Source organism: uncultured Friedmanniella sp., assembly GCF_964244005.1.
Classification (GTDB): Bacteria; Actinomycetota; Actinomycetes; order Propionibacteriales; family Propionibacteriaceae; genus Microlunatus.
On sequence record NZ_CAXTHG010000027.1, the window covers coordinates 1 to 57,671 of the forward strand.

Consider the following 57,671-nt stretch of genomic DNA (forward strand, 5'->3'; position numbering starts at 1 on the left):
TCGAAACCGGCGGGTTCCGACCCCAACTACACCCCAGATTATGAAGAGCCGGTATCTGCCCATATTGGTGGTGCTGTCCGTTCTGGTTCTGTCTTCGTGCCAGAGCGATACAAGCACACCCTCGACGGACCGCGACGCCTTGAAGACTTATATGAGGCGGGCCCCCGGTGTACCCTTGGTGTTACCCACGACTCTGCCGGCCGAGTATGTTTTCCTTGGTCCTGGCTATCAGCAAAGCGTGAACGGCGCGATGTTCGTCCGAACGCTGGACTTTCGCCTTGGAGATTCCGATACGTCGCAAGTCGTCGAGATCTGCGTCGCTTCGCCAGGAAGCAAGGCCAGCACATGCGTTCCGCCGGACGCTCCAGAAAGGGCCATCCACCGGGCGGTCGGGCAGTATCCGGTCTGGATCCGTCCGCTTGGAATCGACAAATTTGAGGACGGCGAACGGAAATTCTGGGTGGAAGTCCCTCTGAGTATCGACCTTGACTCGATATCATGGTTGACCTAGCGGTCCGATTCCCTGGCACGTCATGGGACCAGTCGACTATCCCAGCAGCGCGGATACTCGACACAAATCCGTAAGATTCAAGCAGTTTGGCCGGGCAGTTGCACATTCCGAGACTGAACTCGTCGTCCTCAGGGTCTGGAGCGGCGACACGTGCACAGCGACCATCCGCCTGCGGCCGGCCGATGTGGTGGACGTGGCGACAGGGGCTCACTCGAAGCTTGGTCGAGTTGCACCAAGCAGCCGAGCTCGCTCGCTAGCGGCGGGACTCGTCCACGAGATCGGACTGACGAGCTCGGACGAGCCGGCCACCTAGCCGCGCACGTCAGCCGGGCTGGGGCGCCTCCTGTGGTTCGAGCCCCGTGGCGTCTGCGTCTGGCGGGAATGCTGATGCTGTGTTTGGGTGGTTCGGTGCCCAGCCGTGTGGAAGCCGACTATCTCGTGGTGGGTGCGGGTGCCATGGGGATGGGCTTTGTCGACGCACTGATCGACCATGCCGACGTTCGCGTGGCCTTGGTCGACCGGCGTGACGGTGTCGGCGGGCACTGGCGCCAGGCGTACCCCTTCGTGCGGCTGCACCAGTCCTCGACCTTCTACGGCGTGGCCTCACGTGTGCTCGGCGGCGGTCGGATCCAGACCACCGGGCCTGAGGCCGGCCTGCAGGAGCGCGCGGACCAGCCGACCATCTGCGCCTATTACGAGCAGGTGCTGGCTGAGCGGATGGTTGGCGGAGGACGGGTCGAGTTCTTCCCTGGCTGCGACTACGTGGGTGGCCGCGCCTTCGTCTCGCGAGCCTCGGGCGAGCGCTTCGAGGTGCCCGACCGCTGCCGGGTCGTCGACGCGCGGTACCTCGAGCCCGAGATCCCGGCGGAGAGTACGCCGAGATTCGCGGTGACCGAGGGAGTGCGGGTCATCCCGGTGAACGACCTGCCGGCGCGCGAGAGCACGGCCAGCCAGTACGTCGTCGTGGGATCGGGCAAGACCGCGACGGACGCCTGTGTCTGGCTGTTGGGTCGAGGCGTCGACCCGGACGCGATCTGTTGGGTTCGATCGCGTGATCCGTGGATGTTGAACCGGTCCCTGGTCCAGCCGGAACCGGCCATCTATCTGGGCATGGTGGCCGAGATGATGCGCCGGGCAGCTGTGGCCCGGTCGTTGCCTGAGCTCTTCGGGCAGCTGGAGGACGCCGGGATCATGTTGCGGATCGACCGCTCGGTGACTCCTACGATGGCCAAGGCGCCCACTCTGGGCATGTGGGAGCTCGACGGGCTCCGCAGCATCGGACATGTCGTCCGGCGGGGCCACCTCCGAGTGGCCCGTCGGGGTCGACTGGAGCTGGAGGAGGGATCGGTGGCGGTGGCTGACGACGCGCTGGTGGTGAACTGTGCCGCTGACGGTCTGAAGAACCCGCCGCTGGTCCCGATCTGGGGTTCCGAGGTGATCACGCTGCAGCCGGTCCGGGCGGGCTTTCCCTGCTTCGGCGCCGCTCTGGCCGGGTACGTCGAGGCCACGCGCGTCGACGACGCGGAGAAGAACCGCCTCTGCCGGCCGTCCTCGTACGGGAACTCACTGACCGACTGGGCCCGCATGAACGTCCTGGGTGCGCGCAACACGGCCGCCTATTCCGCGGAGCCCGACATCAAGGACTGGACCGACAGCATCGCGGTGAACCCGGCCCGCATCCCGCCCGAGCGCGCCAGTTCCCCCGATCTCGACGAAGCGGTCGGTCGGCTGGACCGCTACCTCGGCCCGGGGGTAGCGCGGCTGGCCGCACTCGGAGGTCTCACGGGTTGAGGGCTGAAGGCCCGCCTCCGCTCGGAGCGCGGGTCTCAGTGCGAGGTTCGGTGGAGGAGCACCTCTCTTCGCGGTAGCGGTGCTCCGCCGGAACTGTAGTAAGGGCTAAGTCTGCGGCGGTGGCGGATGATGGCGATGCTTTGCTGGCTGCGCGTCACTTTGAGCTGGGTGACGTGATGGGCCGTGCTCGCCCGGTCGGTCGCGCTTGGTCGAACGAGGTGTGGCGGGTCGCTGCCACTACTGGTGTGTATGCCGTCAAGTTGTTCCCGACAGGTATGACGGCTCGGGGTCGCCGCCAGTTAGAGGCGGGCATGGCCTTCGAGTCGCTGGTGCTGGGCAGCGGAAAGGTGCTGGTCCCTCGGCCGGTCACCGCTTCGGCGCAGTGGCTGGTCGAGCTTGAGACACCTGCGGGTCAACGCCTCGCTCGGTGCCATAGCTGGGTGGCCGGAACACCGGCCAGCGCACCCTTGCCCCTCCCTTTGCTGCAGACGGCTGGTGCCTACCTGGGTTTCATGCACGCCATGGATCAGCCTGGTGGTGACACCGCCCAGTTGCCGGTCTTCGACGTCGACCGCTGGGAACGCGCGGTCCGAGCAGCTGCGAGAAGTCGGATCGAGTGGGCCGGGCTGCTGGCTGATCTGACGCCGCTGGTGGAGGACCTGAATGCTGACGTCGATCCGGTGCGGGCTCAGCGTCGTCCCATGCGAGTCAGCCACCGTGACTACGACCCCAGGAATGCGGTGGTCGACCAAGCCGACCGGCTGGTCATCACCGACTGGGACCATGCGGGGCCGGTCCTGCCTGGCGTCGAGCTGGTGACAGCGGCTACCTCCTTTGGCACCAACGACGCCGAGGTCGCTGCGTTCGTCCACAGCTACCGCGAGGCGGGCGGGAACGCCACCGCTGCCGATCCGCTGGCGATGGCTGTCGAAGCAGTTGACCTTGATTGGCTACTTCGAAACGTCGAAGCCTGTCTCGATAGCGACCCGGCCACCTGCAGCGTCGAGCACCACACTGCTAGAACGCTGATCGAGACGTTCCCGGGAGCCGTGGAGGCCCTGCGCTCCTGGCCGGCTCGGCTGAGCGCAGCGAGCTCTTGAACGTGCTGCAAGCCGACCCTCGTGCGGGACGCACGCAGTAGTCGTCCCCGTGCGGGAGTCGTCGACCGTCGTGCGTGACGCCGGAGCGGCACGCCAGAGAGCAGCCCGAACGCACCATGACGAAAGCGATTGAGGCGCTGTCCCCGCTACTCGTCGAAGCCTCTTCGCGGCAGTCCCAACATCTGGTGCAGAAGGGGCCATGCACGTTGAAGGTCCCGACGAGCCAGCCCCCGAGCGATGTGGACGCCACCGACAGTGACTTGAGCGGCGCGTCGGAGTGAGCCGCGGGCGATTTCCGAGGGTCAGGCCTCGATGCGCTCGGCGGTCGGCATGCGGGCTCGCAGCGCAAGGAGCCCGACGGCGCCGAGCGCGGCGAGGGCGGCCGGGACGAAGAAGACGTGCGGCAGGCCCAGCGTGGCGACGCCGACGCTGCCGACCACCCCGCCGAGGGCGGCGCCCATGGTCAGCGCGCTCATGAAGAGCCCCGAGGCGAGCCCGACCCCCTCGGGGTAGAGCTGCTGGGCCACCGTCACGCCCAGACCGGCGAGCGCGGCCCAGGCGCCGGCGGTCAGTGCCTGGCCGACGAACAAGGCGGTGACGCCGCTGCTGGTCGCGTAGCTGACGTGTGCGGCGGCGGCCAGCACCCCGGCGACCGCGAGCACGGTCACCGCGCCGATCCGGTCCGCTCACCAGGCGGCCAGTGGCATCAGCACGAACTCGAGCAGCGGCTGGACCGCGATCACCGAGCCCCGGAGGGTGTCGGAGATGTGCAGGTCGTCGGCCATGTAGAGCGGCAGGTACGCAAACTTCATGGTGTCCCCACTCATCACCAGCACCGACAGGCCGGTGAAGACCAGCAGGGGTGCCAGCCGCCGCCACGACCGCCGCGCCGGCCGCCCGTCGGCCTGCTCGGCGGCCAGAACGTGCCGGGCGACCCGTTGCCGGCCCAGTGGGATCAGCTGGCCCAGCGTGCAGAGCGCCGTCGCGACGAGCAGCGGCCGCAGCCCGAAGGCGCTGCCGAACCAGCTGCCGAAGACCGGCCCGACGATCCAGCCGGCGGTGAACGCCATCCGGACCGTGGCCACCACCCGGCTGTCCGCCGGGGTCGGCCGTCGGCTCAGCTCGTCGCGGACGGCGGCGAAGAGCAAAGCCATGGTGGCGCCGGACACGCTGAGCGCGACGACGCTGATCACGAACGGCATCCAGATCCGGGTGGCGCCGGCCATGGCCAGCCAGCCCAGTCCGCCGACCACGGCGCAGAACCGCACCAGGCGTAGCCGGTCGGGCTGGCGGTCCGACAGCACACCCACCGCGAACCCGGCCACCGGAGCACCCAGGTTGGTCAAGAAGTAGAGACCGGCCACCGGCACGGAGGCACCCAGGTCCCGGGTGAGGAAGAGCGTCAGCTGGGGGAGCGTCGCCGAGAACCCGACCCCCGCCACGAACAGGGCGAGGAAGGCCGAGCGGAAGAACGGGGTGCGGGCGACGATCCGTACGGCCGTGTCCGGTCGCTCGGCCGCGACGGTGGTCATAGGAGCTCCTGGAAGACGCGCGTTCAACTGATCCCTTCTTAATCGTTCAAGGTCATATTAGGACGAGTTTGCGGCGTCGGTGGGTGCCGGGGCGACCACTGAGGCTGACAAAGTCCGGTGCTGCCAGGATGAGGCGCATGACGGACTTTGACGGCCGTACGGTGCTGGTCACCGGTGCGAGCGGCGGTATCGGTGGGGCTACGGTCCGCGCGTTGGTGGCGGCGCACGCCGACGTGATCGCCGCCGGACGGTCGGCGACAGCCCTCGACCAGCTGGCGGCCGAGACGGGCTGCCGTACGTTGACCTTCGACCTCACCTCGGAGGAGAGCGTGCGCGGCGCGCTGGAGGGCGTGGACGTCTACGGCGTGGTGAACTGCGGCGGCTTCGGTGGCGAGATCGCGACGCCGATGGAGACCGACATCGAGGTCTTCGACCAGGTCATCGCCACCAACGCGCGGGGAGCGCTGCTGGTGATCAAGTACACCTCGGCCTCGATGATCCGGCTGGGCCGGGGCGGCGCCATCGTCAACGTGTCGAGCCAGGCCAGCCTGGTCGCGCTGCGCGGGCACATCTCCTACGGCTCGTCCAAGGCTGCGCTCGACAACATCACCCGGGTCTCGGCGCTCGAGCTCGGGCAGTACGGCATCCGCGTCAACGGGGTCAACCCGACCGTCGTGATGACGCCGATGTCGGCTTGGTACTGGGGTCGAGAAGACGTCCAAGGCCCGTTCCTGGCCGCGATGCCGCTCGGCCGGTGGGCGACCGAGGACGAGATCGCTGCGCCGATCGTCTTCCTGCTCAGCGACGGCGCATCCATGATCACCGGGGTGTCGCTGCCCGTGGACGGCGGCTTCACCTCGCAGTAGGGCGCCCCCGGCGCCCGCGCCAGCGTCTGGTGCCGGTAGACCCAGCGCAACCCTCCCCGGCCTCGGTCCCGACGTCTGCGCAACGGCGCTGCTTTGGTCGATCCGGGCGCCTGCGTCGCGGCGCGCTCGGTGGGCACGGACTTACCGTACGGCTTCGCCCGGCGGGACAAACCGGGATTGTGTGTGCAGTTTTATGGCGACTACGCCACAGAACTGCACACACCATCGTGCGCGGGTCGGTCAGCGGATCGTGAACCCGCCGTCTACGACCAGGTCCGCGCCGTTGATCATGTCCGCAGCGCCGCAGGTCGCCTCGAGGTAGCGGTCCACGATCATCATCCGAGTCCCGAACGAGGCGAACAGCTCCGCGATCGCCAGCCCGATACCCGAGGCGCCGCCGGTGACGACGGCCACCTGACCGTCCAGCCGGACGGTCAGGCTCGAGATGTCGGTTCGCGGGGCGTGAGCACCTCAGTTCTTCCTGGTCTGGCGCCGGCGTCGTCGCCGGGACGTTCCGCACCCTATGTCGGCGGCAGGGCGGACGCCCAGCGGCGGCGGCTGGCCAGGGCCAGCACCGCGGCGAGGGCTGCACAGAAGCCGGCCCCGGCAAAGGAGTAGTCGAGCCCGCGGAAGTCGATCAGCAGCCCCGCCAGCGCGGTGCCGGCCGCAGCTCCGGTGGTGTTCGAGGCCGTCAGCAACGACTGGGCCTCGTTCAGCCGGTCGGCCGGGGCGAGGTGGTCGAGCAGGCTCTGCTGCATGATCAGCGTCGGCGCGACCGTCGCTCCGGTGCAGAACAGCAACGGGACCACCAGGCCGAGCGGCACCGTGCTCCGCGACATCAGCACCGCCATCGCCCCGAGCAGCACGGCGAAGATGGTCATCAACACCGGGACGGCCCGCCGCTCGTCGAACGGCCAGCGGCGTGCGCCGTAGACCAGCCCGCCGACCGTGCTGCCGCCGGCGATGGCGGCGAAGAGCAGCCCGACCCGGTCGGTCCCGCCCAGCAGCACGCCGGCGGTCGCGGCCATCGACGTGTCCAGCTGGCCGAAGCCGACGCTCAGCGCGACCATCACGAGCAACAGCGACCCCACTCCGGCGGCGGTGGCCGCGCTGCGCGGGGCCCCCTCGCGTCGACCGGCCGGCCGGCGCGGCAGACCGTCGACACCCGTGGGCCGGGAGTGCCGGGCGGCCCCGGTCCGGCAGTAGGCGAGCGTGCCAGCCGCCATTGCTGCCGCCGTGACCAGCAGCGGCACGACCGGGGTGGTCAGGGCCAGCAGTATCGAGAGCAGCAGCGGCCCGCCGACGAAGATCAGCTCGACCGACGTCGCGTCGAGGGCGAACGCCACCCGGCGCGACTCCTCGCCGGTGAAGACGGTCCGCCACGAGGCCCGGATGGCCGGGCTCACCGGGGGATAGCTGAAGCCGGCCAGCCCGGCGAGCGCGATCAGCAGCGTCGGCGTCCCGGTGACCACGGTGGCCACCGCCAGTGCGGCGAGCAGGGACGCGCTGGCCAGCGCCGTGGGCAGCAGCACCCGGACCTGGCCGAACCGGTCCATCAACCGGCCCCAGCACGGCGTCCCGACGGCACTGCCGATCGCGTACGCGCCGGTCACCACCCCCGCCAGGCTGTAGGTGCCGCGCTCGCTCTGCACCAGCAGCAGGATGCCGATCGGCGCCATGGCGATCGGGAGCCGCGCCACCAGCGCAGCCAGGAACGGGTCGCGGGCCGGCTGGTGGGCGAGCAGCCGGACGTACGCGCCGATCCCGCTGCCGAGCTCGGTGTCTGCCGGCGACCGCGGCGGGGTCGGGACAGTCCTGGGCACCGCCCTACGATGCCACCCCGGCCCACTCAGTACCCCGCGCACTGTCCGGGCATCGCCCAGCGAGTGTCGGGATTCCGCATCTCAGGCGCGGATTCTCGTGCGGTTTGCCGACACTCGTGCAGGGCCTGGTCTGGGTTGCGCTAGGGGCGCCGGGACTCAGTCGAGCGCGCGGACCTTGTTGCCGCGAGGCTGGTGGGTGAGCTCGACCAAGCCGAGGGCCTCCAGCAGGGGCGGCAAGTACATGCCGAAGCGGCCGCGGTAGCCCTTGCGCAACCCGTACCAGCCGCCGACGGGATTGTCGGGGGAGCGGCCCCAGCCCTCCACGGTGCCGGCAGCGGCGTCCTTCTTCTCGTCCGCCGCGCCCAGATCGACCCAGTCGCCCTGCTCTCGCAGCCAGGCGTGCAGGTCCTCGATGGCGCGCAGGTCGTAGCGCAAGGTGGTCGAGCCGACCTGGCAGACCAGCACCGGCGGGTCGGCGTCGCGGTCGGCGTACATCGTGTACGCGGACGTCCCTGGGGCGGTGGTCAGCGCCCACGGGTCGTCTCTGGTGCCGGTCATGCCGCCTCCGATGAGTAGGTGCTCGCGCTCGGAGAGGCCTCCAGACCGCGACTGGTCACCGCTCGGGCCGAGAGCGGGACCAGCAGGCCTCCGACCAGGAAGGCTACGCCCAGCAACGCGGTGGTCGAGGCGAGCAGGTTCTGGCCGGCGGTCCAGGTCAGCTCCGCGTCGGCGCCGTTCGGCAGCCGCCGGAACGGGGAGGCGATGACCCAGCCCAGGAACACCCAGCCGAGCGCGGCGAACCAGCCCGGCAGCCGGGGCAGGGTGCCGCCGCCCCGACGCGCGAGGCTGAGCGCCAGCGGCACCACCCAGACGAAGTGGTGCAACCACGAGACGGGGGAGGCCAGCAAGCTCGCGACCCCGCACAGGTTGACCGCCATCGCGACGTCGCCGGTCCGGTGCCAGCGGACCGCGGCGGCCACGCCGAGCGCGGCGATCCCGGCCGAGAGCAGCAGTGCCGCGGCGGCCGCGCCGGAGCCGAGACCGAAGATGCGGACGACGTCGGCCATCGCTGACTGGTTCGTGTAGTAGATGATGCTGTGCCCGAGGCCGGTGTCGCCGTGGGCGAGTCGTGACCAGAAGCCGAGGGACGCGCGCGGCGCGATCACCGCGCTGGCCAGCGTGACGGCCAGCCCGGTCAGCACGGCGGTGACGAAGGCCCGGGTCCGGCGGACGGCCAGCAGGTAGACGACGAAGATCGCCGGGGTCAGCTTCACCGCCGCGGCTAGCGCCGTCAGGGTGCCCTGGGGCAGCAGCCGACCGCCGTCGCGGCCCCAGCGCAGCATGCGCGGCCCAGGGACGAGGTCGAGCACGACGAGCGCGACGAGGAAGATACCGAGCTGGCCGAAGGCCAGGGTCTCCACGACGGGCTCGACGAACCACACCGTCGCCGTCCCGACCAGGCTCAGCGACCAGCCGTGCAGCCCGAAGCGGTGCAGCACCGCCAACAAGGCGAGCACGCCGGCCGTCGCCCAGCCGATCTGGGCGACCGTGGCGGGCAGCAGCGCCAGCGGGACCGCGAGAACGGCGGCGAACGGCGGGTAGAGGAACGGCAGCGAGCCGGGCAGGACGTAGAAGTCACCGCCCTGCAGCAGCACGGTGCCGGCGCGCCGGTACACGTCGAGGTCCACCATGATCGGCCGCCACGGCAGGAACGTGCCGCCACCGAACGTGGTGGCGGCCACGTAGAGACCGACCAGGACGGGCGCGACGCAGATCAGCAGCCCGCGTAGGAACCTCGTCACGGCAGCTGCTGGTTCACGTGGTCAACGCGACGGTGGGGCGAGCTGGGCCGGCCGGGCTGCGTCCCGCTGCACCTCGGCCACCCAGCCGGCGATCGTCCGGCCCACCCCGGAGGCGTCGTTGCCGAGGACGACGCGGTACGGACCGTCCAGCAGCTGCGGGTGCGCGTTCGCGACGACGTGCGGCATCCCCGCCCAGGTGAGCATCTCCTCATCATTCGGCATGTCCCCGAAGGCGGCAACCAGCGCCTGGTCGACGCCGAGCCGCCGGCAGCAACGCTCCAGCATCGAGGCCTTGCTCACCCCCGGACCGCTGACCTCGACCAGGCCGGAGCCGCTGCTGACTGAGTGGGTGACGGTCAGCCGGTCGCCGACCACGGCGAGGACCGCCGCCCGAAGCTCGTCGGCGGTCCGGGTCTGGTCCTGGACCAGCATCTTGACGCAGTCGGCCCGGCCCGCGAGCTCTTCCACCGGTCCGGAGAAGACCGCCGGATCGCTGCCGTCGTCGACGCGCAACGTGCGGTAGCCCGGCGCGTAGCCGAAGCGGGTACCCGACTCGAACGCGAAGCGAGCCGCCGGTACGGCCGCGCGGATCGCCGCCACGGCCGCCACCGTCACCGTCGGGTCGAGGCAGAGCCGGTCGAGGATCTGGTCGGTGCCCAGGTCGTAGAGCACCGCCCCGTTGCTGGCGATGACCGTCGGGTGGCTGCCGGGCAGGTCGCGGATCACGTCCAGCCAGCGGACGGGCCGACCGGTCGCGAAGAGCACCGGCAGACCGACGCTCTGAGCGGCGAGCACGGCCGCCCGGTTCTCCGCGCTGACCGTCCCGTCGGGGGACAGGAAGGTGCCGTCGAGGTCGGTCACCACCAGCTGAGGAACGGGCGAGCGGGGACCGCGGGTCGGGGCGCTCACTCAGAGCCTCGACCGGGGTGACTCGCTGGCGTTCGGGGATCCGCTCTGACCGGGCGTGGGCTGCCCGCCACCGGACTCGCTGCCCGAAGGTGAGGGAGAGCCTGAGCCGGAGTCTGACGGTGAGGGTGACGGCGACCCCGAGCCGGACGGCGACGGTGACGCTGAACCCGAGGGTGAGGGTGAGCCGGACTGTGGCGACGGCGAGCCGGACTGCGGCGACGCGGAGCTGCTGGCCGGCGGCGGGCTGCCGGTGCCCTGGGTGGGCGGCGGCGGCTGCTGGGGCGGCTGGTTGCGGAAGATCAGGATGGCGATCAGTACGGCGAGGGCGGCAAGCAGCACCATCAGCAGCCACGAGACGAGGATGGTCCGCCAGCCGGCGCGGTCGTAGCGACCGGGCCAGGGCAGCGGCCACAGCCGGGCCAGCCCCGGCCTGACCCGGTCGATCCAGTAGTGCTGGTAGTCCGGTCCGGCCGCGGCCCCCTGCGGCGGCAGGCTCGCGATCTGCACCTCGTCCAGCACCCGGGACGCCTCCGCAGCGACGGTCGCCGAACCGTCCCAGGCCAGCGCCGTCCACGGTGCGACGATCCGGTCGTCCGGCGCCACCGGCAGCTCGGACTCCGGCTGGAACTTCCGGCCGAGCCGGCCACTGTCTTGGCCGTGGCCGCCGCGGGCCAGCACGGCGTCGATGTGCATGGCGTTGACGACGCCGGCGAACCGGTCACGGGCGGCCGCGTCGGCGGTCGCCCCCTCCGACAGCAGGATCAGCACGGCGGACCGGCCGTCGGCGTCGTGGCCGGTGAAGGCGACCCCCGCCGGCGTGGCTACCAGCCGCGCATCCAGCCAGAAGCCGCCGATCCGGGGCGGGTCTTCGGGCAGCAGCGGGCTGACCGGCACGTACTCGAGAGCTCCCGGCTCGACACCGGGTCCCTCAGGCGCGGCCGACCCGGGCCAGGAGTCACCCGATGGGGGCGGTGGCTCGGGCGTCGACATCGGTCCCTCTCGGATCGCTTCGGTGGTCGGCGGCCGACCGGCGTGCCGCAGCGCGGCATCGTCGCAGTCTATTCGCCGCCTCGAGGCGTACCGATCGGCGAAGCGACACCTCGCTGGCCAGCCCCTACATCCGTGCTCGCAGCACGTCGAACTCGGCCCCTGGCGAGTCCGGGTCGAACCCGTGCTCGATCAGCCAGCGGGCTGCCACCAGGCATCGCCAGGACCACCACCCGCGGATCACGTCCTCCTCGACCTCGGTGCCGTAGCCGTCGAGGAGCTCGGCCAGGTGCTCCTCGTGTCCGAGCGTCAAGGTCGCGAGGTCGTAGCAGGCGTCGCCCTGACTCGCCTCGGACCAGTCGATCACGCTGGTGATCTCGTCACCGTCGACGAACACGTGGGAGACGTGCAGGTCGCCGTGCACGAACACGGGTGTCCAGGGCCGAAGGGCCGCCTCGGCGATGCGACGGTTGCGCGTCACCAGGCCGGCAGGAAGGACGCCGTTGGTGACGAGCCACGCGCACTCGCCGGTGAGGCGGCCGAGTGCCGTCACCGACGCGCAGAGTCGCGCGCTCGCCGTGGGTCACGACGACCTCGACCTCAGCCAGGTCGGCCATTAGCGGGCCGACCGTCCCCGCGTGAAGCCCGGGCGGGTTGGGATCGTCTGCGAGAATGGCGCGGGTCTGCACCCGGCGGCCATCACGCGCCTCCCCGGAGCAACCGAGACGCATGAGGAGCAGTTGAGTGAGCAGTCCGTCGCACGGCCCGGCCGTCCCGTCGGGGCCCCCCTCCGTGCTGGAGCGCCAGAACGGTCGAGGCGCGTCGCCCCAGCTCACCACGGAGCAGGCCTCCGGGCTGCTCAAGGACGCGATCGCCGGCGTCCAGCAGGTGATCGTGGGCCAGGAGTCGATGGTCGAACAGCTGATGGTCGGCCTGCTGGCCAAGGGCCACTGCCTGCTCGAGGGGGTACCTGGCGTCGCGAAGACGCTGGCCGTCCGCAGCTTTGCCACGGTCGTCGGCGGGGAGTTCGCCCGGATCCAGTTCACCCCGGACCTGGTCCCCTCCGACATCGTCGGCACCCGGATCTACAAGGCCAGCCAGGAGACGTTCGACGTCGAGCTCGGCCCGATCTTCGTCAACTTCGTGCTGGCGGACGAGATCAACCGCGCCCCAGCCAAGGTGCAGGCGGCGATGCTGGAGCTGATGGCCGAGAAGCAGGTCTCGATCGGCGGCACGACCTATCCGGTGCCGCAGCCGTTCATCGTCATCGCCACCCAGAACCCCGTGGAGTCCGAGGGCGTCTACCCGTTGCCCGAAGCCCAGCGCGACCGGTTCCTGCTCAAGATCGACGTGCCCTACCCGCGCGGCAACGAGGAGTTCGAGATCCTCCGTCGGATGAGCGTCGACCCGCCCAGCGCCTCCGCCGTGCTCGATCCGGACATGGTGCTGCAGCTGCAGCGCCAGGCCGGTGACGTGTTCGTGCACAACCTCGTGGCTGAGTACATCGTCCGGCTCGTGCTCGCCACCCGGACCCCCGCCGAGTTCAACCTGACCGACCTCACCTCGGTGATCCAGATCGGCTGCAGCCCCCGCGCCACCCTCGGGCTGGTTGCCGCGTCCCGCGCGCTCGCCCTCATCCACGGCCGCGACTACGTGCTGCCCACCGACGTCCAGGCCGTGGCCAAGAACGTGATGGCGCACCGGATCGTGCTCGGCTTCGACGCCGTCGCCGACAACATCTCCGCCGCCCAGGTGATCGAGCGGATCGTCGCAATGGTCCCGCCGCCCACCCCGGTGTGGAACGGCGGTCAGCAGCGGTCCGCCCCGCAGCCCGCCCCAGCGCCGCACGAACAGCCCCAGAACGGCTATCCCCAGAACGGCTACCCCCAGAACGGCTACCCCCAGGACGGCTACCCACAGCCCGGTAACCCCCAGCACTACCCCGGTCAGGCGCCGCAGGCGCCGCAGGGTCAGTACGGTCAGCTGCCGCCGGGACAGTACCCGCCGCCCGACTACTCCTGAGGACCTTGGTGTCGTCTCAGTCCCCAGTGCCCCGCCCCCTGCCCGGACCGCCGTCGGCGAGCAGCTCCGAGGAGCGCTTCGGCGCGGTCGCGTCCGTGCTCAGCCAGCCGACGCGGGCCACCATCCCGCTCAACAAGCTCGCGCCCGAGGCGGCACTGCGTCGGCTCGAGCTGACCATCGTCCGTCGGCTCGAGGGCTATCTGCACGGTGACCACCTCGGACTGCTGCCCGGTCCCGGCTCGGACGCCAACGACGCCCGGCTCTACATCGCCGGCGAGGACGACGTCCGCAAGATCGACTGGTCGGTGACCGCCCGGACCACGGTGCCCTACGTCCGCGACACCATGTCTGACCGTGAGCTTGAGGTCTGGGCGTTGCTCGACGTCACCCCGTCGATGAACTGGGGGACCGAGGGCGTCACCAAGCGTGACCTCGGGATCGCAGCCATCGCGACCATCGGCTTCCTCAGCCAAAAGATGGGCGACCGCTTCGGTGGCTACGTCATGCGGCCCGACACGCTGCGCCGGCTGCCCGCACGCTCGGGCCGGTCGGCGCTGTACGGGCTTCTGCGCTCGATGCTCGCCGAGCCGTTCGTGCCCGACCATGCGAGCGGCAACCTGACCCTCGCCGCCGGCATCGAGCAGCTGTCCCGCACCCAGCGCCGCCGCGGCCTGCGGGTCGTCGTCTCGGACTTCCTCACCCCGGGCGACCACGAGCTCGACCCGAACGTGGAGCCGGAGTGGGAGCGGTCGATGCGCCGGATCGGTGTCCGCAACCAGGTGCTGGCCATCGAGGTCGTGGACCGCCGTGAGGTCGAGTTCCCCGACGTCGGCGACATGTTGATCCGCGACCCGGAGACCAGCTTCGAGCGCTACGTGAACACCGCCGACCCCGGCGCCCGGGCCCGGATGGACGCCGCCAGCGCCGCTCAGCGGGAACGAATCCGGATCGCGCTTCGTCGTGCCGGTGTCGGTCACATCCAGCTGCGGACCGACCGGGACTGGGTCACCGACATCGCCCGGTTCGTGCTGGCCTACCGGCGGGTGGCGAGCATGCTGCACGCACCGCCGCAGGGAGTGACACGGTGACCCCAGAGCTCACCGGGCTCGTCCCGCAGCTGGCGTTCCTCGATCCCGAACGGCTGCTGATCCTGCTGGTGATCCCGCTGCTGGTCGGGGCCTACATCTTCGCCGCCCGGCGCAAGAACCGCCGCGGGATGCGCTTCACCAACACCTCGATGCTGGCCGCCGTGGTGCCCAAGCAGTCGCAGTGGCGCCGCCACGTCGCGGTCGCGCTGTCGCTGCTGAGCCTGATCACGCTGACGGCGGCGTTCGCCCGACCCAAGACCGAGATCAAGGTCCCCCGCGAGCGGGCCACCGTGGTCCTCGTCCTCGACGCGTCGCTGTCGATGCAGGCCACCGACGTCGCCCCCAGCCGGCTCGACGCCGCCAAGAAGGCCGCCGTCGAGTTCGTGGCGACGCTGCCGGAGAAGTACAACGTCTCCATCGTCTCGATCGCCGGCTCGGCGGCGATCCTGGTCCCGCCGACGACGGCGCACAACACGGTCGAGAACGCGATCGGGACCATCAAGCTGCAGGACTCTACCGCGATCGGGGAGGGGATCTACGCCGGACTGCGGGCGCTGCAGCAGGCGCCGAAAGACCCCGACCAGCCCGACGCTCCCGCCCCCGGCGCGATCGTGCTGCTCAGCGACGGCTCGAACACCGCCGGCCGAGCCCCTGAGCAGGCCGCCTCCGACGCCAAGGTCGCGAACGTGCCGGTCTACACGATCGCTTACGGCACCGAGAACGGCTACGTCGATCTCGACGGCAAGCGCGAGCCGGTGCCGGTGGACCACGACGAGATGCGCCGGGTTGCCCAGATCAGCGGCGGTCAGTACTTTGCCGCTGCGACTGCCGACCAGCTGAAGACCGTCTACGAGAACATCGGCTCCGCCGTGGGGTACGAGAAGGCTGACCGCGAGGTGACCTCGCGGTTCGCCGGGTACGGGCTCGCGCTGGCCGTGCTCGCGGCTCTGGGAGCCATCTCGCTCGGGGCGCGGTGGCCGTGATGAGCGTCCTGACGATCCCTGGGCTGACCCTGGTGCCCCAGCTGGCTTTCCTGGCGCCGTCCCGGCTCTGGCTGCTGCTGCTGATCCCCGCCCTGGTCGGGCTCTATCTGGCGCTGGTCCGGCGCCGCCGGCAGCGCACCCGGGCCACCGGCCGGACCATGTTCGACCTGGTCATCCCGCGCGACCGGACCTGGCTGCGGCACGTCGCCGTCGGCCTGTCGATCGCCAGCCTGCTCACCTTGACGCTGGCCTTCGCCAAACCCAAGGACGAGGTGTCGGTGCCGCGGGAGCGGGCCACGATCGTGGTCACCATCGACGTCTCGCTCTCGATGGAGGCCACCGACGTCCAGCCGACCCGGCTCGAGGCCGCCAAGGTCGCGGCGTCGGACTTCGTCGACAGCCTGCCGCCCAAGTTCAACGTCGCCCTGGTCTCCTTCGCCGGGACCGCCAACACCCTCGTCCCGCCGACGCTGGACCGAGGCGCCGTCACCGCCGCCATCGACGCGCTCGAGCCGCAGCAGTCGACCGCGATCGGGGACGGCGTCTACACCTCGCTCGCCGCTCTCGCGCAGGTGCCGCCCGACCCCAGCGACTCGACGGCAGTGGCGCCAGCTCGGATCGTGCTGCTGAGCGACGGCAAGACCCAGGTCGGCCGGCCGTCCGACGAGGCCGCAGCGGCGGCCAAGGCCCAGAAGGTGCCGGTCTACACGATCGCCTACGGCACCGCCGACGGCTACATCGAGATCGGCGGCCGGCGCGAACCGGTCCCGGTCGACCGTGCCGAGCTGGCCCGGGTCTCCCGGATCTCCGGCGGCGAGGCGTACACCGCCACCTCGGCCGGTCAGCTCAAGGAGGTCTACCGCGACATCGGCAGCTCGGTCGGCAAGGAGAAGGTCGACCAGGAAGTCACCTCCCGCTACGCCGGCTTCGGCCTCTTCCTCGCCATCCTCGCCGCCGCCGGCATGATCTCCCTCGGCGCCCGCTGGCCATGACGCGCTCTGAGCTTGGCGAAGGGCGGCTCGCCGAGGTCCGGGCCCGGATCGCCGCAGCCTGCACCGCCGCGGGCCGCGAGGTCGACGAGGTTCGGCTGATGGCGGTGACCAAGACCCACCCGACGGACGTGCTGGCGCAGGCGTACGCGGCGGGGCTGCGGCTGTTCGGTGAGAACAGGGTGCAGGAAGCGGCAGCGAAGGCCGACGAGCTCGCCGACCGGACCGATCTGCGTTGGGCGGTGATCGGTCCGCTGCAGACCAACAAGGTCAACGCGGCGCTGGGCTTTGCGGCGGAGTTCCACGCGTTGGACTCGCTGCGGCTGGCGCAGAAGCTCGACCGTCGGCTGCAGGAGCTCGGTCGCAGCCTCGACGTCTTCGTCCAGGTGAACTCCTCCGGCGAAGAGACCAAGTCGGGGCTGGCGCCGGAAGAAGTCGAGGCGTTCGCGCTCGCGCTCCGCCCGTACGCCAGTCTGCGGGTGCGTGGGCTGATGACCCTGGCCGTCTTCTCCGACGACCAGGCCCAGGTGGCCGCCTGCTTCACCCGGATGCAGGAGCTGCAGCGCCGGCTACGCCAGACCGACGCCGCCCCCGGCAGCTACGACGAGCTGTCGATGGGCATGTCCGGGGACTTCGAGCTGGCCATCGCTCACGGCGCGACCACCGTCCGCGTCGGTCAGGCGCTGTTCGGCGCCCGCCCGGCCGTCCACACGTAGAACTTGTGTTGAGAAACCTTGCGTAGTCGAGGGGTTTCTCAACACAAGAATCAGGACAGGTTGTCGATCGGGATGGTGGGCACATCGTCGGCCGGAGTGAAGCCGAAGATCTGGCCGAGGAAGTACTGCTGGGCGTCCAGCGAGGCGCGGATGTTCTCGGCCCGGCGAAAGCCGTGGCCCTCCCCGGCGAACATCAGCAGCGCGACCGGCAACCCCTGAGCACGGGCGGCAGCGGCCATGTCCTCGGCCTGCTCGGGCGGGACGACCTTGTCATCGGTCCCCTGCAGCAGCAGGATCGGCGCGGCGAGGGCGTCCAGGTGGTGGATCGGTGAGCGGTCGAGGTAGACGTCACGCGCCTCCGGGTACGGGCCGACGAGCCCGTCGAGGTAGCGCGACTCGAACTTGTGGGTGTGCAGCGCCAGTGCCTCGAGGTCGCCGACGCCGTACTGGCTGATCCCGGCAGCGAACACCGTCGTGGCCGTCAGCGCCCGCAGGGTGGTGTAGCCGCCGGCACTGCCGCCCTTGACCGCGAGCCGGTCCGGGTCGGCGAGTCCGCGCTCGCCCATCGCCACCGCGCCGGCCGCGCAGTCGGCCACGTCGACCAGACCCCACCGGCCGACCAGCCGTTCCCGGTACCGCCGGCCGTAGCCGGTGCTGCCGCCGTAGTTCACGTCGAGCACCGCGTACCCCCGCGACGTCCAGAACTGGTAGCCCAGGCTGAGCGCGGACGAGCTGAACGCGGTCGGGCCACCGTGGGACAGCGTGATCAGCGGCGGCAGCTCACCCTCGGGGCCGGTCTGGTCGGCGGAGGTGGGCGGGTAGTACCAACCGTGTACGTCACCCGAGCCGTCCGAGCTGGTCTCCCCTGGGGCCGGCCAGTGCACCGGCTGGGCCAGCGAGATCGCCGCGGCCGGCAGCGTCAGCGTGCTGGAGGGGCGGCGTTCGGTCCAGCTGCCGTCAGCCTCCAGGACGGCCAGACCGCGCGGCCGGTCCGGGTGGGTGAGGACGGCCGCGACCCGCCCGTCGCCGGCGGCCAGGTCGGCGGCTCCGGTGTCGTCGGGGGTGACCGGGGTCAGCTCGCCGGTGGAGAGCCGCAGCACCTCGACCGACTCGACCCCGCTGCGGGTGATCGAGCAGACGAGGCGGTCGGCGTCCAGCACCGCGTACGGGGTCTGGCCGAACACCCACTGCGGCCCACAGAACTCGGCCTCGGCCGGGCAGAGCGGACGCAGCTGGTCGTCGTCGAGACCGACGGCGTAGAGGTTCCACCAATCGGTCCGGTCCGACAGCAGCAGCAGCGTCCCGTCGGGCAGCCAGCGCGGCTGGACCGCCGACTCCTCGGCACCACCGCCCACCTGCCGCGGCTCGTTGAGCCGCCAGCCGGTCGCCGGGTCGCGGTCGAGCCGGCCGACCAGCAGCGCGGTGGCGTCCCACGGCATCGCGGGGTGCAGCCACTGCACCCAGGCGAGCCGGCCGTCCGGGCTCAGCTCGGGGGTGGCGTAGAAGTCCGCGCCGACGCAGAGGACGCGACCGCCGTCGGCGTTCGGTCCGGCAAGCTCGAGGGCGACGATCGTGTTGATGGCCTCGCCGCCGCCGCGGTGGTCCTCGCGGACGGCCAGCACGAGGTCGAGGTCGGGGTGCACCCGCAGGTCGGCGTACCGCAGGTCGGCCGCTGGGGTGATCGGCTCGCTGGTCGTGCCGTCACGGACGACACGCAGCCGGCCGTCGGTCATGTCGGAGTAGACGACGACACCGTCGAGCACGTCGTAGGCTCCACCGCCGTACTCGTGCGCCCGGGTACGGACGTTGGCGCTGCCTGGGGTGACCTCGACCGGGTCACCGCCGGCCAGCGGAGCCCGCCAGACGCCGATCCGGCCGCCCTGGTCGGCCCGGGACTCCAACCAGTACAGGTCAGAACCGTCCACCCGTACCTCCGAGAGTCCGACACTGGCCGAGGTCAGGTGGTCGGCCGTGATCGGGGAGGTCCAGGATCCATACGGTGCGGTAGGCATGCCGCCAACCCTACGGAGGGCCGCTCGCTCGCGGCGATCGCCCGGCAGGCGGGTCACGCCGCAGGCCTCAGGGCACCTGCGGGGATGCTGCAGGCTCGAGACGTGCGGCCTGGTACGAGAGGCGTCGTCGATGGTGAGGGAGCCATCACGGACGGTCGCGCTCGTCAACCTTGAGCACAACGAGGCGTGATGGATCAGTGACGCGGCCCGCCACACCGGACTTGAGCGGTCGGGGCGCCACCCTTCGGGGCCGTACGGTGGTGCCGAGGAGAGGATGGGGCATGGACGCAGACGTTGATCATCGTGGGCGCGGGCTGGGACCGGCTCGAGGGCACCTTCCTCGGCGGCTGCCTCTGCACCGGCACTACGGTCGGCCGGGCGCTCGTCCGGACCCTCTGAGCACCGACTTGTCAGACCCTCACGGTGCTCGAGCCCCCGCAGCGTCTGACAGCTCGAGAGTTGGCCGGGTGGACATCGTGCTGGTGGAGGCCGGTGGCGGGGTTGAGGTGGTCGAGCTCGGCGGGCGTGCCGAGGGGGCGCAGGTCGTCGCCTGGAACGAGCTGCCCGCGCTGGTTCGCCGGCTCGAGGCGCGGCGGCCCCGGTGGGTCTGGCCGGACACGGCTGCGGTGTACCCCCGGCTGCTGGCCGCGGGCGTGACCGTGGCCCGGGCCCACGACCTGCGCCTCGCGCACGCCATCCTGGCCGGGTCGACCTACGTCGGGGCGGCCGGCGAGCAGCTCCCGGACGACCGGTGGGCGCGCGGCGAGCCGGTCGTGGTCGACGCCGCACCGAGCCTGCTGGACCTGCCGAGCGCCACGCCGGCGGTGGTCCTGACCGAAGCCGTGGCCGAGCACGCCCGCCAGGTCCACGCGGTGGCGACCTCCGCCCACCCGGACCGGCTACGGCTGCTGCTGGCCGCGGAGTCGGCGAGCGCCCTGCTCGCGGCCGAGCTCGGCCACCGCGGGCTGCCGTTCGACGAGACCGTGCACGCGGCCAGGCTGACCGAGCTGCTCGGACCCAAGCCGGTGCCCGGTGGTCGACCGGCCAGGCTGGAGGCGTTGGCGGTGCGGATCCGCGCCGAGCTGGCCGCTCCCGGGCTCAACCCGGACTCGCCGCCCGAGCTGCTGCGGGCGCTGCACACCGCCGGGATCGAGGCCGAGAGCACCCGCCAGGGGGAGCTCGAACGGCTCGACCACCCGGTGGTGGAGCCGCTGCTGCAGTACAAGCAGCTGGCTCGGCTGCTCAGTGCGAACGGGTGGGCGTGGATGGCGGCCTGGGTGCGGGAGGGCAGGTTCCGGCCCGACTACGTGCCGAGCGGCGTGGTCACCGGACGCTGGGCCACCCGCGGCGGGGGCGCGCTCTCGCTGCCCAAGCAGGTCCGGTCGGCGGTGGTGGCCGCCCCGGGCTGCTGTCTGGTCGTCGCCGACGCCGCCCAGCTGGAGCCGCGGGTACTCGCGGCGATGGCCAGGGACGAGGCGATGGCCAGGGCGAGCCGGGCGGGCGACCTCTACCAGGCGCTGGTCGACGCCGGGGTGATGGACACCCGGGCGCACGCGAAGGTCGCGATGCTCGGCGCGCTGTACGGTGCGACCTCCGGCGAGGCCGGCCACCTGATGCCCCGGCTGCTGCGGACGTTCCCCGTCGCGACCGGTCTGGTCGAGGAGGCCGCCCGGACCGGGGAACGGGGTGGCGTGGTCACCACCTGGCTCGGCCGCAGCTCAGCGCCCCCGCCGGAGTCCTGGCACGAGGTCCAGCGTCGTGCCAGCCTGCCGGAGGCGACCGCGGCCGACCAGCGTCGGGCCCGAGCCTCGGCCCGGGACTGGGGCCGGTTCACCCGCAACTTCGTCGTCCAGGGCACTGCGGCCGAGTGGGCGGCCTGCTGGCTCGCCGACCTCCGGCGGGCGTTGACCGAGCTGGGGGAGGTCGACGGCAGGCGACCTGTCCTGGTCTACTTCCTGCACGACGAGGTCATCGTCGAGACGCCCGAGGCGTTGGCGCCGGCCGTGACCGACGCCGTCCGGGCCGCGGCCCGCCGGGCGGGGGAGCTCCTCTTCGGCCGCTTCCCGGTGGAGTTCGCCCTCGAGGTCGCCCGCGTCCGCAGCTACGCCGACGCCGACTGACCCTCCCGGTGGCCGGTAGACCGGTCCGACCTGCTGAGCCACGCTGCTGTCAGACCCGCGAGCACTCCGGTGACCAGGGCCGAGAACCCCACCGCGGACGGGACGGGGTTGAAGCCCGTCACGACCATCCAGACCAGGCTGATGAACGCCCCGGCGACGAGCGCCGGAACCGCAACCTGGACGCCCCGAGCCGGTCGAGCTGTTCGCGACTGAAGGGCAAGCAAGGCGACGGCCGGCGGCACGGCCAGCAGCACCCCGCCAGCTACGCCGGGTAGCACGCCCGCCAGCCCGGACAGCGCAACCCGGCTGGCGAGCACAGGCTCCTCGTCGAACATCATCACTTCGACCCAGAACCCCAAGATGCTGCCGACGACAGCACCGACGGCCATCATCGGAGTCAGCACGTACCAGTCCGCCGACGTCTGCGGGCTCACCCTCAGTAGCCGTTCTTCAGGGTCACCGCGATCGACTTCTTGGACAGGTCACCGGTCGACGTGAACGAGTACAGCCCGATCGGCTCGCCGTCGTAGCGCACGCTGCGGCCGTTGAGGGTGGCGTCGGCCTTGAAGTTGTAGTCGGTGGTGAAGTTGGCCGTGACCGTGGTGGGGTCGCGGCTGTCGATGGAGGCGCGGACATTCTTGAACGGGTTGTTGGTGACGCTCCAACGAACCGTGCTCTCCTTGAACTTCTGACCCTTGTCTTCCTTGATCTTGTTCGGGCAACCCGAGGGCTGCAGCTTGTGCTGGTCGAGGCACTTCTCGAACGCGGCCTTGGTGGCCTTGACGAAGGCGTCCTTGCCGGCCGACGTCAGCGCCGGGGTGAGCTGCGGGCTGCGGTAGTCAGACGGACCGGTCAGAGTCAGGGTGTTCTTGCCGCCGTAGGAGACGAAGGAGTTGTCGGTGGTGAAGACGTAGTGGCCCGGGAAGAGCGAGATCTTGTCGTTCTTGACCTCGACGCCGTTGACCTTCATCGGCAGCGTCTCGTCCCGCTGGTAGGACAGGTCGAGCTCGGTCACGGCCCGGGTCAGCTTCCACGAGCCGCCGACCTCGGTGACGTTGTAGTCCTCGGTCACCGACTTGTCACCGAGCTTGTAGCTGGCGGGAACCTTGTAGGCGTACTTGTCGGTCACCTCGGGCACGTTGACGGCTGAGATCGCGGCAGTCTTGGCCGAGGCGGCGAGGACCTCCTTGCTCAGGAACGTCTTGTCCGCGGGCTCGTCGTCGAGGTAGCCGATCGCCTTGTCCGGGTCCTGGTCGGCCAGGGCCTGCAGATAGCCCTGCACCGCGTCGGACGGCTTGTTCGCCTCCGTACGCGGGCTGGCCGTACGGACCCTGCGGGATCGGGCCGTAGGTCGGCGGCTGCTGACCGGGCTGCTGCGCGACCGGTGGCAGGCCGTACGGGTTCGGCTGGCCGGGTTGCGGGAGGCCGTAGGGGTTCGCCGGACCGGTCTGGCCGTACGGCGACCCCGGCTGCGGACCTTGCGGCTGCTGGCCTTCGGGGGGCGGTCCGCCCGGCTGGTCGGCGTCGCTCACGTGGTGCTCCTCGGGGATTGAAGGCGTTTCCGGAGGAGTACGTTACCGGCCCGAGAGGGCCGGTCTTCACCCTCAAGCCGTGGTCACCAATGACGGCGCTAATACCGGAAGAGCGGCTCGATCGGTTTTGCCGCACGAGCTCTGCTCAGCGGTGGTGTGAGAGTGATTGATGAGGCAGAATAGCGGTTGTTCGTCCACGTGCGACCGGCTTTGAGGATGTCGGGGAAGGCAGCCCTCAGGCTGTCGGTCAGCACGAGGAGGACCGCATGAGCACGACCCGTGGAGTCCTGTACATCCACTCGGCGCCGTCAGCCGTGTGCCCACACATCGAGTGGGCGGTGGGCGGCGTGTTTGGTGCGCCCGCGCGCATCGCATGGACGGCGCAGCCGATCGAGCGCGCCGCGTACCGGACCGACCACACCTGGACCGGCCCGATCGGGACGGCGGCCCGGCTGGCCAGCGTGCTGAAGGGCTGGCAGAAGCTGCGTTTCGAGGTGACCGAGGAGGCGACGCCGACCTCGGAGGGCCAGCGCTACTCCTACACCCCGGCTCTCGGGATCTTCTCCGCCGTCACCGGTCTGCACGGCGACATCCAGGTCCCTGAGGACCGGCTGCGGCACGCGATGGCCTCGACCGGCCGCGGCCGCGATCTCTCGGTGGCGCTGGCGGACCTGCTCGGCGAGCCCTGGGACGACGAGCTCGAACCCTTCCGGCACGCCGGCGACGGCGCCGAGGTCCGCTTGCTGCACGAGGTCGTCTGAGGCACCTACCCTGACTTGTCAGACTCCAGTTGTCCCATAGGACAACTCAGTTCTGACAACTCGGCCACCCTCGCGTTACGGGGCGGAAACCCGGAGGGCGCAGACTGCTGCCGTGATGTCGGAGACTTCCCCCCGGCCGCGTCCCGACGCCGCTGAGCACCGCCGGCTGGCCGAGTCGGCCGCGTCCTCTGCCCCCTGGCGCCAATGGGGCCCGTACGTGGCCGGCCGTCAGTGGGGCACGGTGCGCGAGGACTACTCCGCCGGCGGCGACGCCTGGGACTCCTTTCCCTTCGACCACGCGTACGCCCGCGCCTACCGCTGGGGCGAGGACGGGCTGGGTGCGGTCTGCGACCGTTTCGGCTTCGTCAACCTCGGCCTGGCGCTCTGGAACCGGCGTGACCCGATCCTCAAGGAGCGGCTCTTCGGCCTGGCCAACGGCGAGGGCAACCACGGTGAGGACGTCAAGGAGCATTTCTGGGCTCTCGACTGCACGCCGACGCACAGCTGGATGCAGTGGCTCTACCGCTACCCCCAGGCCGAGTACCCGTACGCCCAGCTGCGCGCCGAGAACGCCGCCCGCGGCCGCGACGAGCGCGAGTACGAGCTGGCCGACACCGGCGTGCTGGCCGAGAACCGCTTCTTCGACGTGCTGACCACCTACGCCAAGGTGTCGCCCGACGACCTGTGCATGACCGTCACCGCGACCAACCACGGGCCCGACCCGGCGCCGCTGGAGATCATCCCGCAGCTGTGGCTGCGCAACACCTGGAGCTGGGGCCGCGACGACCGGCGTTCCACGATCACCCCGTTCGACGGCGCCGGCTCGGAGCGGGGCTTCGCGGCGGTGGCGCTGCCGCACCAGCACCTCGGCACGGTCCATCTCGCCGCCGAAGGCAGCCCCGAGGTGATGTTCTGCGACAACGAGACCAACCAGCTCAAGCTCTTTGGCACCGGCATGAACGCCACCCGCTACACCAAGGACGGCATCAACGACCACGTCGTGCACGGCGTCCGGGACGCCGTCAACGCCCGCCGCGGCGGCACCAAGGTCGGTTTCCGCTACGTCTTCGACGCGGTGGCGCCGGGGGAGACCGTGACGCTGCGGCTGCGGCTGTCCGCGGCGCCCCCCGACGACCAGACGTTCGGGGCCGAGTTCGCCGACACCCTGGCCACCCGTCGGGCCGAGGCGGACGAGTTCTACGCCGGGGTCATCCACCCCGGCCTGGACGCCGCGGACACTCACGTCGCCCGGCGCGCGTACGCCGGTCTGCTCTGGGGCAAGCAGCTCTACCGCTACGACGTCGAACAGTGGCTGGAGGGTGACCCGGCCGAGCCGCCCCCGCCCGCGGCGCGGGGACAGGCCGACGGTCGGAACCTGCACTGGCAGCACCTGTCGCTGGCCGACGTGATCTCCATGCCGGACGAGTGGGAGTACCCCTGGTTCGCCGCCTGGGACACCGCCTTCCACACCATCCCGCTCGCTCATGTCGATCCGGCGTTCGCGAAGGAACAGCTGGTGCTGATGTGCCGGGAGTGGGCGATGCACCCCAACGGTCAGCTGCCGGCGTACGAGTGGGACTTCGGCGACGTCAACCCACCGGTGCACGCCTGGGCGGCCTGGCACGTCTACCGGATCGACGGCTACCGGGACAGTGCGTTCCTGATCCGGATCTTCACCAAGCTGCTGCTCAACTTCTCCTGGTGGGTCAACCGGCAGGACGCGGCCGGGCTCAACCTGTTCGAGGGCGGCTTCCTCGGGATGGACAACATCGGCCTGTTCAACCGGTCGGCGCCGCTGCCGCCCGGCTTCCGGCTGGAGCAGTCCGACGCCACCAGCTGGATGGCCTTCTACGCCCAGCAGATGTTCAAGATCGCCCTCGAGCTCTCCCGCCACGACTCGGCCTGGGACGACACGGCCACCAAGTTCCTGGAGCACTTCCTGCAGATCGCCCGGGCGATGAGCTCCTTCGGCAGCCGGAACATCTCGCTGTGGCACGAGACCGACGGCTTCTACTACGACGTCCTGGTCGAGCCGGACGGCCGCGCCCACCCGATGCGCGTCCGCTCGATGGTCGGGCTGCTGCCGCTGCTCGGGGCCACCGAGGTGCCGCGTTGGATGGAGGACGAGTGCCCAGGGGTCGGCGAGCGGCTGCGCTGGCTGCAGCGGCGCCGGCCCGGACTGGTCGGGCCGCTGCTGACCGAGTCCACCGCTGAGGGGGCCGGTGGCGGCCAGCGCCGGCTGCTCTCGATGGTCGACCCGGCTCGGCTGCGACGGATCCTCGAGCGGATGTTCGACCCTGAGGAGTTCTGGTCGCCGTACGGGGTCCGGTCGCTGTCCAAGGCCTACACCGAGCCGGTGAGCTTTGAGTTCCACGGCCAGAGCACGTCGATCGAGTACGAGCCGGGGGAGTCCCGGACCGGCATGTTCGGCGGCAACTCCAACTGGCGCGGGCCGGTCTGGTTTCCGGTCAACGTGCTGCTGGCCGACAAGCTGCGGACCTACGGCCGCCACTTCGGCGACTCGTTCACGATCGAGATCCCCACCGGCTCGGGCCAGCAGAAGACGCTGACCCAGGCGGCTGACCTGATCGACGGCGGCCTGACCGCGCTCTTCCGCCCGGTGGACGGCCGCCGACCCGCCGACGGGAACCGGATCGAGGCCAGCGACGACCCGCTCTGGGCCGAGCACCCCACCTTCTGCGAGTTCTTCGACGGCGACACCGGCGAGGGTCTGGGTGCCACCCACCAGACCGGTTGGACCGCTCTGGTCGCCCACCTGCTCAACCCACGGCTGCCGCCCGACCCGCGTACCCAGGGCTGGGCCTGATGCGTGGGCTCCCGACGTGTCAGCGTGGGTGGTCGCTGTGGCGGCCGCTGGTGCTGACAACTCTGTTGTTGGTGGCGGCGGGATGCGCGGCGCCCGCTCCGACCCCGGAGCCCCCGTCCCCGTCGCCGTCCTCCCCGGTCCCTGAGCCCGTCGAAGGGCGCCCGGCACCGGTGACCTGCCCGAGCGCCACGACCCAGGTGTCGACCGAAGACCAGCTCACCGCGGCCCTGGCTGCGGCGAAGTCCGGCGACGTGATCGCGCTCGCCGACGGGACGTACGCCGGCAACTTCGTCGCGACGGCACAGGGCACCCGAGAGCAGCCGATCTTTCTCTGCGGTGGCGCCGGCGCGGTCCTCGACGCGGGCGGCATCAAGGAGGAGTACGTGCTGCACCTGGACGGCGCGGCGTGGTGGCGGGTGGTCGGGATCACGGTCCGCAACGGGCAGAAGGGTGTGATGCTCGACGCCACCCAGCAGAGCGTGCTGCAGGGCCTGACCGTGGAGACCACCGGTGACGAGGCCGTCCACCTGCGTCGGAGCAGCAGCGACAACGTGGTCCGCGACTCGACCATCCGGGACACCGGCCACCGCCGGGCGAAGTTCGGCGAAGGCATCTATGTGGGCACCGCGATCAGCAACTGGGGCCGGATCAGCGACAGCGAGCCCGACCACAGCGACCGCAACCTGATCCTGGACAACCAGATCTCGGCCACCACCGCCGAGAGCGTGGACCTGAAGGAAGGCACGAGTCACGGCGTCGTGTCCGGCAACACCTTCGACGGCTCGGCCCTGACCGGGGCCGACTCGTGGCTGGACGCGAAGGGCAACGACTGGCAGATCACGGGCAACACCGGGGCCCACTCCCCGGTCGACGGCTTCCAGAACCACGACGTCGCCGAGGGTTGGGGCCGAGGGAACGCCTTCACCGGCAACGTCGGTAGCGACCTGGCGACCGACGACGAGGAAGGCGTCCTGATCGGCCTGCACCCGGACCGGGAGACCGTCGTGGGCTGCGACAACCGGGTGACCGACGGCAGCGCGCCGGTCACCAACGGCACCTGCCGCTGACTTGTGGGCGGCGGTTACGGTTCTCCGATGAGCTCCCGCACCCGGGTCCGGGCCCTCGGCGGTGCCGTCCTGCTGCTGGCGGCGGGCTGCACCTCGAGCGTCGGCCCGACGTCCCCACCCGCGGCTGCCCCGTCGACCAGCGGACCCGCCCTGGTCGAGTCCGCCCTCGCGGTCGGCGCGGGGCTCGACGGCTCACCCCTGGGCACCGCCCGTACGGTGCTTGCCCCGGCGGGCTGGACGGTCAGCGTCTGGGCGCGCGTCGACGGCGCCCGGCTCGAGGCCTGGACGCCGGACGGCACGCTGCTCATCTCGCGCCCGAAGTCGGGTGACGTGGTCGCGCTGACCCCGTCCGCCTCCGGGCCGCCGCGGCAGACGACGCTGGTCAGCGGGCTCGAGCAGCCGCACGGGCTGGCCTTTGCCGGCTCGACGCTCTACGTGGCCGAGAGCAACCGGGTCGACGCCTACGACTACCGGTCAGGCGAGGTCTCCAACCGTCGTACGGTCGTCGACGGACTGCCCGACGCCAAGAGCCCGGATCTCCGCGGCGCGTACGCGCACGCCCTGAAGAGCGTGGCCGTCGGCGAGGACGGTGCCGTCTACGTCTCGGTCGGTTCCACCGGCAACATCTCCGCCGAGGACCGCGACGCCGACCCGCAGCGGGCGACGATTCTGCGGGTCCCGCCCGGCGGCGGAGCGGCGACGGTCTTCGCGCGGGGCGTGCGCAACGGGACCGGGCTGGCGCTCGACCCCGACGGTGCGGTCTGGACGGCCGTCAACAACCGCGACAACATCCAGTACCCCTACGACCGGGCGTTCGAGGCGGGCGACAGCGGGTCCGACCAGGGCGAGGTGCTGCCGGCCTACGTCGCGGACCACCCGTTGGAGCCGCTGGCCAAGCTGACCGCCGGCCGCGACCTCGGCTGGCCGTACTGCAACCCCGACCCCGACGTCGACCCCGGCGTGGCCGGCAGCGCGCTCACCTACGCCGACCGCCCGTTCGTGCGCGACGTCCAGACCAACGACGACGGTACGCAGCTGGACTGCGCCGGCCTACCGCCGGTGGAGCAGGGGATGGGCGCGCACTCGGCCCCGCTCGGGCTGAGCTTCGCGACCGGGCTGCCCCAGCCGTACGGCACCGGCGCCCTCGTCGGCATCCACGGCTCGTGGAACCGACAGCCGCCGCGACCGCCCGAGGTGGCGTTCTTCCCCTGGCGCGACGGGTCGCTCGGCAACCAGCAGACGCTGCTCAGCGGCTTCCAGGACGCCGACGGTGACCGCTGGGGCCGCCCGGTGATGGCTGTGGTCGGCCCGGACAAGGCGGTCTACGTCACCGACGACTACGCCGGGGCCGTCTACCGGCTCGTGCCTTCCGGCCGCTGAGTCCGCGACGGGGCGGCGGCCCGGATCCACCATTCCTGCAGCGCGTGACGCAGGGCGAGCCCGTCGCCCGAGGGCCACAGCAGGCAGCCGAGGTGGGCCGACCCCACGACCAGCAGGCCGATGCGGCCACCAGCGAGACCGCTGGCGCTGCGGAGACAGGGCGACGTAGGTCGCGCCGACCACCAAGGTGATCCTGCTGCCGTTCAGCCGTCTGCGGCAGCCACATGCGGGAGGAGATCTGGGCGACGAGGAGGACGTGGGATCCGGGCGAGCCGGACGGGGCCGCAGACACCGTCACCGGGTCCGGTCGGCCCGGCGGACCGTATCGGCCGACCTGCCCGGCGGTCGATCCTGCCGGCGCCACGCCAGGAGACTTCCCAGCAGCGTGACGGTGACGATGACTGTCACGATCCCTCCGCTCCGGGGCCGGAAGTCGAGGTACGGCATGCCGTTCAGCTGTCCGCTCGAGGCGGTGAAGATTCCCGGCAGGGAGGCCGATCCCGAGACCAGCGCGAGCCCGCCGGTGGCCACGCACGCCAGGAACACGGCGCAGGCCGCGCACACGGCTGAGTTGACAGCGGCGATCAACATTCTGCTTGATCGGTTCATTTCCCTTTTCCTCACTGAAGGAATACCTCTTCGAGATCCCGGGCCTGGAACTGCTCGCACAAGTTCCGCGGCGAACCTGTGGCGACCATCGAGCCCCGGTTGATGAGGCCGATCTCGTCGCAGCTCACCTCGGCCCGCAACATGTCGTAAGTCGCCACGAGGATGGCGCCGCCCTTGTGCCGGAAGATCTGCAACATGGAGGTCAGCAAGGCCGCGGACTCCCCGTCTTCCCGCTGCCGTCCGCGCTGACCGGAGCGGAGTACCTCCAGCTCCACCGGCGGCTACGGCAGCGGACTTCGGCGCGGTAGTGGCCGGCGGACGTCAAGCGGGCATCGACACGGTCGGGTAGAGACCGTGCCGCCGGCACGAGATGTACCAGGCGGCGACGAGTCCCAGGACGACCACGAGGGCGATCGGGATGATCAACACGGGGTGTGGTTAGCCCGGACCCCGACGGGTTGTGGCCTGACGGCTCGACCAGTCAGGTATCACGACATCACCTGCAGAAAACTGCTGCTTTGACCATCAGGAATAACCTCGGCTTTCACTGGAGTGGTGTGGATGGAGGTGACTAGTCACCAACCAACTTGCACCACCGGCGGGAGCATCGCAATCGCTACCGCCATCGTCTGGCCGATAGTCAACGGAATTCCGACCTGTCAGCGTCAGTGGTCGCTATCGCAGCCACCGGCGCTGACAGGTCGGCCAGGTCAGAGCGGAATGTTGGTGTGCGAGCCGCGCTGTCCGGCGTCGGCGTCGCGGATGGCCGCAGCCACGGCCGAGCGGGTCACGGCCGGGCTGACGATCTCGTCGACCACGCCGATCTCCACCGCACGCTCCACCCCGCCGGCGATCCGTTCGTGCTCGGCGGCGAGCTCGGCCTCGACCTGGGGCCGGACGTCGTCGGCGACGGCGGCCAGCTTGCGCCGGTGCAGGACGCGGACGGCGGCGATCGGACCCATCACGGCGACCTCGGCTCCCGGCCAGGCGAAGACCTTCGTCGCCCCGAGGGAGCGGGCGTTCATGGCGATGTAGGCGCCGCCGTACGCCTTGCGGGTCACCAGCGTGACCCGCGGCACGACGGCTTCGGCGAACGCGTGCAGCAGCTTGGCGCCGCGACGGACGACGCCGTCCCACTCCTGGCCGACTCCGGGCAGGTAGCCCGGGACGTCCACCAGCACGACCAGCGGGACCCCGAACGTGTCGCACATCCGGACGAACCGCGCGGCCTTCTCGGCGCTCAGGGAGTCCAGGCAGCCGCCGAGCCGGAGCGGGTTGTTGGCCACCACGCCGACCGTTCGGCCGCCGAGCCGGCCCAGCGCCACCGTCACGTTCGGCGCCCAGCGGGCGTGCAGCTCGACGGTCGACCCCTCGTCGAGCACGCCGTTGATCAGCGGGTGCACGTCGTACGCGCGCCGCGGCGACTCCGGCAGCAGGGCCGCCAGGTCGGTGTCGGCCACGTCGACGGCGGTCTGACCCTGGTCGGCCAGCAGGCTGGTGATCCGGCGGCCCTGCTCGAGCGCGTCCTGCTCGTCCTCGGCCACCAGGTGGACCACACCGGAGCGCCGGCCGTGGGTGTCGGGACCGCCGAGGCGCAACATGTCGACGTCCTCACCGGTGACCGAGCGGACGACGTCCGGGCCGGTGACGAAGATCCGGCCCTCGGGCGCGAGGATCACCACGTCGGTCAGCGCGGGCCCGTACGCGGCCCCGCCCGCGGCAAAGCCCAGCACGATCGAGATCTGCGGGATCTTGCCCGACGCCTGGGTCATCGCGTGGAAGATCAGGCCCACGGCGTGCAGCGACAGCACCCCCTCGGCCAGCCGAGCGCCGCCCGAGTGCCAGATGCCGAGGATCGGGATCTGGTCGCGCATCGCCCGCTGGTACGCCTGGACGACGACGTCGCAGCCCTGCATCCCCATGGCCCCGCCCATCACGGTGGCGTCGGAGCAGAAGGCGACGACGCGGCAGCCGTTGATGGTGCCGACGGCGGCCAGCATGCCCGAGTCGTCGTCGGGCGTGATCAGCTCGACCGACCCCGGGTCGAGCAGGGCGGCCAGCCGGTAGTTCGGGTTGCGCGGGTCCTGGTCGCGGGGCAGCTTGACCTTGGTGTCGCGCCCGGGGGCCGCGGGCTTCGGGGTCTCGGCGGTGATCGGGGGTGCCGGGATGGTCGCGGTCACGTCAGGCTCCTGTGCGGTAGGCGTTGGTGAAGGCGACCGCGACGTTGTGGCCGCCGAAGCCGAAGGAGTTGTTGATGGCGGCGAGGTCGCCGCTGGGCAGGTCCCGGACCTTGGTGGCCACGTCGACCCGCAGGTCGGCCTCCGGGTTGTCCAGGTTGATGGTGGGCGGCACCTGGCGGTGGTAGAGCGCCAGCAGCGTGGCCAGCGACTCCAGCGCGCCGGCACCGCCGAGCAGGTGGCCGGTCATCGACTTGGTACCGCTGACGATGGCCTCGGTCTGTTCGCCGAGCGCCTGCCGGATCGAGCTGAGCTCGGTCAGGTCGCCTTGGGGGGTCGAGGTGGCGTGCGCGTTGACGTGCACGATGTCGCCGGGGGAGAGCGCGGCCTCGCGCAGGGCGAAGGTCATGGCCCGCGCCTGGGTCTCCCCGGTCGGGTTGGGCTGCACCATGTCGTGGGCGTCGGCGGTGATGCCGGCGCCGGCGAGCTCGCCGTAGATCCGGGCCCCGCGGGCCTGCGCGTGCTCGAGCGTCTCCAGGACCAGCATCGCGGCGCCCTCGCCGAGGACGAAGCCGTCCCGGTCGACGTCCCACGGCCGGGAGGCGCGCTCAGGCTCGTCGTTACGGCGGCTCATCGCCTGCATCTGGGCAAAGCAGGCGATCGGCATCGGGTGGATGACGCTCTCGGTGCCGCCGGCGAGCACCACGTCGGCGCGACCCAGCCGGATCTGGTCGAGGGCGTGGGCGAGGGACTCGTTGCTCGAGGCACACGCCGAGACCGGTGTCGTGGCGAAGGCCTGGGCGCCAAGCCGCAGGCTGACGTTGGCCGAGGAGGCGTTGGCCATCAGCATCGGGATGGAGAGCGGACTGACGCGGCGGTAGCCCTTCTCCTGCTGGATGTCCCACTGGCCGAGCAGGGTGTTCAGGCCCCCGATGCCGGTGGCGATGGCCACCCCGAGACGGGTGCGGTCGACGGGGTTGTCCTCCTGCAGGCCGAAGCCGGCGTCAGCCCAGGCCTCCATCGCGGCGATCACACCGAACTGGGCCGAGCGGTCCAGCCGCCGGGCCTCGACCCGGTCCAGGACGTCGGTCGGCTCGACGGCGATGGTGGCCGCGATCTTGACGGGCAGGTCCTCAGCCCACGGCTTGTTGATCCGGCGGACGCCGGAGCGGCCGTCGAGCAGGGCTTCCCAGGTGCTGGGGGCGTCGCCACCGAGCGGGGTGGTGGCCCCGATCCCGGTCACGACCACACGGGTCTGCGGCATCTGATCTCCTGCGGTACTGGGTCTGGACGGTGTGGAACTTCGACGATGATCATGGTCCGGGTGCTCCCCGGACCATGATCATCGGCGGCGGTCAGGAGGCGGCGCGCTCGATGTAGGCGACGGCATCCCCGACGGTCTTGAGGTTCTTGGCCTCTTCGTCGGGAATGCTGACCCCGAACTTCTCCTCGGCGGCGTAGATGATCTCGACCATCGACAGCGAGTCCACGTCCAGGTCGTCGGTGAAGGACTTGTCGAGCTGGACGTCGTCGGTGGGGACCCCGGCGACCTCGTTGACGATGTCGGCCAGGTCGGTACGGACCTCTTCGGTGGTGGGCATCTGCGCATCTCTCCTTGTGTTGATCTTGCTCGGTGTTGATCTTGGTCGGTGTTGATCTTGTGCTACGGCAGCAGGATGACCTGACCGGCGTAGACCAGGCCGGCCCCGAAGCCGATGATCAGCGCGGTCTGGCCGCTGTGCGCCTCGCCGGACTCGAGCAGGGCCTCGATGGCGAGCGGGATCGAGGCGGCGGAGGTGTTCCCCGTCCGGGCGATGTCGCGGGCGACGACCACGCCGGCGGGCAGCTTGAGCGCCTTGAACATCGCGTCGGTGATCCGCATGTTGGCCTGGTGCGGGACGAAGACCTCCAGGTCCTCGGGCCGGACGCCGGCGGCGTCCATCGCCTCGGCGGCGGTCTTGGCCATCGTGTACGAGGCCCACTTGAACACCGGGTTGCCGTTCATCCTCAAGCTGGGCCAGTGCGGCTCACCGTCGTCGTGGGCGGAGCCGTCCATCGCGGTCGTCCAGGGCTCGTTCTGCACGATCAGGTCGGCCTGGTCGCCGTCGGACCCCCACACCACCGGGCCGATGGCCGGGGTGTCGCTCGGACCGATCACGGCCGCGCCGGCGCCGTCGGCGAAGATGAACGCCGTCGAGCGGTCGTGCTTGTCGGTCAGGTCGCTGAGCCGCTCGACCCCGATCACCAGCACGTACTTCGACGCACCCGTCCGGATGAACGAGTCGGCCATCGCGGTGCCGTAGCAGAAGCCGGCGCAGGCGGCGGAGATGTCGAACGCGGCAGCGTTCTTGGCCCCCAGCTCGCTGGCGATCGTGGTAGCGATAGCCGGCGTCTGGTGCAGATGGGTGACCGTCGAGACGATCACGGTGTCGATCTGACCCGGCTCGACGCCCGCGCGCTCCATCGCCTTGCGGGCGGCGGCCTGGCTCATCATCGAGACCGTCTCGTCGTCGCTGGCCCAGCGACGCTCGGTGATGCCGGAACGGGTCCGGATCCACTCGTCGGAGGAGTCGATGTAGGTGATGATCTCGGCGTTGTCGACCACCCGCCGCGGCCGGTAGCCACCCACGCCCAGCATCCGGGAGTACTTGGCGCCGCGGGAGACGTTCAGTGTCGGGTTCATCAGCGGGTGACCTCCGTCGCGTCGGCAGACTCCACGGTCGGGTGCAACCGCAGCAGGGGCTGGCCTGGGGAGACGGGGTCGCCGTCCTCGACCAGCCACTCGACGACGATGCCGCCGTGGGGCGCGCTGACCGCGATGTCGTCGCGCCGGTTCTTGACCATGCCGACGGTGCTGTGCAGCGGCAGCACGGTGTCGAGCTCGATGTCCTCGGTCCGGGTGAACTGCCCCTTGCCGGGGGAGACCACGAGCCGCCAGGTGGGGTTGCCGGCGATCGGTGAGGCCGAGGTCGCGCCGCCGTGCGCGCGGACGAACGCCATCGCCTCCTCCAGCTGGTCGGGGGTGTTCAGGGCGAACAGCTCGACGCCCTTGAGGTTGCGCTTGGCGATCCCGGTCAGCGTGCCGGCTGGCGGCATCTCGAGCAGGCCGGTGACGCCGAGGTCGGCCATCGCCGCCAGGCAGAGGTCCCAGCGGACGGGAGAGGCCACCTGGCCGACGATCCGGCGTAGGACGTCCTGACCGTCGTGCACCACCTGGCCATCGGCGTTGGAGAGCAGCCGGGTGCGGGGGTCGTGGGTGGAGATGCCGCGGGCAAGGGTGGTCAGCCGCTCGACCGCGGGCTGCATGTGCACGGTGTGGAAGGCGCCGGCGACGCTGAGGGGAATCAACCGCGCCCGCGCCGGCGGGTGCGCAGCCAGGGCCTGGAGCTGGTCGACGGTGCCGGCGGCGACAATCTGACCGGTGCCGTTGGCGTTGGCGGGCGTCAGCCCCTGCGCGGCGAGCGCGGCCAGCACCTCCTCGGGCTGGCCGCCGATGACGGCCGTCATCGAGGTCGGGGTGACGGCGCTGGCCTCGGCCATCGCGCGACCCCGCTCGCGGACGAAGACCATCGCCTGCTCGGCCGACAGCACGCCGACGCCGGCCGCAGCGGTGATCTCACCGACGGAGTGGCCCGCGACCACGCCGAGGTAGGGGAAGGCGTCGGCCGGATGGGGAAAGAGCTCCAGCGCGGCCAGCAGGCCGGCGGCCACCAGCAGCGGCTGCGCCACCGCGGTGTCGCGGATGGTCTCCGCGTCTGCCTTGGTGCCGTAGTACTCGAGGTCCAGACCCGAGACGGCGGAGAACCAGCCCAGCCGATCGGCGAAGGAAGACGCTGAGACCCAGGGCTGCAGGAACCCTGGCTGTTGGGCGCCCTGTCCGGGCGCGACGATCGCGAGCACGTCTTTACTATTTCGTGACCTGAGCCTCGAACCCGTGCAGGGACACCACCAAACTCACGGGCGAGTCTTGTCGGGTTCCTACAACGGTCATGAAGCCGTCACCGTGCCGTGGCCGGCTGTTCCCCCGTGAACTGTCCCGAACGCCAGCGACACGCCGCAGTGGAGGTGCGGTTTCTGACCAGCGACCGGTTTCCTTCGCGGTCAGGCCTCGGCAGTCGCGGCGGACCGGTGGACCAGCCGGCCGAGGGTGAGCGCCAGCCGCAGCGCGTACGCGTCGCGCGGGTCGGTCGGGCTGTAGCCGGTGACCTCGTGGATCCGGCGAAGCCGGTAGCGGACCGTGTTGGCGTGCACGAACAGCCCGCGGGAGGCGGCCTCGACCGAGAGCCCGGCGTCCAGGAAGGTCACCAGGGTCTCGAGCAGCCCGCCCCCGGCCGCCACCAACGGGTCGTAGAGGTCGCGGGCGAGCGCCCGACGCGCGTGCCCGTCGCCCGACAGCGCCCGTTCGGGCAGCAGGTCCGAGGACGCGACCGGACGCGGGGCCTCGGGCCAGCCGGCGGCGGCCCGAAAGCCGGACAGCGCTGCGCGGGTGCTGGTCGCGGCCTCCATCAGGTGCTCCACGGCCGGTCCGATCACCACCGGCCCCGGGCCGAAGTTGCCGGTGAAGGAGGACACGACCGTGAGCGCCCGCTCGGCCGACGCCAGGTCGGCGTGTCCGAGCACCACGACCATCCGGTCGCCCTGGACGGCGCCGAGCATGTCGGCGCCGGCGATGGCGGCGGCGTGCCGGACTGCTTCCAGGGCGGGGGCTGGCTCACCCGTCGGTGCTGGTCCGACGACCACCACGACCGCGGCGGTGGAGCGCCAGCCGAGGGTGGACGCGCGGGACAGCACGGTCTCGTCGGTCTCGCCACGCAGTACGGAGTCGACCACCAGGGCCTCCAGCCGGGCGTCCCAGGCGCCGCGCATCTCCGCGGCCCGGGCGTAGATCTCGGCGGCGGAGAAGGCGACCTCACGGCTGTACTGGACGATCGCCGCGTGCAGGATCGGCCGGTCGGTCTTGGGCGTGACCTCGTCGATCTGGTCCTCGACGACCTCGATGGTGGTGCGCACCAGCTCGACGGTCTGGAACAGCGAGATCTTGCGGGCCAGCTCCCGCGGCGCCGAGCCGAACACCTCCGAGGTGACCGGGCCGCTCAGGTCGGGGTCGGCGAACCAGCGGACGAAGCCGTCGATGCCCGCCTGCGCGACGAGGGTGACCCAGGACCGGTGCTCGGCGCTGAGCCGGCGAAACCAGGAGTGCCGCTGCTCCATCTCCGCGATGGTGGCGGTGGTCATCGCGCCGGTCGCGCCGGAGAGCCGTTTGGCGATGGTGGCCCGGGCCTTCGCCGAGGGGAGCAGGGACTTGTTGATCCCCCTGGTGGACACGGCCATAGGCTGAACTGTAGTGCGGGCCGGTCCCGGTCCGACTTGGGAAGGAACGCGTGAGCGAGCTCGAAGCGCCGCCGCCGGGCGACCCTGTCGCCGCCCTGCGCGAGATCGGTTTCCTGCTTGAACGCTCGCGGTCGGACACCTTCCGGGTCAAGGCGTACCGGGCAGCCGCGGACGCGGTGGCGGCGATGACGGCTCAGCAGCGGACGGCCCACCAGACGGCGCACAGCTGGAACACCGTCACTGGCGTCGGGCCGAAGACCGCCACGGTGATCAGCCAGGCGATGGCCGGTGAGGTGCCGGCGTACCTGCAGCAGCTGCGGGACGCCCGGGAACCGCTGGTCGAGGGTGGGCTGGGGATGCGGGCGGCTGTCCGCGGCGACCTGCACGTGCACTCCACCTGGTCCGACGGCGGCAGCCCGCTCGAGGAGATGATGACCACCGCCCGCGACCTCGGGCACGAGTACTGCGCGATCACCGACCACTCGCCGCGGCTCAAGGTCGCGCACGGGCTCACCGCCGAGCGGCTGCGCGAGCAGATCGAGGTCACCCGCGAGCTGGCGGCGCGGTTGGCTCCGTTCCGCGTGCTGCAGGGGATCGAGGTCGACATCCTGGAGGACGGTGGGCTGGACCAGACCGACGCGCTGCTCGCCGAGCTCGACGTGGTGGTGGCCAGCGTCCACTCCAAGCTGCGCTCGGATTCGGAGACCATGACGCACCGGATGGTCGGCGCCATCGTCAACCCACGGACCAACGTGCTCGGCCACTGCACCGGCCGGCTGATCGAGGGCGACCGCGGCACCCGGCCGCCGTCGGTGTTCGACGCCGAGGTGGTCTTCGAGGCCTGCCGCACCTTCAACGTGGCCGTGGAGATCAACTCCCGGCCCGAACGGCGCGACCCGCCGGACGAGCTGTTGCGGCTGGCGATGGACATGGGGTGCGTGTTCTCGATCGACACCGACGCGCACGCGCCCGGACAGCTGGAGTTCCAGATCTACGGCTGCGCCCGCGCCGAGGACCTCGGTCTCGACGCCGACCGGGTGATCAACACCTGGCCGGTCGAGCGGCTGCTGGCCTGGTGCGGCGGCGGCTGAGCCGGCCGCTGCGCGCGCTCGATTAGGGTGACCGATGTGGACGACTTCTCCCTGGCCGCCGACCTGGTACGCGAGGCTGGCCTGCTGGCCGCCCGGATGCTCGACGAGGGACTCGAGACCGAGTACAAGACCTCGGTCTCGGACGTCGTCTCGGCGGCCGACCACGCGGCCGAGGACCTGGTCGTCGCCCGGCTGGACGAGCAGCGTCCCGAGGACGGCCTGATCGGTGAGGAAGGCCACTCCCGGCCGGGCTCCCGCACCTGGTACGTCGACCCGGTGGACGGGACGTACAACTTCTTGTCCGGCATCCCGTACTGGTGCTCGGCGGTCGGCCTGGTCGATGACGAGGGGCCGCTGGCCGGCGCGGTCTACTTCCCGGCCCGCGACGAGCTGTGGGTCGGCGGCCGCGACCGGCCGACCACGCTGAACGGGGTGCCCGTCGCCCCGCTCGAGGACCGCCCGCTGGCCGGGGTGTCCGTGGCGACCTACTTCCACCCCCGCTACACCCACGACGCCGTCCGGACCGCGTCCTGGAACGCGGCCACCTCGGCGGCGGCTGCCGTCCGGATGCTCGGCTCGGCTTCGGTCGACCTCGGCGGCGTGGCCAGCGGCCGGCTGGGTGTCTTCCTGCAGGGCAACCTGCACCCCTGGGACTGGTATCCCGGCGCCGCGCTGGTCATCGGCGCCGGCGGCGTGGCCGAACAGGTCACGGTCGGCGCCACCACCTGGCAGCTCGCCGGCAACCGACAGGCCGTTGCCGACGCCCGTACCGCCCTGCGAGGCTGACCAGGGGCGCTCGGCCCGGGGCCGCCCTAGGCGCCCCGGGAGCCCGGCACTGCGCCCGGGCCCACCCTCCACGGTCACTTCACAGGCTCGCGGCCGTCTTTGCAGCCCCGCGAGCGCATGTGAGGTCGCCCGCGAGCCTGTGAAGTGACCGTCCAGGCGGTGCCAAGCCCCGGGGTCATGAGGAACCCCGGGGCGGTGGTGAGGCGCGCCGGCGGCTAGGCGCCGGCGCCCTCCTGTGCGACGTGGGCGACGGCGGTGGGGTCGCCGAGGGAGTACTGGTCGTACGCCTTCTTGGCGGCGTCGCTGTCGTAGTGGCCCTCGCGGGCCAGCGTCTGCAGCGTGGCGACCACGATCGACTCGGCGTCGACCTCGAAGAAGCGGCGAGCCGCGGCCCGGGTGTCGGCGAAGCCGAAGCCGTCGGTGCCGAGTGAGCACCAGGGCTGGTGCACCCAGGGCCGGATCTGGTCCTGGACCGCGCGCATGTAGTCGCTGACCGCCACGACCGGTCCGGGAGCACCGTGCAGCGCCTGGGTGACGAACGGGTGGCGCCGCTCCTCACCGGGGTGGTTGAGGTTCCAGCGCTCGACGTCGAGACCGTCGCGGCGGAGCTCGTTCCACGAGGTCACCGACCAGATGTCGGCGGCCACGCCCCACTCCTCAGCCAGCAGCTGCTGGGCCTTGAGCGCGGCCGGCATCCCGATCCCCGAGGCGAGGATCTGCGAGCGCGGGTGGTCTCCCTCGAGCGGGGAGGTGGCGTAGTGGTAAATGCCCTTGAGCAGCGCCTCCACGTCCAGGTTCTCCGGCGCCCCCGGCTGGGAGACCGGCTCGTTGTACATGGTGATGTAGTAGATGAGGTTCTCACCGTCGGGGTGCTCGGGGTCCTCGTGCCCGTACATCCGACGCAGCCCGTCCTGCACGATGTAGCCCATCTCGTACGCGAACGCCGGGTCGTAGTGCACGACCGCCGGGTTGCTGCTGGCCAGCAGCGGGGAGTGCCCGTCGGCGTGCTGCAGGCCCTCGCCGGTCAGCGTCGTCCGGCCGGCGGTGGCGCCGAGCAGGAAGCCGCGGGCCATCTGGTCGGCCATCGCCCAGATCGAGTCACCGGTCCGCTGGAACCCGAACATCGAGTAGAAGATGTAGAACGGGATCATCGGCTCGCCGTGCTGAGCGTAGGACGAACCGGCCGCGATGGTCGAGCCCATGGCGCCGGCCTCGGAGATGCCCTCGTGCAGCAGCTGACCTGACGTGCTCTCCTTCCACGACAGCAGCAGCTTGCGGTCCACCGACTCATACGTCTGGCCGTGCGGGTTGTAGATCTTCGCCGTCGGGAACATCGAGTCCATGCCGAACGTGCGGAACTCGTCCGGGGCGATCGGGACGATCCGGTGCCCGATCTCCTTGTCCCGCATCAGGTCGCGCAGCAACCGGACGAAGGCTTGGGTGGTGGCGACCTTGGTCTTCTCACCGGCCGGCTCCAGCAGCGGCGCGTACACCTCGTTGCCCGGCAGCTTGAGCTCCAGCGGCTTGACCCGGCGTTCGGGCAGGTAGCCGCCCAGCGCGCGGCGGCGGTCCTGCAGGTAGGTGATCTCGTCGGAGTCGGGGCCGGGGTGGAAGTACGGCGGGTTGTACGGGTCCTCCAGCTGGCTGTCGGGGATCTCGAGGTAGAGCCGGTCCCGGAAGGCCTTGAGGTCCTTGGTGGTCAGCTTCTTCATCTGGTGGGTCGCGTTCTTGCCCTCCAGTGCGTCGATCGTCCAGCCCTTGACGGTCTGGGCGAGGATCACGGTGGGCTGCCCGACGTGCTCGGTGGCGGCCGTGAACGCGGCGTACACCTTGCGGTAGTCGTGCCCCCCGCGGGAGAGGACCTTGATGTCGTCGTCGCTCATCCCCGACACCATCTTCTTCAGCCGCGGGTCGGAGAAGAAGTTGTTGCGGATGTAGGCGCCGTCCTCGACCAGGTAGGTCTGGAACTGGCCGTCCGGGGTGGTGTTCATCTTGTTGACCAGGGCGCCGTCGCGGTCGGCTGCGAGCAGGTGGTCCCAGTCCCGGCCCCACAGGACCTTGATCACGTGCCAGCCGGCGCCCAGGAAGTAGGACTCCAGCTCCTGCACGATCTTGCCGTTGCCAACGACGGGCCCGTCAAGCTGCTGCAGGTTGCAGTTGATCACCCAGGTCAGGTTGTCCAGGCCCTCCCGCGAGGCGACGCGGATGGCGCCGAGGGACTCGGGTTCGCCCATCTCGCCGTCGCCCAGGAATGCCCACACGCGCTGGTCGGTGGTGTCCTTGACGCCGCGGTTGTGCAGGTAGCGGTTGAAACGGGCCTGGTAGATCGAGTTGATCCCCGTCAGGCCCATCGAGACGGTCGGGAACTCCCAGAACTTGGGCATCAACCGCGGGTGCGGATAGGAAGAGAGGCCGTTGCCCGGTCCGCGGGAGACCTCCTGGCGGAAGCCGTCGAGGTCGTCGGTGCTCAGCCGGCCCTCGAGGTAGGCGCGGGCGTAGATGCCGGGGGAGGCGTGGCCCTGGATGAAGACCTGGTCGCCGCCGTTGGGGGCGTCCTTACCGCGGAAGAAGTGGTTGAAGCCGACCTCGTACAGGCTGGCGGCGCTCTGGTAGGTGGCGATGTGGCCGCCGACCTCGAGGCCCTTGCGGTTGGCCTTGCTGACCATGATGGCGGCGTTCCAGCGGATGTAGGCGCGCAGCCGGCGCTCGATGTGCTCGTCGCCGGGGAACCAGGGTTCGGCCTCGGGCGGGATGGTGTTGATGTAGTCGCTGCTGCGCAGGGCCGGCAGCCCGACGGCGGCCGCGCGGGCGCGCTCGAGCAGCTTCAACATGATGAAGCGGGCGCGGTTCCTGCCCTTCTCGTCGAGCAGTCCGTCGAGGGACTCGAGCCAGTCTGCGGTCTCGTCCGGGTCGATGTCCGGGAGCTGGCTGAGCAGTCCCTCCGCGGTGATGGCCGGACGGGTTCCGGGCTTAGCCATGCCTGCTCCTCACGATCTCCAGCGATGGTGACGCCGGCGTACGCCTGTGGATCTTAGGTGTTGGGGGTCGGTGATCGCCCGACGCCCCATCCTGTCACTCCCATCCTGCCAGCCCCGATCCTGTCATCCCCGGCCGCGCACCGGTACGGGGGCGGACGACGACCACGTGGCGGCCGCCTGGCTGCAGCACCTCGTCGAGGGGGAGGGGTTTCCTAGAGGCTGGGTCCTCTGGCAAGGTGGGGTCAGCGTCCCCGCCGCGGGGGCCCAGGACGAGGAGGCTTCACACCGAGATGAGCGAGCTGCGTTCTCGCGTTCCAGAAGCGTTCGTTCTGGAGGCGCCGGGACGGTCACGGCGGTCACGGTGAGTGCGTTCGAGGACGAACGAGCCGTCGCGGTCAGCGGGACCGAGGTCGAGCCTCGCCCGGCCAACAAGCTGGGCCTCACGCGCGGCATGGTCGTTCAGGAGCTCGGCTGGGACTCTGACGTCGACGACGACGTCCGGGTGCTGATCGAGGACACCGTCGACAACGAGCTCGTGGAAGAGGCCGTCGAGGCCGTCGACCTGGTGCTGCTCTGGTGGCGGGCGAGCGATGGCGACCTCGTCGACGGCCTGGTGGACGCCCTGCCCGACCTGACTGACGCGGGCTACATCTGGCTGATGACGCCGAAGGTGGGCCGGGACGGCTACGTCGACGCGACCGACCTGGCTGAGGCCGCGGTGACCGCCGGTCTGGCCCTCACGACCAGCGCCTCGGTGTCCTCGGACTGGGCCGCGACCAAGCTCGTCCGGCCGAAGGGCACGCGCCGGTGACGTCACCGTCCGTACCCGCCGTCGGTGCGGCGGCCCCCGACTTCCGGACCCGCAACCAGCACGGCCAAGACGTCGCCCTCACCGACCTGCGCGGCGCACCGGCGGTCCTGATCTTCTATCCCTGGGCTTTCTCCGGCATCTGTACCGGCGAGCTGTGCGCGGTCCGCGACGACCTGGCCCGGTTCTCCGGTGTCGGTGCGCGGGTCCTCGCGGTCAGCTGTGACCCGATGTTCAGTCTGCGCGCCTTCGACGAGGCTGAGGGCCTGGGCTTCGACCTGCTGAGCGACCACTGGCCGCACGGGGCGATCGCCTCCGCGTACGGGGTGTTCGACGACGTCGTCGGGGTGGCCCGCCGCGGCTCGTTCGTGCTCGATGCCGAGGGCGTCATCACCTGGGCGATCTCGCAGGGGATCGGCGAACCCCGCGACATCGCCGACCACCTCGCCGCCCTCGCCGCCTGACTCGAACCAGACCTGCAGGGGGGCGGAAGGGCCCGTCACGCGCCCTGAGCCTGTCGAAGGCCCCGAAGGGGTTGCGCTTCCTCTCCCGCTGGCAAACCTGACCTCAGAGCGGCGTCCACTCGGCGTTGGCGCCGCAGATCACCAGGCAGGGCAGGTCCCCGGGCACCAGCCCGGCCAGCCAGGCAGCCAGCGGTACGGCGGCAGCGGGTTCGGTGGCGAGGCGGCACTCCTCCCACAGTCGTTCCCGGGCGTCGAGGATCTGCTGCTCGCTGACCAGGACTGACGCGAGCTGGCTCGGCGGGCGGGCGGCCAGAACGGCGTAGGGCACCTCACCGACCCGGGTCGCGCCGAGTGCCGACGCCGCCACGGACTCCACGGCTGAGTCCACCGGATGGCCGGCCTCGAGCGCGTCATGGAACGCCCGGCAGCGCTCAGGCTCGGCCGCCACCAACAGCCGCGACCCGATCGCCAGCGCCGTACCGGCCGCGAGCCCGCCGCCGCCGGCCGCGACCACCACGGTGTCGACCTCGGGTGCCTCGTCCACCACCTCGGCGGCGACCGTGCCGTTGCCGGCGACCACGAGCGGGTCGTCGTAGGCGGGGATGTAGCGGTGTCCGGGCTGGGCGGCCAGCTCGGCCGCAGCGGCGGCCGCCTCGGCGTAGGTCCGCCCGTGCCGGACCAGCCGGACGCCGGTCGCGGCGATCCGCCGGGCTTTGATCTCAGGCACGGACTCGGGGACGAAGACGGTCGCGGTGATGCCGAGCAGGCTCGCGCCGGTCGCGACGCCGAGCCCGTGGTTACCGCCGGACGCCGTCACCACGTGGTCGTGCCCGTGGCCGTCGAGCACCGCGTTCAACGCGCCCCGCAGCTTGAACGACCCGCTGAGCTGCAGCTGCTCGAGCTTGAGCACCAGGGGGCGGCCGTCGAAGGCGACCCGGAGCAGTGGGGTTCGCCGGACGTAGGGCCGCAGCCGGGCTGCCGCGGCGTGCACGTCGGCCGTCGTCGGAAGGGCGGTCGTCGTGACAGCGGAGGGGGTCGGCACCACGGAGCTCACCTTTCCATGATCGACGCACCGAACCTCACGCGCGCGCCCGGGCCTCGCGCCAACCGGAGTGGCGGCCCGGCCTAGGATGCGACCATGCCCCTGGAAGGTGAGTACGAGCCCAGCCCGGAACAGTGGGTCCGCGACCAGGTCGAGCGGTACGAGGCGACCGGCGGCCGTGAGGCCAACACGCTTCGCGACACCGGTCTGCCGGTGGTCATCTACACCACGCGCGGGCGTAAGAGCGGGAAGCTGCGCAAGACCCCGCTGATGAAGGTCGAGCACGACGGCGCCTACCTGCTCGTGGCCTCGAAGGGCGGAGCGCCCCAGCACCCGGTCTGGTACCACAATCTCACCGCCGACCCGACGGCGCTGGTGGTTCAAGACGGGCCCGAGCCGTTCGACGCGCACGTGCGCGAGCTCAGCGGAGAGGAGCGGGACGTCTGGTGGCAGCGCGCCGTCGAGGCCTTCCCGGCGTACGCGGAGTACCAGCGCAAGACCGACCGGCTGATCCCGATCCTGCTCGCCGAGCGGACCGACCCCAAGGAGTGAGCAGATGATCGAATCGATTCCGTTCGGCCGAACCGGCCACGACAGCACCCGGATCATCTTCGGTGCCGCCGCGCTGAGCGCGGTGACCCAGGACGAGGCCGACGCCACGATGGAGCTGGTCCGTCAGCACGGCCTCAACCATCTCGACACGGCCGCGAGCTACGGCGAGGCCGAGCTGCGGCTGGCGCCGTGGCTGGCTGAGCACCGCGACGAGTACTTCCTGGCCACCAAGACCGAGAAGCGCACCAGTGAGGCCGCGTACGCCGAGATCAACTCCTCGCTCGAGCGGCTGCAGACCGACCACGTCGACCTGATCCAGCTGCACAACCTGGTCGCCGAGGACGAGTGGCAGACGGCCTTCGCCCCTGGCGGCGTCCTCGAGGCGGTCGTCCGGGCTCGCGACGAGGGCTTGGTCCGCCACATCGGCGTCACCGGCCACGGGGTCACCGTCGCCGCCCAGCACCTGCGGTCGCTGGCCGAGTTCGATTTTGACTCGGTGCTGCTGCCCTACAACTTCCCGATGAGCCAGAACGCGGCCTACCTCGCCGACTTCGAGGCGCTGACCGCGACCTGCGGCGAGCGTGGCGTGGCGGTGCAGACCATCAAGGCGATCACGCGGGCACCCTGGGGTGACCGGGAGCAGACGGCCGCGACCTGGTACGAGCCGCTGCGCGACCAGGCGGCCATCGACACGGCCGTGGCCTGGGTGCTCGGCCGTGACGGGGTCTTCCTCAACACCGTGGGGGACATCCACATCCTGCCCCTGGTCCTCGACGCTGCCGAGCGGTTCACCGGCCGGCCGTCGGAGGAGGACATGCGCGCGCTCGAGTCCGCCTTCGGCCTCGAACCGCTCTTCGTGTAGCGCACCAAGCACCCCGTACGTCAACCGAGGCACCGCCAGCAGGGGATGCCTCGGGGGTGACAGGGGTGCCTGGGCGACCGCGTCGTCAGCCGAGCAGCGCGATCGTCTCGCGGGACGCCTTGCGGATGCCGCCGCGCTCGTCGAGCCAGCCACCGGCGACGCCGACCACCGGGACCTTGGCGACCAGCCGGGAGAACAGGCCGCCACGTGGCCGCTCGTCCAGCAGGGCGTTGACGCCGAGGAACGCCCGGGCGAGCCGCCACAGCGTCCGAGCTGCACGGGCGGCGCCCCGGCCGACCTTGGCCACCGCGCTCGCCTCGGCCTCGGTCTCGTCGGCCGCGTTCAGCTCCTGCTCGGCCTCCTCGGCCGTCGGCACCACCGGTGCGGCGGCGGTGAGCTGACGGTCGAACAGCACCTGAGCCAGCAGCGGCACCCAGTCCGCCGGCTCAGCTTTTCCATGCTCGCGGGCGGTCGCGCAGACGGACAGACCCGCGGCTGACGCGCCCAGGGCGGCCTGCAGCGGGATCCGGTCGGCCAGCGCACCGGCAAAGCGCGGGGCCGCGGCGGCCAGACCGGCGCTGATCCCGATCCGGGTCACCCACCAGTCGACCCGCTTCTGTACGGGCAGGTCGCCCCAGTGCTCGGACGCGGGCGTCACGTCACCGAACGCACGGTCGCGCAACGCGTCGAGCGCCTTGAGCGGAAAGCTCGCCGAGGGTGGCGGCTCGTCGTCCAGTCCGAGCCAACGCTGCGGGTTGGCGAGCACGTGGCCGACCATGACGGCGTAGAGGGCGAGGGCGCGGGTGATCTGCTCGTCGGAGACGGCGGGTTTCTTGGCCATGCCCTCCACCCTTCCTGGTCGACCCGGGAAACGACGATTTGGGGGCGAGGCGGGCCGTCGGTGGCCTCCAGTGGGAGCAGAGGGACTCGAACCCCCGACCCCCTGCTTGTAAGGCAGGTGCTCTAACCAGCTGAGCTATGCTCCCCGGGCCGACGGCTCAGAGTAGTGGGATCGCCCACCGCCGCCAACCGTGGGCGACGGGCCGACATGCCCGTCGTTGTCGTTCGGAGCCGTTCAACTGGTCTAAGTTGGGCCGCACCACGGACGCCCCCAGTCCGTGCAGACGCGACCCGAGGAGTGAGCTGTGCCGACCCTCAGCCCTGCCGCCGCCGGCAACGTGGTGACCGGCGAACCGGCGCGCCGACCGGCTGGCTCGCGTTCGCTCGCCCTGTTGCTCGGCGCCTTCACCGGCCTGCTCAGCCTCACCGCCATGGCCCGGCTCGCGGCCGGCGCCTTCAACGGCCCGATGTCGCGCTTCGCCTGGGTCGTGGTGCTGGCGGCGATGGTGCCCTGGGTCGTCTACGTGGCCTGGCGGGCCCGGCACGGTCGTGTCGCCGGGGCCCGGCTGGTGTTGGTGGCAGCGCTCGTCGCGATCGGGGGCGGCGTGGTCTGGCTATCGGTGGTCGGCCCCGTGCTGGCGCTCGCCTGCTCGCTCGCCGCATCGGTGATCATCTGGGTCAGCGACTGGCCGGTCCGGCGTTCCCGCGGGAACGACCGGCTCGTCACCATCGAAGAGCTGCAGCGCGACGAAGAAGAATGAGGGTCAGGGCAAAGACGGTGCGACATGGTGCCGCGTACTCGCGGCACCATGTCGCACCGTCTTGCGCGTGAGGCTCGCTTAGAGCGTGAACGCCAGCGCGGCCGCGCCGAGCAGGCCGGCGTTCTCCAGCACCGCGGGCCGCACCTCCAGGTCGCGTACGTAATCCAGCACGGCGAAGTCGCGCAGGTGCCGCCGGAGCGGCTCGAAGATCACCTCGCCGGCCTTCGACACCCCGCCGCCCAGGACGAAGGTCGCGACGTCCAGCTCGGTCGCCGTGGTCGCGATCCCCGCCGCGAGCGCCCGCATCCCGTGGTCGATCACTTCCAGCGCGATCGGGTGACCCTCCCGGGCGTCGTCGGTCAGCGCTTTGGCGTCGTCGCCGCCCCGCCAGCCGCGTTCCTGCGCTAGCGCGACCATGGCCGGCCCACGCGCGTACATCTCGGTGCACCCGTGGCAACCGCAGACGCAGCGCGGCCCCCAGGCGTTGACGCTGACATGACCGAGGTGCACGGCGTTGCCGCTCGTCCCGGCAAAGAGGACGTTGTCGAGCACGGCGCCGCCACCGACCCCGGTGGACAGCACCAGGCCGACCATCGAGTCGACGTCACGACCCGCCCCCAGCCAGTGCTCGCCAAGTGCGAAGCAGTGCCCGTCGCCGGCGAGACCGACGCGGGGCTGGCCGCCGACCACCTCGGTCACGACCGCGGCCACCCGGTCGACCACCGGAAAACCTCGCCAGGCCGCAATATTGACCGGCGAGATGGTCCCGCCGGGGCCGTCGATCGGTCCGGCCGAGCCGATGCCCACCCGCAACGGGTCGCCTGGATCACGCAACGCACCGAGGGCCTCGCGGACAGCCTCCGCCGCCGGCGCGAAGACCGCGTCCGGGTCCGACGACGCCACCGTCGGCCGGACCACCTCGGTGGCGATGGCGCCGGTCTCGTCGACCACCGCGACGGCGATCTTCGTCCCGCCGATGTCGACCGCCAGTACCTGCTCGCTCATCGCCCACCCCTTCTGTCCAGCCGGTGCCGGCGAGCCTACGGCCCGCGCCGTGGCCGCTGAGGTCGTGGGACCTCGGTAGAGTGACTCCTCGTGGCTGGCCCCGACTTCTCCGTAGACATCGCGACCCTCGACCGGGCGCTGAGCTCGATCGAGGCCGTGCTCGACCTCGACCGGCTGCGTGCCGAGATCGCCGAGCTGCAGGAAGCCGTGTCCGCCCCCGACCTCTGGGACGACGTCGACAACGCGCAGCGGGTCACCTCCAAGCTGTCGTCGTTGCAGTCCGACGTCGACCGGGTGAGCGCCCTGCGCTCCCGGCTGGACGACCTCGCGCTGCTGGTCGAGATGGGCGAGGAAGAGGGCGACGACGCGAGCCTGGCGGAGTCCGGGACCGAGCTCACCAGGCTGCAGAAGGCGATTGAGGCCCTCGAGGTGCGCACCTTGTTGTCGGGGGAGTACGACGAACGCGAGGCGCTGGTCACCATCCGGTCCGAGGCGGGTGGGATCGACGCCGCCGACTTCGCCGCCATGCTGCTGCGGATGTACCTGCGCTGGGCCGAACGGCACCGGTACGCATGCGAGGTCTACGACACCTCCTACGCCGAGGAGGCGGGGATCAAGTCCGCGACCTTCCAGGTCAAGGCGCCGTTCGCGTACGGCACTCTCTCGGTCGAGCAGGGCACCCACCGGCTGGTCCGGATCTCGCCCTTCGACAACCAGGGTCGGCGTCAGACCTCCTTCGCCGGCGTCGAGGTGCTGCCGGTCACCGAGGCCGCCGACCACATCGAGATCCCCGAGGCCGACCTGCGGATCGACGTGTTCCGGTCGTCCGGGCCCGGCGGCCAGAGCGTCAACACCACTGACTCGGCGGTCCGGATCACCCACCTGCCGACCGGCATCGTCGTCTCCTGCCAGAACGAGAAGTCCCAGCTGCAGAACAAGGCCGCCGCCCTCCGGGTGCTGCAGTCGCGGCTGCTGGAAAAGGCCCGGCACGACCGCGAGGCCGAGATGAACGCGCTCAAGAGCGACGGCGGCAACAGCTGGGGCTCCCAGATGCGCTCCTACGTGCTGCACCCGTACCAGATGGTCAAGGACCTGCGGACCGACTTCGAGGTGTCGAGCCCGGACGCGGTCTTCGACGGCGAGATCGACGGCTTCATCGACTCGGGGATCCGCTGGCGGCGCACCAGCGAGGTCGCGTCGAGCTGAGCCTGGCGCCGGGGGAAGACCGGCCCTCGCCACGTCGGCACCAGACGACGCGCCTGCAGTTCCGCAGACCAGGGAACGCGCAGGATGCTCACCTACACTCGACCGTGGCCGTCCGGCGCCAACCGTGGTGCGGCACGGAAGTCGTCGATCGTGCGAGGCAGAAGTGATCCGTTTCGAAGGCGTGACCAAGACCTATGAGGGCCAGCGCCGGTCCGCGCTGGAGGGGGTCAACGTTGACATCGACAAGGGGGAGTTCGTCTTCCTCGTCGGGGCGTCGGGGTCCGGCAAGTCGACGTTCCTGCGGCTGATCCTGCGCGAGCAGCGGGCGACCCGCGGCAAGGTCTTCGTCGCCGGCCGCGAGCTCAACAAGCTGCACAGCTGGAAGATCCCGGCCATGCGCCGCCAGATCGGCACCGTCTTCCAGGACTTCCGACTGCTGCCCAACAAGACCGTCACCGAGAACGTGGCCTTCGCGCTGCAGGTGATCGGCAAGCCGTCCGCCACGATCAAGCGCGTCGTCCCCGAGGTGCTCGAGCTGGTCGGGCTGGACGGCAAGGGCGGTCGGTTGCCTGATGAGCTCTCCGGCGGTGAGCAGCAGCGGGTCGCCATCGCCCGCGCCTTCGTCAACCGGCCGATGATCCTGATCGCCGACGAGCCCACCGGGAACCTCGACCCCGCGACGAGCGTGGGCATCATGAAGCTGCTCGACCGGATCAACCGCGCGGACACCACTGTGCTGATGGCGACCCACGACTCGACCATCGTGGACCAGATGCGCAAGCGGGTGATCGAGCTGGACGACGGCGAGGTCGTCCGTGACCAGAGCAAGGGCGTCTACGGCTACCAGTGAGCCGGGCCCGTTCCTGCGGCCGTAGGACTGCCTGGCCGCATCCCTGACGACGAAGGACGATCAATGCGTTTCCGCCACATCTTCTCCGAGACCGGTGCTGGTCTGCGGCAGAACCTCACCATGACCCTCGCGGTCGTCATGACGATGTGGGTGTCGCTGTCGCTCTTCGGGGCCGGGCTGTTGGCCAACCAGCAGGTCGAGCTGATGAAGGGCCGCTGGTACGAGAAGATCGAGATCTCGGTCTTCCTCTGCACTCAGTACAGCAACGGTGACCAGTGCGAGCCCAACACCGAGGTGACCCAGGCCCAGAAGGATGCCGTCCAGCAGGCCTTGGTCAGCAACCCGGAGGTCGCGCCCGACGGGGTCTTCTTCGAGGACAAGCAGCAGGCGTGGGAGGACTTCCAGCGCGCGTACGAGGGCAACCCCATCCAGAGCTCACTGACCGTCGACCAGATGCAGGAGTCGTTCCGGGTCAAGCTCCTCAACCCCGAGCAGTACCAGGGCGTGGTCAGCTCCGTGGTCGGGCTCAAGGGCGTCGACACCGTGCAGGACCTGCACAAGTACCTCGACCCGTTCTTCCGGGTGCTCCGGTTCCTCCAGTGGGGCACGATCGCCGCGTCCGCCCTGCTCCTGGCCGCGGCCGCTCTCCAGATCGGCAACACCATCCGGCTGGCCACCTTCGCCCGCCGTCGAGAGATCGGCATCATGCGGCTGGTGGGAGCGAGCAACCTCTATATCACGCTGCCCTTCCTGTTGGAAGCGGTGATTTCTGCGCTCGCCGGGGCGGTGTTGGCCTGCGCAACATTGGCCTCAGGCGTTTACTTCATCATCATGCGCAAAGCTCAAGTCTCGATCCAGTCTTTACCTTGGATTGGCTGGTCTCAGGCGGGGTGGGCGATGGCAGGGGTTGCGGCCGTCGGACTCATGCTGTCTATCATTCCGACGCTGGTAACAACCAGGAAGTACTTGAGAGTCTGAGTCGAGGACGAGTCTCGATCTCTACTTGAGGGTGGGGGTTCGGCTGCGTCCTACGTGACCGGGTCCTGGTTGTGACACTCAACTGGGATGGGGATTGCTGTGCCGGATCTTCCCGATACTCGCTCACGCTCGACCGAACACGACTCTGGTCGTGCCGGTCGTGCTGCGGCTGTCGTGGCCGGCTGGCTGGTGCGGCTGCCCGTCGCCGTGCTGGCGGTCTCGCTGGCCTCCGCCCTGACCCTCGGACTGTCAGCTCCCGGCGCTGCCGCGGACAGCCTCACCGACCGGCGCCAGCAGGTCACTCAGCAGCTGGCCAAGACCCGCAGCGACCTCAACGAGTCGAGCCGGGCCCTGTCGGCGGCCGGCGTGGCCGTGGACCAGGCGCAGTCGCGGCTCGACGTGGCCCGGGCCGCGCTGGCCCAGACCGAGTCTGAGCTCGCCGACGCTCGGGCGCGGGACACGGCGATGGCCAAGAAGCTGGTCCTCGCGAAGGCCGCCCTCGTCGCCGCCAAGCGCGCCGTGGCCAAGGCGCAGCGCGCTCTCGACGCCGAGGTGGCCATGGCGGGCGCGATCCTCCGCGACCAGTACCAGCAGCAGACCAACCTGCTGCCGCTCGCGGTGCTGATCCAGGGCGACTCCACCGTTGACCTGCAGACCCGGATCCAGTGGTCGAGGACCATGTTCGACACCAGCGCGTTCACCATCGACAAGCTGACCGCGCTCAAGACCAAGCTGGCGGCCGAGAAGGCCGTGCAGGCCAAGCTCACCGCGGAGGTCGCCGAGGACCGGTTGTCCGCGGCGGCCAACCTGACCCTCAAGCGCAAGCTCGAGCGGCAGGCCGCGGACCAGGAGCGTAGCGTCACCGCACTCGTCCAGCAGCGGCAGGCGGTCGAGAACGCCGCCGCCGGTGAGGTCGCCCAGGACAAGGCGCAGTACGCCAAGCTGGCCCAGGAGCGGGCGTCGGTCGAGCACCGGATCGCCGTCCGGGTGGCCAAGGCGAAGGTCGCGGCGGCACGCCAGGCCGCCCATGAGCGCGCGGTACGGGCCGCCGCCGCGCGGGCGGCCACGAAGGCCGCAGCGAAGTCGGCTGCCGCCGCCAAGCGGGCCAAGACGTCGGCGAAGACGCCAGTCCGTCGCAGCACCCCCGTGCAGCCCGCCCCGGCACCCGCGCCCGCCCCGAGCAGCGGCTCCGGTGGCGGTGGCTCGAGCTCGTCCGGCGCGCACCATGGCTTTGACTACCCGGTCTCGGCGCCGATCACCTCCCCGTACGGGATGCGGTTCCACCCCGTGCTGCACTACTGGAAGCTGCACGACGGCACCGACTTCGGCGCCTCCTGCGGGACCCCGATCCGGGCGCCGTACCCCGGCCGGGTGGCCGAGCGCTACTACAACGCGGGCTACGGCAACCGGCTGATGATCGACCACGGCCGGGTCGACGGTCGCTACGTCACCACCGGCTACAACCACGCGATCCGCTACGTGGTCTCGGTCGGCCAGCACGTCGACAAAGGCCAGGTGATCGGCTACGTCGGCACCACCGGCTTTTCCACCGGCTGCCACCTGCACCTGATGGTGTGGTTGAACGGCTCCGTGGTCAACCCGATGACTTGGTACTGACCGATCAGTGGGGGAGACGGTACCGCTCGGCGTCGCGGTCGTGGGTGCGGGCACCATCGCCGCCGACCACCTGCGGGCCTACGCCGCGGAGCCGGACGCGCAGGTGATCGGCGTCGGCGACCGGCACCTCGAGCGGGCGCGGGCCCTCGCCGCGGCGTACGGGATCGAGCAGGTGTACGGCTCGCTGGCCGAGGTGCTGGCTGACGACCGGGTACGGGCGGTGAGCATCTGCACGGCCAACACCTCCCACGCCGAGCTGGCGGTGGCCGCCCTCGACGCAGGTCGGCACCTGCTGGTGGAAAAGCCACTCGCCACCACGCTGGCCGACGCCCTCGACATCCAGGTCGCCGCCGACCGCAGCGGCAGCGTGGTGCAGGTCGGCTTCGTCCGGCGCTTCTCCGGAAACGTCCGCACCCTCAAGCGGTTCATCGACGCCGGCGACCTCGGTGACCTCTACTACGGGCGGGCCACCAACCTGCGACGCGCCGGGCACCCGGGCGGCTGGTACGGCGACCCGACCCGGTCCGGCGGTGGCCCGCTGATGGACATCGGCAGCCACGTCCTCGACCTCTGCTGGTACCTGATGGGTCGCCCCGAGCCGGTCACGGTCAGCGCCAACCGGTACGCCCGGCTGGGTCCGCGACCGGGTGTCGGTCCCCGCCGCTACACTGCCCGCGACTCCGGCGTACCGAGTGAGGTCGAGGACCTGGCCAACGCGGTGATCCGCTTCGCCGACGGAGCGTCGCTGCTGGTCGAGGCGAGCTACTCCCTGCACGCGCCGGCCGACGAGCTCCGCGTCGCGGTGTACGGCGACCGCGGGGGCGCCGAGGTCGAGCCGCAGCTGCGGCTGAGCACCGAGCGGCACCAGACGATGCTCACCTCGGTGCCGCAGCTGGACAGCCTGACCTTCGACGCCGACGACGGCTTTCGGGCCGAGATCGCCAACTTCGTCGCGGCCTGCCTCGGCCGGGAGCCCGCGCTGGCCCCGGTGGCCGACGGCGTCCAGGTGGTCCGGATGGTCGAGGCCGCGTACGCCTCCGCCGCCGCCGGTGCTGAAGTCGCGCTGGCCCCGCTGCCCGGCTGAGACGCACGGCTCCCTGATCCGAGTCGGTCGACCCACGCCTTGGGTAGAGTTCGTCCGCGGCCCGACGCACCGCCGGCTTCTGCGAGGAGGCGTGGCGGACAGGGGACGGAGAGGATGGGACATGGCCAAGGAGAAGGGGCTCAAGCCCGTCGCGCAGAACAAGAAGGCGCGGCACGACTACAAGATCGGTGACACCTACGAGGCCGGCATCGTCCTCGGCGGTACCGAGGTGAAGTCGTTGCGCGAGGGTCGGGCCAGCCTGACCGACGCGTTCGCTACCGTGGACGAGGGCGAGGTGTGGCTGCGCAACGCCCACATCCCCGAGTACACCCACGGCACCTGGACCAACCACACCGCCCGGCGGACCCGCAAGCTGCTGCTCAACAAGCGCGAGATCAGCCGGATCCAGCGCGACCTCGCCGACACCGGCACCACGCTGATCCCGCTGTCGATCTACTTCTCCGACGGCTACGCCAAGGTCGAGATCGCCCTCGCCACCGGCAAGCGGGAGTACGACAAGCGACAGACCCTCGCCGAGCGCGAGGGCCGGCGCGAGGCCGAACGGGCGCTGGCCGCCCGTAACCGCGGGGAGCGGGGTTGACCAGACTCCGGCTCCTCGCCCGGCTGACCCGGCTGCTCGCGGCGTTGGCGCTGGCCCTGGGGCTTCTCGCTCTTGCCGCTCCGGAGGCACACGCGGCTGATGACCAGATCAGCTCCTTCGCGGTCGTCTACACCGTCAAGAAGAGCGGAGTGCTGCACGTTCAAGAGACCATCGACTGGCGCTTCGGTGACAGCTCGGGTCGGCACGGCATCCAGCGCGATCTCGTGACCCGGGAGAAATACGACGCCGACAACGACGCGGTCTACGACGTCAGCAACCTCGAGGTGAGAAGCCCGACCGGCGCCTCCACCCAGACCAGTCAGTCGACCAGCGACACCGACGGCGGTCGCACCGTCTTCTTGAACGTGAAGATCGGTGACCCGAACCGGACCATCAGTGCAGCGAGCGTGACCTACGTGCTCGACTACGACGTCGCCGGCGCGATGCGCACCTTTGCGACCTACGACGAGTTCTCCTGGGATGCCACCGGAACCGCCAATCCCGCCATCAAGACGCTGACCGCGCAGGTCACCGTTCCTGGAGGAGTCCTGGAGACGAGCTGCTTCTACGGCGAGGTGGGCAGCAAGACCGTCTGCCCGACCAACAAGGTCGTCGCCGGCGTCGGGCAGTACGGCGTCACCAACCTGCCGGCCCAGCAGAACATGTCAGTCGGGGCCAAGATCACCTCAGGGATCGTGACCGACCCTCGACCTCACCTCGAGCCTGATGCCTCCAAGCTGAGCGGGACGGCGAAGGCCGGACTGGCAGCGGCCGGCGTCGTCGGCGCCGGTCTCCTCGTCGGATCGCCGCTCGTCGGGATGGCCTGGTGGCGCAAGCACGGCCGCGACCAGCGCTACGCCGGACTGGCGCCCGGGACCGTGCCGCGGGCCGGTGACCCGTTCACCGTCGTGCCGAACGACCCCGACCTTCCGATCCCGGTCGCCTTCGCGCCGCCGAAGATCCCGGTGGCCGAAGCGGGCCTGCTGGCCGACGGGCAGGTCGACACCCGCGAGACCGCAGCCACCATCGTCGACCTCGCCGTCCGCGGTGCTGTGCGGGTGGAGAGCCAGTCCGACGACGACTTCCGCGTCACCCTGCTCGACCCGGCCCTTGCGGTCGCCCCGCACGAGATGGTGCTGCTCAGCTCGCTGTTCAACGGCGAGCCGCCCGGCTCGACCGTGGATCTCTCGTCCCGCGGCAGCATGACGAGCGCCCATCAGGCGATGCAGACCTCGGTGATCAACCAGGTCGCCTCCCGCGGCTGGTTCCGCAAGGTGCCCTCAGCCACCGCCACCGGCAGCCTCGGCTTCGGAGCGGTCGCTGTCGTGGTGTTCATCGCCTTCCAGGTCAGTGCCTGGCTGCTGCTCGTGCTGGTGCTGCTGCTGCCGATCGTCATCACCATCGCCGTCATCCGGCGCAAGCTGCGGCGGGGCCAGCGGACCCCGGACGGCCGGGCGGTCTGCGACCAGGTCGAGGGGTTCCGGACCTACCTCGCCACGGCCGAGGCCGAGCAGCTGAAGTTCGAGGAGGGGGAGGACATCTTCTCCCGCTACCTGCCCTGGGCGATCATCTTCGAGCTCGCCGACCGCTGGGCCGACATCTGCCGCCAGCTCGTGGCGATGGGTCGGCTGCCTGACACCACCCCGTACTGGTATGTCGGCAACGACAACATGGGCTACTTCAACGCCGCCTTCCTGACCAGCAGCCTCACCACCGCCGCCGCGCCGGCGCCCTCCACCTCGGGCAGCAGCGGCACCGGCTTCGGCGGCGGCAGCTCGTTCGGCGGTGGCGGTTTCTCCGGTGGTGGCGGTGGCGGCGGTGGCAGCAGCAGCTGGTGAGCCGCGCTTCTAGCGGACGTCTACCAGGTCGACGACGAAGATCAGCGTCTCTCCCGGACCGATGACGCCACCGGCGCCGCGGTCGCCGTAGGCGAGGTGCGGGGGGATGACGAGCCGACGGCGACCGCCGACCTTCATCCCGGCCACGCCGGTGTCCCAGCCGGCGATGACCCGGCCGGCGCCGAGGGGGAAGTCGAGCGGGGCGCCGCGGTTGTAGGAGGCGTCGAACTCCTCACCCGTGCTGTAGGCCACGCCGACGTAGTGGACGCGGACGGAGTCGCCGGGTCCGGCCTCGGCGCCGTCGCCGACGGTGATGTCGGTGACCTCCAGCTCTTGCGGGGGCGGGCCGTCGGGGAAGTCGATCTCAGGCTTGGCTGCGGTCATGCCGTCCAACCTAGCTCCGCCGACCCGCGCGGTGGGCCGCAGGTCCAGGGCTGTCCTCGGGGTCGGTCCGGGGTCGGGCCCGATGGCGCCGAACGGGTCCGCGACGCATCCTTGACCTATGCCCGCCGCGTACGAACACCCCAGCCTGCAGATGTCTGTCACCCCTGAGCAGCGCGATCGCGCCGAGGACTGGCTCAAGGACGCGTACGCCGACGGCCGGGTCAGCGAGTCAGAGTTCGACTCCCGGATCGGTCAGGTGCTCGGGGCCACCACCCGCAAGGACCTCAACCAGGCCTTCTACGGGCTGGTGCACGTGCCCAGCAGCTCCACCGCCGTCGGGCTGCACCCGGCCTACCAGCCGCTGGTCCGGCCGGAGGTCCGGGACCGCGCCGGGAACGGGGTCGCCGCCCTCGCCCACTTCTCGACCCTCTTCGCCTGGCTGCTCGGCCCGGCCGTCATCTACGCCCTGTCCAGCCCGGGCACCCGCGCTCGCCGGGAAGCGGCCAAGGCGTTCAACTTCACCCTGGTCACCTTCCTGGGCCTGGTGGGCAGCAGCATCATCGCCAACGTCACCAACCTCGACCTCTTCGACATGCTGACCGGGGTGATCTTCGTCGGCTGGGTCGTGCTGACCATCATCGGCGGCGCCAAGGCGGCGCAGGGCGAGAACTGGCACAACCCCGTCCGGCACGTGGCCCGGCTGCAGGTGCTGAAGGAAAAGTGACTGTTCGGCGCGGTGGTCGATGATGTCTGGCTTGAGCCGACTCGCAGCAGGTACACTTGGCGACGCAGCCGAGGCTGCCCACCGGATCGTGCGAGCACCAGGCACGGGACGGGACAACTCCACAGGGGGTGATCGGTTTCGACTTGGGTCGATAGTCCCAGGAGAAGCGGGCCGAGAATCCAAGGTCAACTCGTTAATGTCCCTTGGAAACCAACAAGTGCCAACTCTAAGCGCACTTCGTTCGCTCTCGCTGCCTGAGCAGTGA

Annotated in this window: 54 protein-coding genes, 1 tRNA gene and 1 other RNA gene (1 of these 56 running past the window's edge); 30 read left to right on the top strand and 26 right to left on the bottom strand. The window is 70.8% G+C overall.

The genetic code is table 11. The features are described from left to right. Nucleotides 1–919 precede the first annotated feature (919 nt). Together ACFE76_RS15845 and ACFE76_RS15850 are read left to right on the top strand one after the other, a co-directional pair. Entirely contained in the window at nt 920–2,302 is a 1,383-nt protein-coding gene (locus tag ACFE76_RS15845; RefSeq protein ID WP_375432739.1) for an NAD(P)-binding protein, read from the top strand. Between the two features lie 176 nt (nt 2,303–2,478). Continuing rightward, nucleotides 2,479–3,402 (top strand): aminoglycoside phosphotransferase family protein, encoded by a 924-nt coding sequence (locus ACFE76_RS15850; protein WP_375432787.1) that lies wholly within the window; start codon nt 2,479–2,481, stop codon nt 3,400–3,402. A gap of 302 nt (nt 3,403–3,704) precedes the next feature. On the opposite strand, the gene ACFE76_RS15855 is transcribed toward ACFE76_RS15850, so the two are convergent. Next, nucleotides 3,705–4,079, bottom strand: a complete 375-nt coding sequence (locus ACFE76_RS15855) for a hypothetical protein (protein ID WP_375432788.1) — start codon at nt 4,077–4,079, stop codon at nt 3,705–3,707. A gap of 9 nt (nt 4,080–4,088) precedes the next feature. Further along, entirely contained in the window at nt 4,089–4,934 is an 846-nt protein-coding gene (locus ACFE76_RS15860) for an MFS transporter (protein ID WP_375432740.1), read from the bottom strand. A gap of 137 nt (nt 4,935–5,071) precedes the next feature. On the opposite strand from ACFE76_RS15860, the gene ACFE76_RS15865 reads away from it, so the two are divergent. Beyond that, the gene (locus ACFE76_RS15865) at nt 5,072–5,800 is read left to right on the top strand and encodes an SDR family oxidoreductase (protein ID WP_375432741.1); all 729 of its coding nucleotides are present in this window, start codon (nt 5,072–5,074) and stop codon (nt 5,798–5,800) included. A gap of 240 nt (nt 5,801–6,040) precedes the next feature. Here the strand turns inward: ACFE76_RS15865 and ACFE76_RS15870 are convergent, their stop codons facing one another. From ACFE76_RS15870 to ACFE76_RS15900, 7 genes are all read right to left on the bottom strand, one after another. Beyond that, nucleotides 6,041–6,214: an SDR family NAD(P)-dependent oxidoreductase gene (locus ACFE76_RS15870; RefSeq protein WP_375432742.1), complete on the bottom strand. Its 174-nt coding sequence runs from the start codon at nt 6,212–6,214 to the stop codon at nt 6,041–6,043. 107 nt (nt 6,215–6,321) lie between these two features. Next, nucleotides 6,322–7,623 carry an MFS transporter gene (locus ACFE76_RS15875; RefSeq protein WP_375432743.1) on the bottom strand — a complete coding sequence of 434 codons (1,302 nt, stop codon included), beginning with the start codon at nt 7,621–7,623 and terminating at the stop codon, nt 6,322–6,324. A gap of 156 nt (nt 7,624–7,779) precedes the next feature. Further along, complete coding sequence (locus tag ACFE76_RS15880) at nt 7,780–8,181, bottom strand: DUF6855 family protein (protein WP_375432744.1); 402 nt, start codon at nt 8,179–8,181, stop codon at nt 7,780–7,782. Further along, nucleotides 8,178–9,425 (bottom strand): glycosyltransferase 87 family protein, encoded by a 1,248-nt coding sequence (locus ACFE76_RS15885; RefSeq protein ID WP_375432745.1) that lies wholly within the window; start codon nt 9,423–9,425, stop codon nt 8,178–8,180. Before ACFE76_RS15885 ends, ACFE76_RS15880 begins: the two co-directional genes overlap by 4 nt. A 21-nt stretch (nt 9,426–9,446) precedes the next feature. Beyond that, nucleotides 9,447–10,334, bottom strand: coding sequence for an HAD family hydrolase (locus tag ACFE76_RS15890; RefSeq protein WP_375432746.1), 888 nt, complete (start codon nt 10,332–10,334; stop codon nt 9,447–9,449). Then, complete coding sequence (locus tag ACFE76_RS15895) at nt 10,335–11,324, bottom strand: hypothetical protein (protein WP_375432747.1); 990 nt, start codon at nt 11,322–11,324, stop codon at nt 10,335–10,337. Between the two features lie 124 nt (nt 11,325–11,448). Beyond that, a complete protein-coding gene (locus ACFE76_RS15900) occupies nt 11,449–11,874 on the bottom strand; it encodes a phosphotransferase (protein ID WP_375432748.1) in 426 nt (141 codons plus the stop codon). A gap of 239 nt (nt 11,875–12,113) precedes the next feature. Between ACFE76_RS15900 and ACFE76_RS15905 the strand changes: the two genes are divergently transcribed. Genes ACFE76_RS15905 through ACFE76_RS15925 form a run of 5 tightly spaced genes read left to right on the top strand, consistent with a single transcriptional unit; the run spans nt 12,114 to nt 17,119 of the window. Then, entirely contained in the window at nt 12,114–13,343 is a 1,230-nt protein-coding gene (locus tag ACFE76_RS15905) for an AAA family ATPase (protein ID WP_375432789.1), read from the top strand. 38 nt (nt 13,344–13,381) lie between these two features. Beyond that, complete coding sequence (locus tag ACFE76_RS15910) at nt 13,382–14,431, top strand: DUF58 domain-containing protein (protein ID WP_375432790.1); 1,050 nt, start codon at nt 13,382–13,384, stop codon at nt 14,429–14,431. Continuing rightward, complete coding sequence (locus tag ACFE76_RS15915) at nt 14,428–15,414, top strand: VWA domain-containing protein (protein ID WP_375432749.1); 987 nt, start codon at nt 14,428–14,430, stop codon at nt 15,412–15,414. The genes ACFE76_RS15910 and ACFE76_RS15915 overlap by 4 nt, the downstream gene beginning before the upstream one ends. 23 nt (nt 15,415–15,437) lie before the next feature. After that, nucleotides 15,438–16,406: a VWA domain-containing protein gene (locus ACFE76_RS15920; RefSeq protein WP_375432791.1), complete on the top strand. Its 969-nt coding sequence runs from the start codon at nt 15,438–15,440 to the stop codon at nt 16,404–16,406. Continuing rightward, complete coding sequence (locus ACFE76_RS15925) at nt 16,403–17,119, top strand: YggS family pyridoxal phosphate-dependent enzyme (RefSeq protein WP_375432750.1); 717 nt, start codon at nt 16,403–16,405, stop codon at nt 17,117–17,119. The genes ACFE76_RS15920 and ACFE76_RS15925 overlap by 4 nt, the downstream gene beginning before the upstream one ends. Nucleotides 17,120–17,169: 50 nt before the next feature. On the opposite strand, the gene ACFE76_RS15930 is transcribed toward ACFE76_RS15925, so the two are convergent. Next, nucleotides 17,170–19,131 (bottom strand): prolyl oligopeptidase family serine peptidase, encoded by a 1,962-nt coding sequence (locus ACFE76_RS15930; RefSeq protein ID WP_375432751.1) that lies wholly within the window; start codon nt 19,129–19,131, stop codon nt 17,170–17,172. A gap of 467 nt (nt 19,132–19,598) precedes the next feature. On the opposite strand from ACFE76_RS15930, the gene ACFE76_RS15935 reads away from it, so the two are divergent. Continuing rightward, entirely contained in the window at nt 19,599–21,251 is a 1,653-nt protein-coding gene (locus tag ACFE76_RS15935) for a bifunctional 3'-5' exonuclease/DNA polymerase (RefSeq protein WP_375432752.1), read from the top strand. Here the strand turns inward: ACFE76_RS15935 and ACFE76_RS15940 are convergent. Next, nucleotides 21,233–21,685, bottom strand: a complete 453-nt coding sequence (locus tag ACFE76_RS15940) for a hypothetical protein (protein ID WP_375432753.1) — start codon at nt 21,683–21,685, stop codon at nt 21,233–21,235. The genes ACFE76_RS15935 and ACFE76_RS15940 overlap by 19 nt on opposite strands. Nucleotides 21,686–21,687: 2 nt before the next feature. Beyond that, entirely contained in the window at nt 21,688–22,533 is an 846-nt protein-coding gene (locus tag ACFE76_RS15945) for a hypothetical protein (protein ID WP_375432754.1), read from the bottom strand. A 13-nt stretch (nt 22,534–22,546) separates the two neighbouring features. Between ACFE76_RS15945 and ACFE76_RS15950 the strand changes: the two genes are divergently transcribed. From ACFE76_RS15950 to ACFE76_RS15970, 5 genes are all read left to right on the top strand, one after another. Further along, nucleotides 22,547–22,804, top strand: a complete 258-nt coding sequence (locus tag ACFE76_RS15950) for a hypothetical protein (RefSeq protein ID WP_375432755.1) — start codon at nt 22,547–22,549, stop codon at nt 22,802–22,804. Nucleotides 22,805–23,049: 245 nt separating this feature from the next. Next, nucleotides 23,050–23,544, top strand: coding sequence for a DUF3145 domain-containing protein (locus ACFE76_RS15955; RefSeq protein ID WP_375432756.1), 495 nt, complete (start codon nt 23,050–23,052; stop codon nt 23,542–23,544). 115 nt (nt 23,545–23,659) lie between these two features. After that, on the top strand, nt 23,660–26,371 hold the full coding sequence (locus ACFE76_RS15960; RefSeq protein WP_375432792.1) for a hypothetical protein: 2,712 nt from the start codon (nt 23,660–23,662) through the stop codon (nt 26,369–26,371). Between the two features lie 197 nt (nt 26,372–26,568). Continuing rightward, on the top strand, nt 26,569–27,438 hold the full coding sequence (locus ACFE76_RS15965) for a hypothetical protein (protein WP_375432757.1): 870 nt from the start codon (nt 26,569–26,571) through the stop codon (nt 27,436–27,438). Nucleotides 27,439–27,465: 27 nt separating this feature from the next. Continuing rightward, nucleotides 27,466–28,818, top strand: coding sequence for a PQQ-dependent sugar dehydrogenase (locus ACFE76_RS15970; RefSeq protein WP_375432758.1), 1,353 nt, complete (start codon nt 27,466–27,468; stop codon nt 28,816–28,818). Between the two features lie 294 nt (nt 28,819–29,112). Here the strand turns inward: ACFE76_RS15970 and ACFE76_RS15975 are convergent, their stop codons facing one another. From ACFE76_RS15975 to ACFE76_RS16010, 8 genes are all read right to left on the bottom strand, one after another. Continuing rightward, nucleotides 29,113–29,409, bottom strand: coding sequence for a hypothetical protein (locus ACFE76_RS15975; protein WP_375432759.1), 297 nt, complete (start codon nt 29,407–29,409; stop codon nt 29,113–29,115). 29 nt (nt 29,410–29,438) lie between these two features. Further along, nucleotides 29,439–29,702, bottom strand: coding sequence for a hypothetical protein (locus ACFE76_RS15980; RefSeq protein WP_375432760.1), 264 nt, complete (start codon nt 29,700–29,702; stop codon nt 29,439–29,441). A 435-nt stretch (nt 29,703–30,137) separates the two neighbouring features. Then, nucleotides 30,138–31,526 (bottom strand): acyl-CoA carboxylase subunit beta, encoded by a 1,389-nt coding sequence (locus tag ACFE76_RS15985; RefSeq protein ID WP_375432793.1) that lies wholly within the window; start codon nt 31,524–31,526, stop codon nt 30,138–30,140. Nucleotides 31,527–31,608: 82 nt separating this feature from the next. Further along, nucleotides 31,609–32,868, bottom strand: coding sequence for a beta-ketoacyl-ACP synthase II (gene fabF, locus ACFE76_RS15990; protein ID WP_375432761.1), 1,260 nt, complete (start codon nt 32,866–32,868; stop codon nt 31,609–31,611). A gap of 91 nt (nt 32,869–32,959) precedes the next feature. Further along, a complete protein-coding gene (locus ACFE76_RS15995; protein WP_375432762.1) occupies nt 32,960–33,205 on the bottom strand; it encodes an acyl carrier protein in 246 nt (81 codons plus the stop codon). A gap of 62 nt (nt 33,206–33,267) precedes the next feature. Continuing rightward, on the bottom strand, nt 33,268–34,287 hold the full coding sequence (locus ACFE76_RS16000; protein WP_375432763.1) for a beta-ketoacyl-ACP synthase III: 1,020 nt from the start codon (nt 34,285–34,287) through the stop codon (nt 33,268–33,270). Then, the gene (locus tag ACFE76_RS16005) at nt 34,287–35,504 is read right to left on the bottom strand and encodes an acyltransferase domain-containing protein (protein WP_375432764.1); all 1,218 of its coding nucleotides are present in this window, start codon (nt 35,502–35,504) and stop codon (nt 34,287–34,289) included. Before ACFE76_RS16005 ends, ACFE76_RS16000 begins: the two co-directional genes overlap by 1 nt. A 201-nt stretch (nt 35,505–35,705) precedes the next feature. Beyond that, nucleotides 35,706–36,935, bottom strand: a complete 1,230-nt coding sequence (locus ACFE76_RS16010) for a PucR family transcriptional regulator (protein ID WP_375432765.1) — start codon at nt 36,933–36,935, stop codon at nt 35,706–35,708. Between the two features lie 50 nt (nt 36,936–36,985). Here ACFE76_RS16010 and ACFE76_RS16015 point away from each other — a divergent pair, with 50 nt between their 5' ends. Further along, nucleotides 36,986–38,026: a PHP domain-containing protein gene (locus ACFE76_RS16015; protein WP_375432766.1), complete on the top strand. Its 1,041-nt coding sequence runs from the start codon at nt 36,986–36,988 to the stop codon at nt 38,024–38,026. 36 nt (nt 38,027–38,062) lie between these two features. Further along, nucleotides 38,063–38,812, top strand: a complete 750-nt coding sequence (locus tag ACFE76_RS16020) for an inositol monophosphatase family protein (RefSeq protein WP_375432767.1) — start codon at nt 38,063–38,065, stop codon at nt 38,810–38,812. 215 nt (nt 38,813–39,027) lie between these two features. Here ACFE76_RS16020 and aceE read toward each other — a convergent pair whose 3' ends face one another. Further along, nucleotides 39,028–41,790 carry a pyruvate dehydrogenase (acetyl-transferring), homodimeric type gene (aceE, locus tag ACFE76_RS16025; protein ID WP_375432768.1) on the bottom strand — a complete coding sequence of 921 codons (2,763 nt, stop codon included), beginning with the start codon at nt 41,788–41,790 and terminating at the stop codon, nt 39,028–39,030. A gap of 433 nt (nt 41,791–42,223) precedes the next feature. Between aceE and ACFE76_RS16030 the strand changes: the two genes are divergently transcribed. Next, nucleotides 42,224–42,601, top strand: a complete 378-nt coding sequence (locus ACFE76_RS16030; RefSeq protein WP_375432794.1) for a DUF3052 domain-containing protein — start codon at nt 42,224–42,226, stop codon at nt 42,599–42,601. Beyond that, entirely contained in the window at nt 42,598–43,062 is a 465-nt protein-coding gene (locus ACFE76_RS16035) for a peroxiredoxin (RefSeq protein WP_375432769.1), read from the top strand. The genes ACFE76_RS16030 and ACFE76_RS16035 overlap by 4 nt, the downstream gene beginning before the upstream one ends. 103 nt (nt 43,063–43,165) lie before the next feature. Here ACFE76_RS16035 and ACFE76_RS16040 read toward each other — a convergent pair whose 3' ends face one another. Further along, nucleotides 43,166–44,116 (bottom strand): serine/threonine dehydratase, encoded by a 951-nt coding sequence (locus tag ACFE76_RS16040; protein WP_375432770.1) that lies wholly within the window; start codon nt 44,114–44,116, stop codon nt 43,166–43,168. A gap of 84 nt (nt 44,117–44,200) precedes the next feature. Between ACFE76_RS16040 and ACFE76_RS16045 the strand changes: the two genes are divergently transcribed. Continuing rightward, nucleotides 44,201–44,656, top strand: a complete 456-nt coding sequence (locus ACFE76_RS16045) for a nitroreductase family deazaflavin-dependent oxidoreductase (protein ID WP_375432771.1) — start codon at nt 44,201–44,203, stop codon at nt 44,654–44,656. Nucleotides 44,657–44,660: 4 nt separating this feature from the next. Next, a complete protein-coding gene (locus ACFE76_RS16050) occupies nt 44,661–45,518 on the top strand; it encodes an aldo/keto reductase (RefSeq protein WP_375432772.1) in 858 nt (285 codons plus the stop codon). Between the two features lie 85 nt (nt 45,519–45,603). Here the strand turns inward: ACFE76_RS16050 and ACFE76_RS16055 are convergent, their stop codons facing one another. Both ACFE76_RS16055 and ACFE76_RS16060 read right to left on the bottom strand, forming a co-directional pair. After that, nucleotides 45,604–46,359 carry a hypothetical protein gene (locus ACFE76_RS16055; RefSeq protein ID WP_375432773.1) on the bottom strand — a complete coding sequence of 252 codons (756 nt, stop codon included), beginning with the start codon at nt 46,357–46,359 and terminating at the stop codon, nt 45,604–45,606. Nucleotides 46,360–46,430: 71 nt separating this feature from the next. Beyond that, a tRNA-Val gene (locus ACFE76_RS16060) sits at nt 46,431–46,504 on the bottom strand. A 159-nt stretch (nt 46,505–46,663) separates the two neighbouring features. Here ACFE76_RS16060 and ACFE76_RS16065 point away from each other — a divergent pair. Continuing rightward, nucleotides 46,664–47,119, top strand: coding sequence for a hypothetical protein (locus ACFE76_RS16065; RefSeq protein ID WP_375432774.1), 456 nt, complete (start codon nt 46,664–46,666; stop codon nt 47,117–47,119). Nucleotides 47,120–47,197: 78 nt separating this feature from the next. Here the strand turns inward: ACFE76_RS16065 and ACFE76_RS16070 are convergent, their stop codons facing one another. Further along, the gene (locus ACFE76_RS16070; protein WP_375432775.1) at nt 47,198–48,124 is read right to left on the bottom strand and encodes an ROK family protein; all 927 of its coding nucleotides are present in this window, start codon (nt 48,122–48,124) and stop codon (nt 47,198–47,200) included. 90 nt (nt 48,125–48,214) lie between these two features. Here ACFE76_RS16070 and prfB point away from each other — a divergent pair, with 90 nt between their 5' ends. From prfB to ACFE76_RS16105, 7 genes are all read left to right on the top strand, one after another. Further along, nucleotides 48,215–49,330: a peptide chain release factor 2 gene (gene prfB / locus ACFE76_RS16075; protein WP_375432776.1), complete on the top strand. Its 1,116-nt coding sequence runs from the start codon at nt 48,215–48,217 to the stop codon at nt 49,328–49,330. Nucleotides 49,331–49,493: 163 nt separating this feature from the next. Continuing rightward, a complete protein-coding gene (gene ftsE / locus ACFE76_RS16080) occupies nt 49,494–50,180 on the top strand; it encodes a cell division ATP-binding protein FtsE (protein ID WP_375432777.1) in 687 nt (228 codons plus the stop codon). A gap of 63 nt (nt 50,181–50,243) precedes the next feature. Then, entirely contained in the window at nt 50,244–51,158 is a 915-nt protein-coding gene (gene ftsX / locus ACFE76_RS16085) for a permease-like cell division protein FtsX (RefSeq protein WP_375432778.1), read from the top strand. A gap of 174 nt (nt 51,159–51,332) precedes the next feature. Then, entirely contained in the window at nt 51,333–52,775 is a 1,443-nt protein-coding gene (locus tag ACFE76_RS16090; RefSeq protein ID WP_375432779.1) for a peptidoglycan DD-metalloendopeptidase family protein, read from the top strand. 7 nt (nt 52,776–52,782) lie between these two features. Then, the gene (locus ACFE76_RS16095; protein WP_375432780.1) at nt 52,783–53,859 is read left to right on the top strand and encodes a Gfo/Idh/MocA family protein; all 1,077 of its coding nucleotides are present in this window, start codon (nt 52,783–52,785) and stop codon (nt 53,857–53,859) included. A 121-nt stretch (nt 53,860–53,980) separates the two neighbouring features. After that, on the top strand, nt 53,981–54,460 hold the full coding sequence (gene smpB, locus ACFE76_RS16100; protein WP_375432781.1) for an SsrA-binding protein SmpB: 480 nt from the start codon (nt 53,981–53,983) through the stop codon (nt 54,458–54,460). Continuing rightward, a complete protein-coding gene (locus tag ACFE76_RS16105) occupies nt 54,457–56,298 on the top strand; it encodes a DUF2207 domain-containing protein (protein WP_375432782.1) in 1,842 nt (613 codons plus the stop codon). The genes smpB and ACFE76_RS16105 overlap by 4 nt, the downstream gene beginning before the upstream one ends. Before the next feature lie 9 nt (nt 56,299–56,307). Here ACFE76_RS16105 and ACFE76_RS16110 read toward each other — a convergent pair whose 3' ends face one another. Next, complete coding sequence (locus tag ACFE76_RS16110; RefSeq protein WP_375432783.1) at nt 56,308–56,682, bottom strand: FKBP-type peptidyl-prolyl cis-trans isomerase; 375 nt, start codon at nt 56,680–56,682, stop codon at nt 56,308–56,310. A 118-nt stretch (nt 56,683–56,800) separates the two neighbouring features. Here ACFE76_RS16110 and ACFE76_RS16115 point away from each other — a divergent pair, with 118 nt between their 5' ends. Next, the gene (locus tag ACFE76_RS16115) at nt 56,801–57,406 is read left to right on the top strand and encodes a DUF1707 and DUF4870 domain-containing protein (protein WP_375432784.1); all 606 of its coding nucleotides are present in this window, start codon (nt 56,801–56,803) and stop codon (nt 57,404–57,406) included. A 124-nt stretch (nt 57,407–57,530) separates the two neighbouring features. After that, nucleotides 57,531–57,671: a transfer-messenger RNA gene (ssrA, locus tag ACFE76_RS16120) on the top strand (it continues 228 nt past the right edge of the window).

Bases quoted from the DNA above. Each gene is read 5' to 3' on its own strand.
- ACFE76_RS15850 (WP_375432787.1), top strand. From the start codon at position 2,479: ATGGGCCGTGCTCGCCCGGTCGGTCGCGCTTGGTCGAACGAGGTGTGG.
- ACFE76_RS15860 (WP_375432740.1), bottom strand. From the start codon at position 4,934: ATGACCACCGTCGCGGCCGAGCGACCGGACACGGCCGTACGGATCGTC.
- ACFE76_RS15865 (WP_375432741.1), top strand. From the start codon at position 5,072: ATGACGGACTTTGACGGCCGTACGGTGCTGGTCACCGGTGCGAGCGGC.
- ACFE76_RS15880 (WP_375432744.1), bottom strand. From the start codon at position 8,181: ATGACCGGCACCAGAGACGACCCGTGGGCGCTGACCACCGCCCCAGGG.
- ACFE76_RS15895 (WP_375432747.1), bottom strand. From the start codon at position 11,324: ATGTCGACGCCCGAGCCACCGCCCCCATCGGGTGACTCCTGGCCCGGG.
- ACFE76_RS15925 (WP_375432750.1), top strand. From the start codon at position 16,403: ATGACGCGCTCTGAGCTTGGCGAAGGGCGGCTCGCCGAGGTCCGGGCC.
- ACFE76_RS15930 (WP_375432751.1), bottom strand. From the start codon at position 19,131: ATGCCTACCGCACCGTATGGATCCTGGACCTCCCCGATCACGGCCGAC.
- ACFE76_RS15955 (WP_375432756.1), top strand. From the start codon at position 23,050: ATGAGCACGACCCGTGGAGTCCTGTACATCCACTCGGCGCCGTCAGCC.
- ACFE76_RS15960 (WP_375432792.1), top strand. From the start codon at position 23,660: ATGTCGGAGACTTCCCCCCGGCCGCGTCCCGACGCCGCTGAGCACCGC.
- ACFE76_RS15970 (WP_375432758.1), top strand. From the start codon at position 27,466: ATGAGCTCCCGCACCCGGGTCCGGGCCCTCGGCGGTGCCGTCCTGCTG.
- ACFE76_RS15975 (WP_375432759.1), bottom strand. From the start codon at position 29,409: ATGTTGATCGCCGCTGTCAACTCAGCCGTGTGCGCGGCCTGCGCCGTG.
- fabF (WP_375432761.1), bottom strand. From the start codon at position 32,868: ATGCCGCAGACCCGTGTGGTCGTGACCGGGATCGGGGCCACCACCCCG.
- ACFE76_RS15995 (WP_375432762.1), bottom strand. From the start codon at position 33,205: ATGCCCACCACCGAAGAGGTCCGTACCGACCTGGCCGACATCGTCAAC.
- ACFE76_RS16000 (WP_375432763.1), bottom strand. From the start codon at position 34,287: ATGAACCCGACACTGAACGTCTCCCGCGGCGCCAAGTACTCCCGGATG.
- ACFE76_RS16010 (WP_375432765.1), bottom strand. From the start codon at position 36,935: ATGGCCGTGTCCACCAGGGGGATCAACAAGTCCCTGCTCCCCTCGGCG.
- aceE (WP_375432768.1), bottom strand. From the start codon at position 41,790: ATGGCTAAGCCCGGAACCCGTCCGGCCATCACCGCGGAGGGACTGCTC.
- ACFE76_RS16045 (WP_375432771.1), top strand. From the start codon at position 44,201: ATGCCCCTGGAAGGTGAGTACGAGCCCAGCCCGGAACAGTGGGTCCGC.
- ACFE76_RS16050 (WP_375432772.1), top strand. From the start codon at position 44,661: ATGATCGAATCGATTCCGTTCGGCCGAACCGGCCACGACAGCACCCGG.
- ACFE76_RS16055 (WP_375432773.1), bottom strand. From the start codon at position 46,359: ATGGCCAAGAAACCCGCCGTCTCCGACGAGCAGATCACCCGCGCCCTC.
- ACFE76_RS16070 (WP_375432775.1), bottom strand. From the start codon at position 48,124: ATGAGCGAGCAGGTACTGGCGGTCGACATCGGCGGGACGAAGATCGCC.
- ftsX (WP_375432778.1), top strand. From the start codon at position 50,244: ATGCGTTTCCGCCACATCTTCTCCGAGACCGGTGCTGGTCTGCGGCAG.
- smpB (WP_375432781.1), top strand. From the start codon at position 53,981: ATGGCCAAGGAGAAGGGGCTCAAGCCCGTCGCGCAGAACAAGAAGGCG.
- ACFE76_RS16110 (WP_375432783.1), bottom strand. From the start codon at position 56,682: ATGACCGCAGCCAAGCCTGAGATCGACTTCCCCGACGGCCCGCCCCCG.
- ACFE76_RS16115 (WP_375432784.1), top strand. From the start codon at position 56,801: ATGCCCGCCGCGTACGAACACCCCAGCCTGCAGATGTCTGTCACCCCT.